We start from the raw sequence: 57,671 nt of genomic DNA, 5'->3' as shown, positions 1-57,671 counted from the left end.
GATTTTTCTAATTTTTGAATTATATTTTTTCGACTTCGTTGAATGACTTCATCCCAATCTTGTGTACCATTATTTGCAGGGACATTGATCATCACAAACCAGTTTTCTGAATTTACTGGAGCATCTGAAGCTACTTCTTTTGAGCTAATATGAACATAAACCGTAGGGTCATCAGTCACTTTTTTATACTCAAAAAGATGATCAAATTCATCCTTATAATCAATGGAGAAGAAAATATTATGAACATCAAGTTCTGACTTCAAACCTTTCATACCCCAATAAAATATCAAACCAGAAGATGAACGTTCTTGTGCCAATGCTTTTTCTGGTGCTTTGGCTTTTGGCAATAATTTTCTGTAGGTAGGGTAAACATCCATATTGCTAAAAACAGCATCAGTAGTGTATTCATCTTTGTCTGTTTTTACACTAATCACTTTATTGTTTGAAAGTAGAATCTCATCTACACCCTCATTGAGTTTGAATTCCACTCCCAGAGAAGTTGCTAATTCATGAAGTTGATTTACAATATCTCTCATCCCATGAAGAGGGAAAAATGCACCTTCTGTAAATTCTAAACTTGGAATGATATTTAAAATACCAGGAGCTTTATAAGGATTTGAGCCATTGTAAGTAGCATATCGATCAAACAGTTGAACTAGTTTAGGATGTTTTAGTCTACGTTCATTAGCTTCATGCATACTCGTGAAAACATCGAACTGCGGAGTTCGGACTAATGCTTTCAGTACTTTAGGGTCTAAGAAAGTTTCTAGCTTATGTAACGATTTTGTAAGAAAAATATCACCTACATTTTGATCTATATTCTGACTGTATTTCAAATAATCAGAAATGACATCAGCTGGTACACCCAATTTTTCTTCTACTTCATTCGCAAACTTTTCAGATTCTGCATAAGCATTTAGTTTTGTTGCATCATCAAAAAAGTACTTACAAACAATGGGTAGCTGCTGGTATTTGAATGTGGATTTTCGACCTGCCAATTCAAATAATTCATCAATGAGGTATGGCTTAGTCAAAAGAGAAGGGCCCATATCAAAACGATAACCCTTTTCCTGAAACTCATCTAGTTTACCACCAACTTTATCATGTCTTTCGAATACGGTTACTTTGTGGCCTTTTAGAGCTAATCTGATTGAGGCAGCAATACCCGCAACACCAGAACCTACTATATGAATGTTTGTTTGAGCTTTCATCATTCAAAAAAATCTTTGATCGAAATTAAAACTAGCTCACACAATTTAAGTTTTTTGATTTTGATTTTTTAATGGAGTCAAATATTTAATCCATTGATTTTGGGTTTGCTAAATTCTTTTCTTGGTTATACTTGAACTGTGTTCTTCGAATTCCGACTGCCTTAAATGCGAAAAGAATCAATAGTGTAATCGCTACAAAAAAGAAAAAGGAACCCAAAATCAACACATAGCTTGGAATATGCTCATTTTCTACCTCATGAAAAAAGACAGCTAATATTCCTGATAGTACATAAAAACCTGCAGATATGTACAACAATACCGATGCTCGAGTCAAAAGACCTAATTGTTTTATTTTCTTTTCGGCAATTTCACTTTGAAACTTATTACAAGGTGAGTTCAAGAATTTTTCAATTTCTGTACTCAAACTCACAATCTGACTAACGGTAGACATAATGATCATGCCTATTCCAGGAAGGATAGTTATCGGGAAATACCACTCCATTACACTCATAAAAGATGAATAAAAAAGGCTTAGTATCACTACTAAGCCTTCTCAATATGAGTGGTTAAATTATTCTTGGCAAGGTTTGGATTTGTTTAGCTCAATAAGTTCTTGAACTTCCAATATTTCAAGACGACCTTCTTCACCTTCTGCTCTCTTTTTTTCTTGTGCTACAAAAGTAGCATAGACAAATTCAGCTTGAGCGCCCAACTTAAGGTATTCTTTCTCTAACTCATAAGATGATACCGCATAGATTTTACCTGTTTCACAACACTCAAAAATCGCAGCATCAGCAAAGTATTTATAACGTCCTTCGTAAAACTTAACTTTTTTAAAGTACATCTGCCCCGTCTCCAGTTTTATTTTTTTTAGCTGAAGCTGATCATGATCTTGAAGCATGCTACTCTTTTTGGTATTCTCCGTAAACTTTAGCGTATCTAAATCAGGTATATTTTTAGGTGAAAACTCTAATTGACGAATCCTTGAACGCTGAATATTTTCTCCATCATAAGTATTCTTTATCTCCTTAAAACAGCTTGTAGCCCCTCTCCCACATAAACGCTGTAATTCTTTATTTTCAGTTGCTAGAAGAGAGTTTCCACTTTCATCAAAAAAGAATTTGTATTCAGAATCTTTATAGCTAGAATGGTAAGATGCAAACAACTTCACTAAGCTATTTTCTTGATTAAAATACTTCACACAAGTCACTTTCACATCTCCAATTTGTTGTGAAGCACTTTCAATTTTAAGTTCTTTGTAATTTAAAATGGGATTCTTTTTACTCTGACAGCTTGAGAAAACAAGCGCTAAGAAAAAAAATGGAATTAGTAATCTTTTCATAAGTCTGCCTTAGTAGTATATAGTATATACTCAAAATTAGGAATAAATTAACATTTGAAAAATTATAGTTCAATAAAATCCTATCTTAAAACATTTAATAATCATCAATTTAGACGTGTAAGCAAATATGATCATTGAAAATACAATAGCATACGTGAAGGAAAGTTTGGCTGAGGCAGAAGGTGGACATGATTGGTGGCATATTTATAGAGTTTGGAAAACTGCTAAAACAATAGCGAAAGAAGAGTCAGTTGATCTTTTGGTGGTAGAATTGGGTGCTTTACTCCACGATATTGCAGATTCAAAATTTCATGATGGAGATGAAGAAATCGGTCCTAAAAAAGCAACTGAATTCCTAAAATCACAACAAGTTGATGAAGATGTTATTGCACATGTAGTCAATATTATCAAGCATATTTCTTTCAAAGGCGGAAATGAAAAACAAATGTTTAAATCTCCGGAATTGGATGTAGTACAAGATGCAGATAGACTTGATGCAATTGGTGCCATTGGCATTGCTAGGACATTCAATTATGGTGGTTTTAAAGGTAGAGAACTCTATAATCCTGAGGTTAAACCTAACCTAAATATGAGTAAAGAAGAGTATAAAAAGAGCACAGCACCAACCATCAACCATTTCTATGAGAAATTATTATTGCTCAAAGATCGTATGAATACTGCCAAAGGAAAAGAAATAGCTGAGCAGCGTCATTCGTTTATGGAAAACTACCTCGAACAGTTCTATGATGAATGGGAAGGTAAAAAGTAAACGCTTATCCTAAAATTCCTTTGTGAACATACTGATGAAATGCTATTTTTATCTCATATAAAAACATGTCATTCAGCATGTTCACATTTTATCGCTTAACATACCAATATCATGCATACTAACAACACAGCTAATTCTACAATCAGTCTTGAACAAACCGATTTTTATGAAATCGAAGACCTATTGACAGAAGAACAAATTCTGATTAGAAATAGCGTTCAGCAATTCGTTTCTAAAGAAGTTTCACCAATCATTGAAGAAGCATACGAACAAGCTATTTTTCCAAAACATTTAGTCTCTCTTTTTGGCGAAATGGGAATTTTTGGGCCTATGGTTTCTGAAGAGTATGGCGGAGGTGGCATGGACTACATCAGCTACGGACTCATGATGCAAGAACTCGAAAGAGGAGACTCAGGTATGCGCTCTACAGCTTCGGTACAAAGCTCATTGGTTATGTATCCTATATGGAAATACGGAACTGAAGCACAGAAACAGAAATACCTTCCTAAACTTGCTTCTGGTGAATACCTTGGTGCATTCGGACTTACCGAACCTAATCATGGATCAAACCCGTCAGGTATGGAAGCCAAACTAGAAGACAAAGGAGACTATTACATTTTGAATGGAGCTAAGATGTGGATTTCAAATGCTCCAGATTGTCATTTAGCAGTCATTTGGGCAAGAGATACGAGCACAGGTCGTATCAAAGGAGTTATTGTGGAACGAGAGATGGAAGGATTCTCAACTCCAGAAATTCATGGAAAGTGGTCTCTCAGAGCTAGTTGTACAGGAGAATTAGTTTTTGAAGATGTAAAAGTCCCTAAAGAAAATGTACTGACAGGAAGAGATGGTTTAGGAGCACCTCTTTCTTGTTTAGATTCTGCTCGTTATGGTATTTCATGGGGAGCTATTGGAGCTGCAATGGACTGTTATGAAACGGCAAAACGTTATGCTTTAGAAAGACATCAGTTTGATAAGCCTATCGCTAGCTTTCAGCTTACACAGAAGAAATTAGCTGAAATGCTCACAGAAATTACAAAGGCTCAACTTTTATGTTGGAGATTGGGTAAACTTATGGATGAAGGACGAGCGACTACCGCTCAAATCTCTATGGCGAAACGAAATAATGTTGAAATGGCACTCAATATTGCAAGAGAAGCTCGACAAGTATTAGGAGCGATGGGTATCACCAATAGTTTTTCCATTATGAGACATATGATGAATTTGGAATCTGTGATCACTTACGAAGGGACACACGATATTCACCTTTTAATTTTAGGAGCCGAAATCACAGGAATTCCAGCTTTTGCTTAGAAGATGGGAGATATAAAAATAAAAAAACTAGATGGAGCTGAGTGTATCTGCTTATTGGTTCACGGGATGAACAACAGTACAGAGGCACTCAGCCCTCTTTCTGAACATCTTCAAAAGATGCTCAAAGCACATATGCTTATTGTTCAGCTATCTGGTCATGAGCAAAAAGTATTGATGGCTGGAAAAATCAAAAGAAATTTTTGGGAAGAAGACCTCGTACAAGCCTATGAGCAAATCGAAGAATTCCAATATGAGCATATTTTTGAAGAGCGTTTACCTGTTTACTTTTTTGGATATTCATTAGGAGGCTTACTTCAATTATTACTACAAATGGAACATCCAGACCTTAAAGTGGATAAACAGATCTTTTTTGCACCCGCTTGTTTTTTGAGAACTAATATTGTTCGCCTAGATTCACTTCCTCAAATTTTAGACAGTTTACCCATACCAAGTCTTGCTCCAGATAGAGTTAGAAATACTTATTTTGTTCCTTTTCAATTTTACCGTTTTCTATTCGAGTCTGTAAAAGAGTTTGAACTGAGAACCGACGAGATTCCTAATACTCCTACCCTTGTTTTTTGTAATCCCGAAGATGAAGCAATAAGTATAAAGAAAGCCCACAGCTTTATCGATCAACCTCATCTCAGCAATTGGAAACTGGAACAAGTACATGCAGTTGGTAAAACAAAGCGAAAAAAATGGCAACACTTGATTATAGACCCTGAAACTATGGGAGATTCTGAGTGGGATAGAATGATGAAGTTAATACTTGACTTTTTAGGTCAAAATCAACTTCCTTCAGAGTAGGAAAATAGCATAATATTGTGATTTCCTTTACCTTCGAGAAAATCACAACCAAAAACTACTTTTTAAGAGCAATTCAAATCTTATGAAATACTTTTTTACACTGATCGCTTTATGCTTTTCATTTCATCCGATTTTTAGTCAAGAAAAACTAAAATATAGTGTAGATGAAGTTAAAGCAGATCTAGATTTCTTGTATTCAACTTTACAAGACACACATTACAATCTTTACATCAATACGCCTAAAAATGAGTATGATATAGCCTTTTCAGAACTCACAAACTCCATTACCGATTCATTAAGTTTATTAGACTCATACCGTATTTTACAACCTTTTACTGCTTTATCTGAGCTTGGACATTGTACATTTGATTTACCGTTTGCAAGACTTTATGGTAACTATATAAATGAAGAAGGTAAGTTATTTCCCTTAAACATTCGAATAGAAAATAATAAAGCATTTTTGACTCACAATCTATCTTCTGATTCTACATTAATGATAGGGAGTGAAATCGTTTCCATAAACGGAAAACCAATTGAAAATTACATTTCAGAAATTCATCATTATTTATCGGGGGAGAATTCGTACCTAAAAGATACATTTTTCGACCTTGTTTCTTTCCCAAGAATGTTGTGGGTTTTAGAAGATATAAAAGATAGCTACACCGTTAAAGTTAGAGTAGATGATAAGTCTATTTCTTCACATAAAATTCAAGCAATTTCAGCTTTAGAATTTGAGACCGAATTCAGCAAAGTGCCACAGATTTTTGATAACAGAAGGACTTTTAAGATCATAGATAACATTGCATATCTCAAACCAGGTCCTTTCATGAATTTGGAAAGTAGTGGTAACTCTTCTGAAATCGAAACTTTCAATACTAATGAATTTAAGAACTTTGTAGATTCAGCTTTTCTAAAAATCAGAGAAGGCAAGCATAATCAATTGATTGTCGATTTAAGGAATAACAGTGGAGGTAGTAATTCTTTTAGTGATCAGATTATAGCATATTTCGCTGATAAACCTTTCAAATTCTGTTCAAAATTTGAAGTGAAGACCTCTAAAATCACGAAAGAATTTTGGGAAAAGGTAGAAGACACTCAGAACAAAGAATTAAAAGAGAGTATACTATCTCATAAGAATGGCGAAATTTTCACTTCAGATATATCACTCAATCAACCACAAGCTGATTCTCTTCAATTCAAAGGAAAAGTTTATGTATTGATAAATAGATATAGCTACTCTCAAGCCACAGTTACTGCAGCCATGATTCAAGATTATAAGTTTGGAACACTTATCGGTGAAACTACTGCAGATGTGCCAACTACTTATGGTGCAATTCATCAATTTGAACTACCAAACACTAAAATCTCAGTTAGCTATCCGAAAGCATTTATTATAAGACCAAATGGAAACACTGAATTAAAAGGTACAACACCTGACATTAAAGTGACTCCAAATCGATTTACAGAAAAGGATGAAATACTAGATTATGCGATAGAGTTTATCAAGAAAGATATCTAGTCGAATTTATTCGTCATATTTTTCTAAAAAACAAAAGCAGTAAAACCTCTGCATGGATGTTTTACTGCTTTTGTCAATTAATTTCACACCTAATTTATCGTGTAAATCGAATCGCTCCACAAGTTCCTAAGTCAGAATGCATTCGTCTTACTTTTGCTTTATTTTTAGAGCTGATCAAAATAGCTGCAGTACAAGGAGGCGTATCACCTAAGCTATGAGCAAACATGACAAGCACATTTTCCTTTCCTTCTTCATACTTCAAGTCTACTTTTAATTTCTTCTTTTCTCTTAAAGTATAATCTTTCAACACCCATTTTCCATTGAAGAGTAAAGAAACGATATCGCCATCTTCAGTCTTATCATCCCAAAGTCTCACAAAAAACTCATCACTGTCCAACTCAAAAGTATATTGCTCTTCAAGTTCTCGTCCTTTCAGAGGGTCATCTTTTTCTTTTGGCTTTTCCTCTTCTACTTTGGCTACAACAACTTCTTCAACTACTGCTGTTTGCTCGCTTTCTTCAGCAGGCTTCTCTTGTGCTATGATCTTGACATCTTCACTCAGTTCATCTTTTGGAATATGAAACAAAGAAACTTGATCTACAAACACATAAGCTTGAGGGTCTATATCATAAAATAAATATTTGATATCTAGATCATGATCAAATTTGAAATTACCGATAGTAAGATATTGATAGTTTTCTTCTGCAATGAAATCAAAAGTTACCTTTTGCCATTGAGTTGTGTAAAGAATATCTTCAATACTAAAATGTGGAATAACTTCTAGAGGCTCATGTACATATTGTTGTAAACGATCTTTGGTAAAGCTAACTCCAAGTCCATTTGTTACTATATTTCCAAAAGTTGTTTTATTTCCTCCATTCACATAAAATGTAAATCGGTAGGCCTCTCCTTCCTGTAAAGGTTGAAGCAATTTCACTTCTCCATACTCTCTGTAATTTGAAACTCGCTGCATATAGGTAATTAAACCCATAGCTGATTTTCCATCTTGAGGATAAAAAGTTGATTGGAGTTTTTTAAGATCATATTTATCATTTAAAAACATATGATCGGGTGTTCCATAGTACTTCCCAGGCTTCAGTTGATTGGCATTTTCCCAGTAGCTTGCATTTTCTAAAAGAGATTGCCCTATTGCTTCCTCTTTGAAAGACTCAAAACTTGCATTAGGCACTAAGTTTTGGGCGTAAACAGAAGATATAAATAAAAGCTGAAAGATTATATAAATTGAATATTGAAGGATTTTCATTCCTTATTTGATTGATCGTTGAAGAATGTTACCAGTTTAAATGTTCGACCTCACAGTTTGGGTAGAATGCTAAAGGTGCAAATGCAAAAGAGCTTTTAAACTCCATTTTTTTAAGTTGTTGTCCATGAAGATCACCTTTCACGCATTGTCCTCTAAAATTCCAAATGGACTGAGTTTCTTGATCCATAAAATGACCTTTCTCTGCCTTTACAAATGTGAGATGTTGTCCATCATGAAAAGAAGAAAAGACATTAAAAGAGCCCACTTCAGCACCTTCAGCAATGACTTGCTCATCGAGCATTGATTTTACCCCTTCTTTATAAAAGATGGTTATAAATTTATCTTTAGGCTCTAAATTTAAAACCCCTTGTTTTCTTACTTCTTCTTGAGGCAAAAGAAAGTGACCATCAAATATTTTTATACATAAAACTCTTTGCATCGCCATCAGACGACCATCAATAGGCCCATCATAAAGCAATGGTTTTACCTTATAAAGATCATCGTACTTGTAATAAGGTGTTTGGCCATAAGCTAATAAAGGGTCTAATTCATGTTCAGTCATGAGCATCCCCCAATCATATAGTTTGAAAAAGTCTTTTAGGCTCATAACTTCAGATGGTATTTGCTTTAGTTCAGTACCAATCAAATCACCCGTTAAAGCTTTACCTGTATATTGTTGCCACCAGGTTTCAGTCTGCTTGTCATATAAAACTGTATTTCCTCTACGAAGCATCCCACTTACCTTAAAATCTAATTCTCTTTCATATCGATCTCCATTTGTATTACGCTGAAATACTGTCAATGCGTCTGAAATAGGACAATAAGAAACTAGAATTGGAATTCCTCCTAGTCGATCATTTATAACTTGATGATACAAAAGGGCAGAATATGGATAAGCTTTGGTTTGACCACCATAGCTAACTACAACTACCGCATCATGCAATTCATAGGGATTATACTCTACTGCAAGTCGTCTAAAATAAAAAGAGGGATAATTTATAGGCTTGAAAGCATCTCTTTTGACAAAGGCCGAATATTCTGAAAGATTGACTTTTGTTTTGTTTTTATTGGTCTCCCAATAACTCGTTGCCCTCACTTTATCTTTTTGAGCCCAAGAAGCCAAAGGACTCAGCAAAAGTATGAAAAATAGAAGCTTATACATTTGTTTGTTGTTTTGTAAGCTTTGTGTGCTTAATACCTAAGCATAAAGGATTATTAAATTCTTTTGGTTTCTACATGCATACTTAATCCTACTCGTACATTATTTATTTAATATGAGAAGGAACTTAGATGCAAAAAATATAGTGTTTGTAAATATAGGAAATATAAATAATAGGATGAGTCTCCTACAAAAAGAATCATTTCCATTTTTAATATTCAGATTCTAATAAAAACAGACCATTCTTTAGTGTTTTTCAGAAAAACACTTACAGCTGTGGAATAGAATCGAAATGCATTTAGTTTAAAGATTAGCATTGAGACCAAGCCCTGCTTTGTTGAAAATGTAGGAAGAAAGAGTTGTGACTGAAGGTGGGCATTAGATCGACTGACTATGAGTAATAAACAAACACGCATCGATAGTTTATTTGAAGAACTACGAAACATAAAAGATCAGCGATTAATCAAACAAACAGAAGAGCAAATACTAGCGATTTGGCTTGAAAGTGAGGATGAATTAATCAAAACTCTAATGGAAAAAGGCTTAGAGTTTATGAAACAGAAAGAATATAGAAACGCCATCACTCTATTTTCAGAGGTGATTGTATTAAAACCTACTTATTCAGAGGGTTGGAATAAAAGAGCTACAGCTTTTTATCTTACTGGTGAATACAAAAAAGCAATATATGATATAAGAAATACACTAAAATTAGAAGAAAGACATTTCGGAGCAATGTCAGGGTTAATCGCAATTCTGATTGAAATGAAATTTTATGAAGAAGCTATTAAGCAATTAGAAAAGATAAAATATATAACTCCCAACAGAAAAGGGGTTAATGAGCAAATTGTTAAACTCAGGACACGACTAAGTTGTTAGATACTTTTTGATCAGACTAACTCTCCTTCAAGGTGTACCTTAGAGTGTCGTGACGATGGGTCATCTTGATCGGGAGGTAATATATATACTCCAGGAGGTAGGTCTATTTCTGGTTCATCAATCGGAGCATCCCAGCCGCCTCCATTACCACTTCCATCATCATCATCCCTTGTACTATCCCTATGATAAGATGATTTGACATAATAAATCATCAATACAATCAGAAATACATAAATAAGGACAAATATGGTAATATTTAATGTCGACATTGGGCTTAAATTTTAATTACTAAGTACAAGACTCAGCTAAGTTTTTAGAATTACATCTATCGTCAGATTATGTTTATTTAATAATTTAAAGAATAAACTACTAATAACATAATTTATGTTTTTCACCCTACCAATTTTCTTCACTGCTGAATAAGTAACACTTAAATAAAAGTGTTTGTTTTACATTTTAATATTCTAAATCATACAAAACAGAACTTTTAACACTAATTAGAAATTTTCACTTCTTCTTTATTGTAATAGGTAACTATTTGATAAGTATTGTCATAAAAATTATATCGGAGCTCATCTTTCGTTGGGAACAAGATTGAATAGCCGTCAATTTTATCTAAACCATACTTGCCATCTAAAATTGAAAAAATGTAGCCATTTCCTAGATCAATGATGTCATCATACTTCTCATAAATAGATTGATCTCCTGTGTAACTTAAAATACCAACTTTACCTGCTTTTTCAATCAGCCAATTCCCTTTAGGACTCGCCTTGATTTTATCATATTTATAAGGGATTAGTAGGCTCCCATCTCTTTTTATCACTCCAAACTTACCATTCAGTTTTACAATTGCTGTTCCATTGGAAAAAGATGATGCTTCTTCCCAATTAGGCTGAATCTCGAATCGATCTTCTTTATTCAAGTAGCCCCATCGATGATTGATTTTCACTGGTGCAATTCCTTCAGAGAAATGTTTAGCATCATCGTACCTTAGAGAAATACGGAGACGTCCTAAATAATCTACAAAACCAAAAAAGTCACCTTTTTGAATGACAGCATATTGTTCATGATGAGTATCAATTCGATCTGCAAAATCATAACAACCAGGTAATGGAATCTTTGACTCATAGATATTCATAAAATAGTCTACTCCATCACGGCTCATACTCACTGTTTCATCTTCCTTGATTAAAGAAATTTTATCATATACTACAGGCAGACAGAATTCACCTTTGTCATTTAGTAAACCATATTGATTAGCATACTTTAAAAGTACACTTCCATCTTCTCTAATTTTATATGTTTCCCCATTTGATCTAAACAACTCTATTCCATTAATATCAAGAGTTTCCCAAATACCTTGATCTCTGATGAGGTACAAATCTTCACTTATTGATTGCATATAATCTACTACTGGGCTAATAATCCAATCTTGTTGTTTGTTTATTACGCCATAGTAATCATCTCTTTTAGCTACTGCATGTTTCCCAATAAATGGTTCTGCATTTTTATAAATAAATGGAATAGTGACCTTAAGGTTTGTATCTAAATATCCAAAACGAGTTCCTTTTTTGGCTAAGAAAAGCTCCGATGATAAAGAACTAATAATTGAATACTTATGATTTGTCAGGTTCTGACCTTGGAAATCATATAAATCAAATGTCCCATCAAAGTAACAGACACGGTATATGTTGTTCTTTTCAAGAAAAATATCTTTAAAAATAGGTTGTAAGATGATTTTTCCATCTTGATTAATGATTCCTTTATTCTCTCCTTTTTTAACGAGAGAATGTCCATGTGACCAATATGTATCTATCCAATCATAACCTTGAAAAATGATTTGATTATCTTTTGAATTCCATACCCCAACTTTTTCATTTATGTGGTAACGGTATAAATTTGGATAAATATTTATAATAGAATCAGCGTGAAGGGTATACTGTATCTGACCTTCATTATTTATGATTTCAAATTGAGTTGCTTTTTGGTAAAAATAAGAGGAGTCTGTTATGGAAATACTCTTGTGAATGAAAGGTTGATTGATACTGATGTCTTTGTTGAAAATCCCCCAAAGTCCATCCTTTTGAGCTAAAATATGACCAAAGTTATTTGGTGAGTTAATCTTTTCAAATTCAAACTTCTGTAGTTGTTTGCCCTTTTCATTGAAAATTCCCCAAAGCCCGTTCTGAGATTTTACAGCATATAACCCATTTTTTAAGCTTTCTATTTTAGGGTAAGAACAACCTAAAACTTCCTTTCCATTTTGAGTTAATACGCCATAGAAATATTGATTACCAATACTTTTTTCAACTAAAACATTTGAAGAACCATAAATAGGTCTAATAGAATTATAAATAAAAGGAATGATTTCTTTCCCTGTAAGATTTATCGCACCGAAATTATATTTCTTTGTAAGTGAATCATACTGAGCAACAGGAGCTAGTTTTCGGATGAAATAGTGAATGCTATCATAAGAAGGTTTTACAATAATTTCACCTTCTTTATTTATCAATCCCCATTTACCATCCTTTTTGAATCCGATATGATTGAAATAAAAATATGAGTAGAGCGCATTTGCTTCATCATCAGACCAACCAATTTGTTCAAAAGGTTCTTCATTAATTGGGTTTCCTTTGGAATTAATCAAAAAGAAGCCTGCTTCAGTTTGTACCCTTCCATAGTTTTCTATAAAAGGATATGCAGAAATAAACTGTGGTGCTATCTTGAATTCAGAAGTATCATATTCATATACATACCCATATTTTTCTTCTGCCTCAGAAAACTTGGGCACTAACTTTCCCTGTGCAAAAACTTTTGCAGTAATCAAACTCAACCCACAAAACAAAAGACTGATGAAAATTCTCCTCATTATATCCAAATACCTTCTTTCAAAAATTGCGGTAAAGATAAGGTTTTTACCATTTTGATTATAATCTGAAATAAAAGAACCCAGCCTTTATTTCTAAAGACTGGGTTCAATATTTATTAAATCAAACTAAATTAGTTTTTAGCTACAGATAGTTTCACGCTGATTCCATCTAAATCGATTTCCTCTGCATTCGCTACTGCATCTTCTAATTTCAAGTTGATAATTTGTGTCTCAACACTGATGTAATCGCCGTAGTTTTCGACTGCTTTTACAACCAACTCCTCACCTTTCTCAATGGCCACATCAATTTTGTCTTGTACTTCCAAGCCCATGTCTTTACGCATGTTTTGGATTTTGTTTACAAGATCACGAGCGATACCTTCTTCTTTCAACTCGTCTGATAAAGTGATGTCAAGTGCTACAGTGATTCCTTGATCTTTCGCAATTGCCCAACCCGGGATATCATCAGACTCGATCATTACATCTTCCAAAGTCAAGTTTACAGCTTCTCCGTTTACATCGAAGTTCAAGCTACCCGACTGCTCAAATGTATTGATTCCGTCTTGATCTAATTTGTTGATTTCAGCAGAAATTCCTTTCATCAATTTACCATACTTTTTACCCAATACTGGGAAGTTTGGCTTGATCTTCTTCACAAACATGCCTGCATTTTCTTCTGTCAAGAATTCTACATGCTTGATGTTTGTCTCAGATTTGATGATTTCTTCTACGTGCTTGATTTGCTCAATCACGTGTGCATTGATTACAGGAACCAAGATTCTGCTCAATGGCTGACGAACTTTCAATCTTTCTTTCTTACGGATTGAGTGTGTAAGAGAAGAAATATTTTGAGCCAATGCCATTTTTTCTTCCAAATCCGTATCGATAAAGCTCTCTTCTACTTTAGGGAAGAATGCTGTATGTACCGAGATAGCGTCTTCTTGTTTTGCTACTTCGTTCAAGTCTTGGAACAAACGATCTGCAAAGAATGGCGCAATTGGAGACATCAACTTAGATACTGTAATCAAACATTCGAACAATGTTTGGTAAGCAGCCATCTTATCTTGTCCGTATTCTCCTTTCCAGAAACGTTTACGGTTCAGACGTACATACCAGTTAGACATATCGTCAATTACGAATGACTGGATTGCACGAGCTGACTTTGTAGGTTCCATATCATCGAAACAAGCCTCAACTTCTTTCACTAAAGAATGAAGTTTAGAGATGATCCAACGATCAGACTCTGTACGCTCTTCCATGGCTACTGGCGCTTCAGCATAAGTGAAGTTATCCAAGTTTGCATAAAGCGAGAAGAACGAGTATGTATTGTAAAGTGTACCGAAGAATTTACGTCTAGTTTCTTCAACACCTGCCAAAGCGAACTTCAAGTTGTCCCATGGAGAAGCATTCTCGATCATGTACCAACGAGCAGCATCAGCACCGTATTTATCCATCGTTTCGAATGGATTGATTACGTTACCTGTACGCTTAGACATTTTATCACCGTTCTTATCCAAAACAAGACCGTTAGAGATTACATTTTTAAATGCTACTTTCTCTTCGATCATTGTTGCGATTGCATGAAGTGTGAAGAACCAACCACGAGTTTGGTCTACACCCTCAGCGATAAAGTCTGCAGGGAAACTTTCTTTAAAGATGTCTTCATTTTCGAATGGGTAGTGCCACTGAGCGAAAGGCATCGCACCAGAATCAAACCAAACGTCGATCAAGTCAGTTTCACGAGTCATTGCTTCACCTTTGTCACTTACCAAGATCAAATGATCTACGTGAGGACGGTGCAAGTCAATATCTTCGATCAACTCTCCATCTACAATATATTCAGAGTCAGCTGGCATTACACCTGCTTCTACTGCTTTCTTGATTTCTGCTCTTAGTTCTTCAATAGAACCAATACATTTTTCTTCTGTACCTTCTTCGTTTCTCCAGATTGGAAGTGGCGTACCCCAATATCTTGAACGAGAAAGGTTCCAGTCTACAAGGTTTTCTAACCAATTACCAAAACGTCCTGTTCCTGTAGCTGCAGGCTTCCAGTTGATCGTTTTGTTTAGTTCAACCAATTTATCTTTTACAGAAGTTGTACGGATAAACCAAGAATCCAATGGGTAATAAAGGATTGGCTTATCAGTTCTCCAACAGTGTGGGTAACTGTGTTCGTACTTCTTCACGTCAAAGGCTCTGTTCTCTTCTTTTAGCTTAATCGCCAAACGAACGTCCATTGACTTATAATCTTTCGCACCAGAAACTTCGTCATCTTCGTACTCAGCTTTTACAAACTGACCACCAAACTCACCCATTTCGGCAACGTAACGACCTGTTTTATCAACAAGTGGAAGCTCATTTCCTTTTTCGTCAGTTATTACGATAGCAGGAACACCTGCCAATTTTGCTACTCTCTGGTCATCTGCACCAAATGTAGGAGCAATATGAACAATACCAGTACCATCTTCAGTAGTAACGAAGTCACCAGGAATAACTTTGAATGCTTTATCTGCATCAGTTAATGGCTGAACGTAAGGCAATAATTGCTCATAACGGATATCAACCAATTCTTTTCCAGTGTACTCGCCCAATACTTTGAATGGGATCACTTTATCACCTGCTTGGTAAGTATCGAAGTCGGCATCTTTCTGCTTTTTAGAAAAATATGAATCGATACGTTCTTTTGCCAAAATCACAGTGATTGGCTCGTGAGTATATTGATTATATGTAGCTACTTTAGCATAAGTAATTTTTTCACCTACTGCCAAAGCTGCGTTAGAAGACAATGTCCAAGGCGTTGTCGTCCATGCAAGGAAGAATAATTCGCCATGAACATCTGTGAATAATTCCTCAGACTTCTCATCACGAGTGACCTTAAACTGTCCTGTAACTGTTGTATCTTTCACATCTCGATAACAACCTGGTTGGTTAAGTTCATGCGAACTCAAACCTGTACCTGCTGCTGGAGAATAAGGTTGGATCGTATAACCTTTATAAAGAAGATCTTTGTTGTAAAGTTTCTTCAATAAAGCCCATAACGACTCCATATATTTTGGATCAAAAGTGATATAAGGGTTATCAAGGTCTACCCAATATCCCATTTGTTGCGTCAATTCATCCCATTGCTCTTTGAACTCCATTACAGTTTGCTTACAAGCTGCATTGTATTCAGCAACAGAAATCTTTGTCCCTATATCTTCTTTTGTAATTCCTAACTCTTTTTCAACTTTAAGCTCTACAGGAAGACCGTGTGTATCCCATCCTCCTTTACGACTAACCTTAAAGCCTTTAAGCGTTTTATATCTACAAAAAATATCTTTAACAGTACGCCCCATTACGTGGTGAATACCTGGCGCACCATTTGCCGATGGAGGTCCCTCATAAAACACAAACGATGGGTGACCTTCTCTTGTCTCTACCGACTTTTGGAAGACATTGTTTTCTTCCCAAAACTTGCGGATATCCTTATTGATTTGAACTAAATCAAGTCCTTTATACTCTTTGTAACTCATCTTAATTTATCAATTTCGCACCCGCACATTTATGTACGTAGTTGACGTAATTAGAATCCTTTTTGTATAATCAGACAAATTTATAAAAATTTTCATCCTAATTGTTCAGAATACGAAACAAATACGGAAAGTAAAGAAATCAGAAGAAATTGGGAATGGAAATTTACAATCATAAACAGGCTAGAATCGTAATTAAACAGTTTTATTATTCAAAAAATAGAATTTTAAAGCTTTGAAATTAGACGATTGGATTAACATATTTTTTATAAATATTTTAAATATTTATTTGTTCTTAACATTATACAGCTATATATTAGAGCAACCTTTAATTTTAATAACTCTTTAAAGGTTTACTTTTTTATCTTTTATGTTAATCATTTTTTATCAGATACTTAAGTATCATTTTTTCTAATTTTATAATTGATTTTTTCAAGTGTGGTTCATGGACACAACCTTTGGGTTGTGTCTTTTTTTATACCAAACTATTTATCCTCCCTTAATTTGACTCCAACATTTTTCATTCACAATTAAAATAGATATACACGTAACATTGTTTACACTTTTTCAGTATAAAATGTAAAGGAAACACGATTAATGAAATTTTATTTTAAACTTTACTTAAAAAGTTTAAATAATCACTTTAAAAAAGCACTGCACATGAATATTAATTCGCAGATATTGAATATTTAAAAATATTTAGATACCTTTATTAAAATTCAACAACAGACAAATTCATTTTTCAACCTAACTTAACTTATATAACCACTATGAGAACAAACAAACAATTCAATATTCGAACTTTCTTACTTTTAGCCTTATTCATACCATTTTCATTCAATGTTTCTTTTGGACACTCGGACACACAAGGTAAGTCTCCTTTCAGAAGTAATAATTACAACTCAGACAATGCCTTCCTAAGAGCTACAGGTTTTGGTCAAAAAGCTATTTTGTCAGCTTCAATAGGTGCTGCTGATAAAGATGCGAAAACACAGCTACAAGGATTGCTTACTCAAAAAATGAATTCCATCAACAATAGCTTTTTTCAGATAGCGAATTCTACGGAGCAAGAAAAAGCTATTTTGAATAAACTTGGGAAATCAATCATCAAAAACATAGAAACTCAACTTATTGATCGAGTTGAATACTATACAGATAAAGATGGTTATTATAAATCTTGGAGAGCACATCAGATTTCAAAAGGTGAGATCATCAAAAAAGTAAACAATTCACTAATCCTAAAATCGATTGACCAGCAATTAAAAATAAAATATATCTCTTATTTAGAGTCAAACATATAAACAAAAGAGGCTAAGATTAATCTTAGCCTCTTTTGTTTTAACTATTTAAAAACTGAATTAGTCTATTTAACATTCCATCGGTAAACCGACCTTTTGAAAAACTAATGAAATTTTTAAGTGGCCAATCCATTAGCATTGCCTCTAACATTTTTACTTGTTTTTTATCCTCAAGTGACCATTCTTTCTTCTCTTTCCCAATCATTACGGTGGTAAAGTATTTAATCATATATTTTACTATCTGATTACTAGCTTTACTTTCCATAACTTCTTTCACTGTAGAGTACTTTGTATAAATTCTTTTCCTAGGACGTTGGAACTTTAAACTAACCTCCTTCTCTACTGAAATATCTGCTGAAGATTGTCCAATTTTTATGGAATACGATCCTTCATCATAAGTCCATTGATTTAATTTCGGATTGAAATATTTGAAGTCATCCACTGATAGTTCAAAACAAACCTTCAGAGTTTCACCCTTCTCTAATTCAACTTTTTGAAAACGTTTAAGCTCTTTTATAGGACTTATAATTTTTCTGCATAATTCACCTACATATAATTGTATGACAACCTTTCCCTTTATACTTCCAACATTTTTAACATTTACACTACATTCTAATACTTCACCTTCCGATATTTGATTTGTATTCAGTTCAAAGTTAGAGATTTCAAATTCAGTGTAAGAAAGACCATATCCAAAGGGGAAGAGCGGTTTTATATTTTTCTTCTCATAGTAACGATAACCTACAAAAATCCCTTCACCATAATTCACTTTATCAATATCTTCACCCCAATTCAAGAAAGAAGGAGTGTCTTCAACTTTTACGGGGAAGCTTTCTGCAATTTTCCCAGACGGATTCACATGCCCCAAAACGATATCACTTAATGCCTCTCCTCCTGCTTGTCCTGTAAGATAAGCTTCTATAACTCCATCTACCTCTTCAATCCAAGGCATTTCTACAGGCGCACCATTAAACAATATTATTACAAGTTTTTTCCCAAGTTTAGAGAGTTGGTCTATCAAGACTAAATGACCTTCAGGAAGAGTAAGATGTTTTCGATCAAATGCCTCAGACTCATAACTATCGGGTAAACCTACACATAAAAAAATGAAATCAGATGATTTAGATTTCTCCAACGACTCCCCTATAAATTTCGCATTCGTATTCCCTTCATGATCATAACCTTGAGCAAATTCTACAATTGTATCTGATGGAATTTTCCTTGAAAGTGATTCTAAAAAATTAGTGATTTGATAGGGACTTACCAAAGAACTTCCAGCACCTTGATACCTAGGGTTCAAAGCAAAATCACCTACAATAGTTATTCGTTTTGTTTCTTGAATGTCTAAAGGAAGGATGTTATTTTCATTTTTAAGTAGAACAATAGACTCATCTGCTATCTTTTTAGACAAATTATGATGAGTTAACATCATCTGATTTTCTTCTAAATGACTGTTCCTAAAATCTACTTTAGCATAAACTTTCAAATAGTCTTCAATCAGTTTATCTAAATCACTTTCTTTTATATTTCCTTTTTTTACCGCTTTAACTACTTTGTCTATGCTATAATTTCCATCTCCAGGCATCTGAAGGTGTAAACTAGCTTTTAGACTTTCTACCCTATCATTTACAGCACCCCAATCTGAAATTACAATCCCTTCATATTCCCATTCTTTTTTCAAAATGTCATGTAAAAGCCATTTATGTTCTGCACAATAAGTACCATTTAGTTTATTGTAAGCGCACATTACCGTCCATGGTTGAGCTTCTTTTATCGCAATTTCAAACCCTTTCAAATAGATTTCCCTTAAACTCCGCTCATCAACTTCAGCACTAATCACCATCCGATCTAGCTCCTGATTGTTCACAGCAAAATGCTTTAAAGATGTCCCTACTCCTTTTTCTTGTACTCCCTTAATATATGCTGATGCTAACACTCCGCCTAAGTATGGGTCTTCAGAAAAATACTCAAAGTTTCTCCCTCCCAGCGGAGACCTCTTAATGTTTATTCCAGGTCCCAATAAAATATGTACTTCATGAAGCCTCGCTTCTTCACCCAATGCATTACCTAACTGATACATTAGGGCGGTATTCCAAGTCGCCCCTAAAGCAGATGCTGTAGGAAAACAAGTTGCAGGTACACTTCCAATTATTAATTCGCCTTCTATGCTTTTACGCACCCCATGTGGTCCATCCGTTAAGAATAAAGGTTTTAAACGTAACCTCTCGATTCCATTGGTTTTCCACATTCCATCTCCAACACAAAGTTTAGCTTTTTCTTCTAAGGAAAGTTGTTGTAGTATATTACTGATAAAATTTGCTGTCATGAGTTAATCTACTTCGGTAAAAAAGACCTAAATCAAATTTGAAAAATCAATCTTCATTTTTAAACCAGATCATAATATCTCACAAAAAGTTGATCAAGACATTTGTATAAAACTAAAGACAGGCAGAGTTAATCTATAGCTACAATTTTTTATTGGGAAAGAAACAATTAGTTAAAAAATAGGTCTAAAAAAAGTCATACATCTATATGACGTATGACTTTTATATAGGTAAATCTTAGATTTGTAATTACTTGTAACTTATAAGGTTTAATTTTTTCCAAGCAGAATCATTCAAATAATCCATACCCGTTTCATACATATCCTCATCATCATCTTTGTAATACCAATTCACTTCAACTTTGCCTTTATCACTTGCATCATAGTTTTTCAATTTCTCTATAATCTTATAAAAGCATTTTGAGGAAGAAGTATTAAAATAAGACATCCTAAAATTAAACTGAAGCTCTTTACCTGGTTGATCTAAATAAGTATCCAACCATTGAAAAATTGGTTCATAAAACTCAGGAGTCCCTTCTTGATAAGAATTGCCACTTATTTCAAGTAAACCTTTAGACGCTAAAAAAGAAACTTTCGGAGAAAATCCCTCTTGAGGAATGATTAAGTCTTGCATAAAAAAGTGGTTTTAGAGTTATACTGATTGAAGTTGTTATCGAAAACTATATAAAAAATGATGTTTAACCAATAATATTGAACTTATTTTTTAAAATCAGATAAAAACACAGCTTTTTATTGAACTATTCTAAGATTTACTTCTCTTTTTAAAAGACCATGTAAAATAAAACTCAGATACTATTGTACCATCAGCCATTTTGCCTACAGTCTTGGCTGTAATCGTCTGCGCTTCTGTTGAGAGACTTGCTTTCTTTACAGTTTCTCTGATTTCTTCTCCCATTTCACAAGTGAAAGTGATGCCTTTTACTGCCTTTTTATGGAATTCGGCTTTCATATCTACTAAGATAAATGCAATAGACTCCTCAGCTTCATAAAGTGCTAAAACTCCTAAAGCTGCGGTAGACAATTCTGCGGCCATACTTTGCACCGCAAAATAAATAGATGCGAAAGGGTTTTTATTGATCCACCTAAATGGTAGATAAGTTGTGCAAGCTGTTAAAGTCACCTCTCGAACCTTCATTCCACAAACAAGTCCCATTGGAACTTGAGTTAACAAGAACAAGAAATACTTAATTGGAGAAGTAAATGTGCTTAAAAATTTCTGCTGTTTTTTCGTAAAAGTAGCACTTGTGGTTGTTGTTTTTGAATTCATTGGTGTATGTATTATTGGTTCATGTATAAATAACAAAAGCTTTATTTTTTCGATCAGACAATGAATGACTTATCACTTTATACTCATTCATTAAATGACTTTAGATAGGTTATTTCATTGAAATGAATCATCTTTCAAACTGACTATTTTATTTGTTAATGATAATTTTTTCGAAAAAAAAAGTCAAAAAATGTCACAGACCTTCTCAACTCTAGTCTTAGGTGTTGAGTGAAACTATAACTTATTGTATAATGGCTATTTTAATTTTCTTTGTTTTACATTGGTATTCATCATTGTTCTTTCAAACATTCTTCTTGCATAGATATGCAGCACACAAGATGTTTACAATGTCTAAAACTTGGGAACGAATTTTCTTTGTTCTTACATTCATTTTCCAAGGTTCAAACTACCTAAGTGCTTATGGATACGGTCTGATGCACAGATTGCACCATGCACATGCTGACACAGAAAAGGATCCACATTCACCTAAGTTCTCAGCGAACTTGTTCGATATGATGTGGAAAACTAAACTTTTCTACTCAGATGTAGTACGTGGTAGAGAAAGTGGAATCGAAGAAAAATACTACAAAGATCTTCCAAGCTGGAAATCATTTGATATGTTTGCAAGTAACTGGTTCAACCGTCTTGCATGGGGTACAGCTTATGTAGCATTCTATTATGTTTACGCAACAGAATGGTGGATGTATTTATTATTACCAATCCACTTCTTGATGTCTCCTGTACATGGAGCAATCATTAACTGGTTTGCACACAAATTTGGCTACAGAAACTTTACAACAACAGATACTTCAATGAATTTCCTTCCGTTTGACTTCTTGATGATGGGAGAAAGCTACCACAACAACCACCACAAACACGGTTCAAGAGCGAACTTTGGTGGATTCAGATGGCATGAAATTGATCCTACATACCAAATTATCAAGTTGTTTAACTTCTTAGGAATTATCAAACTGAGAAATACAAAGAAAGAATTAGTTGCTAGCTAATACCTACGAACTAATCTAATCTTCTAAAAGGCAAGGCATTTTACATGTTCTTGCCTTTTTTGTATCCACATACCTCTAAGCCGAATTAAAAACTAAGAAGTAACTTCTTGATTCGCTTTTTTATATTGCTCAATCAAGTCATTAACAATATCTTTTACTGATCTAATTTCAGTTGTATATTCAATTGAAGGCCCTGCACACCAAACAGTTTTGTAAGTAGCGCTAAAAGCTGCTTTCTCAATCATCTTCATTCCTTTATAGAAAGTCAGCATCTTCATGAATTTCTTGAGCTTTTTATTTTTATTGAGAAGAGATTCAAAGGCACTTTGTTTTGTGCCAATTGCTTCTACATAAGGAGTGTTGATCACAGTACAAGGTGTACCCGAAAGTTTAGTCGTCATGACAATATCTTTTGCTCCATACTCCACACAAGCATTTTTGTAAGCATCTGAAACACCTGATTCATTGGTAGCAATAAATGGACTTCCCATTGAAATACCACAAGCTCCAAAGTCCAGTTTTTCTTTCAGTTGTGCACCAGTTCCAACCCCACCAGCAGATATCACTGGGATATTACAATTTTGAATTAAAAGTGGTACTAATTCCTTTGCAGGAGTTGGTCCTGCATGCCCTCCAGCTTCTTTATTCACAGCAATAATAGCATCAGCTCCCAAGTCTTCAACTTTTTTTGCATACTCTAAATCAACTACATCACAAAATACCTTTATCCCTTCAGGTTTACACTTCTCAATCACTTCTTGAGGACTCCCCAAAGATGTAATGATGTAATCTACTTTCAGATCAATACAAGCTTTTAATTGTTCTTTGTATTTTGGATTTGATTTGTTCACTATCAAGTTTACTCCGACTGGAGCATTCGTAGCTTTTCTTACGCTTTCAATTCCTTCTTTAAAAGCTGCAATTGTTCTAAAGTTTAGCGCAGGAATTGACCCTGTAATCCCTGCCTCGCCTGCAGCTATAAGCATTTCGGTATTTGAGACAAGAAACATCGGAGCCATGATGATGGGATACTTAATCCCAAGCATTTCGGTTAGAGGTGTGTGCATGTTATTCATTGTTGGTAAATTAGTTAAGGGATACAATTTCAGTTATGATAATTGAACTAGAAGAACATCATAAATGAATACATATTCATCTTTAATGTAAAAGAAAACTTTTCATAAATCCATGAAAAGAGCAAAAGAGTCTTTCTTATCAACTCAAAGAAGCTTGAAAAGCTTTCATAAAGCGTAAAATCAACACCCAATATACAATTAATTATTGATTATAATCCTAACCTTATACTTTTAAGAAATTTATACTCAAAAATTAATATAAATACTCCATGAAAATATCTGCTCTTTCATATGGAGTATTTCTATCCAAAACCTCTTTAAATCCCATTTTTTCATAGAGCTTGATAGCTGTGTTTAATTTCCTGTTACTTTCTAAATATAAATTTCTAGCTCCTAATTCTTTTCCCTTTTCTATCGTTGCCTTTAATAGTACTTTCCCTATTCCTTTTCCTTGAACTTTAGGAGAGACAGCCATTTTAGCTAATTCAAAATCATAAATAGGATCATCCATCTTTATTAAAGAACAAACGCCTACCGCTTCTCCATTATATAAAGCGACTAAAATTGCTCCACCTCTATCCAAGATATACTCATTAGGCTTATCTAGTGCTTTATAGTCTGACTCTTCCATCTTAAAATATTTCTGAATCCACTCAACATTCAATGCTCTAAATACCTTCTGATAATCAGGTGTATAGTTTACTACTTTTATTTCTTCTATTGTATTCATAAATACTAAAATGATATTTCCACTTAAAATTAAAAAACGACTCCAATTCATATTTTTGGAGTCGCTTTGAAGACAGTTAGAAGATTTCTATTGGAATTTAATTTATAATTCGAAGTTCTGTTCTTCTATTTTGTCTACGTCCTTCTTCTGTTTCATTAGAAGCAATTGGCTTTGTATCTCCATAGCCATTTACTTTTAATCTTCTACGATCAACTTTATTTTTGACTAAGTAATCTACAACTGATTTTGCTCTTTGATGAGAAAGTATCTCATTTTTTGTTTTAGAACCAACATTATCCGTATGACCTGCAATTTCGATTCTAACAGATGGATTTTCTCTCAAGAATGAAATCAAGTTATTCAAATCAGCTTTTGAACTCGCTGAAAGTGTAGCACTACTTGATTCATAAAACATATTATTCAAGATAATCTGACTTCCTTTACTGATTGGCTGCATCAGGATTTCCTTATTAATCACTAAAGCTTTGCCTTGCTCTGAATAAAGGTTTTCAGAAACAAATAAATGATCTGCAGCTTCAATAGTAATAGAATAATTTCCTTCCGAAGGAGCTGTAAATGCTAAGTCTCCAGTAAGGTCATCTGAATAAAAAATCCCGATTTTTTCCTGTGAATTGTTATTGATTACGGTAGCCTTAGCGAATAATGGTTTCTTAGAATCTTTATCTAAAATTTTGGCATGGTATGATGACAAATTTAGATCAGCCACTAAGAATTGATGGTCAATTTCGGGAGTAATACTCGCTACCAATGGTGCTTCTTGTGTAAACTGCGGAATACGTTCTTCACCTATAAGATGAGCGACAAAAATGTCGAAACCACCTTTTCCTCCCATATTTTTACTTGAGAAGTAAATACGTTTTTCATCTTCACTCACACTGATAAAAATATCATCGTCAGGAGTATTTATTCCATCGCCTAAATTGATTGGCTTTGTCCATTTATTTCCTTTCTTCTCAGACTTGAAAATATCATACCCTCCAATACTATTATGCCCCTTTGAACTGAAGTATAAAGTTTTTCCATCTCTTGTCAGAAAAACGCCATCTTCATCATAAGGTGTGTTTAATATTTCAAGATTCACTGGTTCTTTCCACTCTCTTTTTCCCTTTTTATTTCTAAACTGCTTACTGCTCCAAATATCTAAACCTCCTTTACCATTCGGGCGATCTGAAGTAAAGAAAATCACTTGACCAGTACCCGTAAATGAAGCTGAGGTTTCTCTAAAGTCAGTATTCACAGGACTAGGCATTCGTTCTGGAGTTTTAACCTCTCCTTTTTTTGTAATTCTACTTAAGAATATATCACCATTATTATCACCTCTATAAATCATTAGAGTCTTTTCAGAGGGAGAAATTCCAATTACAGCATCATGACCTTTGGTATTTACATTTGCTCCAAGTGGTTTGGGCGAGTACCAATCACCTGAACGGCTTTTCTTACTCACAAAAATATCCTCATAATACTGCCCATCTTGAGTATCATAGCCGGTAGACTTATCTCTTCTAGAAGTGATGTACATTCGGGTTTCCTTTCTATTTATCACAGGACCTATATCATCTGAAGAAGAATTTACTCTAGCTATATTTTCAATTTTAAGTCGTAAACCTGTCCCTGCCACCATTTTTCCATTATGGCATTCCTCAACTCTTTTCTGAGCTAACAACCACTGTTCTGTACTGTCCGCAAATGAAGCTCCATATAGCTGATATGATGTAGAAGCTTCATCCCATTCCTTTTGAAGATGATGAGCTCTTGCTAACAAATAGTGTACATTAGAAGAGAAAAGAGGACTTATCTGCTTTGCTTTATTAAAATATTCTATAGCTAGTTTAAGATCAGGTTTCTTTTGGTAGAAATAACAAACGCCCATCTTATAAATAAGCTCATTGTGAGTCGGATTATATCTTTCTGCCTTTTTGAATTCCTTCAAAGCCTCTTTATAATTCCGATCCAACTCCATGTACTGCTTTCCCAATTGAAAAGACTTACGACCTTTTTTCATCTTGTCTGTCTTTCCTTTAAAATAAGTGGCTTCAAAAGGTGTATGCTCTTTTTCTTGTCCGTACGATTGAGACATAGAAAAAAGAGTTAAAGCAAAAATATAGAAAGCAATATTTAATGTTTTTGTCGTATACAAAATTCGCATAACTACTTCTTGTTATCAGTCTGACAAGCATCCAAAATATATACATCAGCTTGAGAAAGCCCCAAAGCAAGTGCTTTCTGCCAATCGTCACAGGCTTGAGCATCTTCACTACTTGCCTCCAATGCAATCCCTCGATTCAAATAAGCCTCTGCCAATTGATTATCTATCTCAATTGCTTTATTGACATCTGCGATTGCTTGTTCATAATTTTGAAGACGAATATGAGCCACTGCTCTGTTATTATAAAATAGGGCTGAATTCTGATTCTTTTCAATCGCTTCATCAAAAGCCTCCAAAGCATCTTGATAGCTTGCTAGACTGAATAAAATTTTTCCTTTCAGATTCATAAACTTATCAGAATGTTCTGAATCTATCTGTAAGCATTGTTCTATATCTGAGAGGGCTACATCAAACGAATCAACCAAAAAATGAGTTAGTGCCATGTAGTAATGAATATCTGTACGAAGAGAATCATTATCGGCTACATATAATTTTTGAGCTCTTTTCAAGTTAAAAATCGCATCTTCAAAAGTAGTTTCTTCAAGCTCAATCTTAGCTTTCAAATAATAACCTTTGTAATTAGATGGATAATCTTCAATTAACTGATTTGCATATAAAAGAGCTGAATCAAACTCTGCTTTATGGTAGTAAATATCCGCTACTTGCTGAACCACTTTCTCACTAGCAATATTTTGATTCATTAGCTCCTTGTAATTAGCTAGAGCTTTTTCATTTTCACCCAAATACTCAAGACAAATAGCTTTTCCATACAATGCTTTTGGGTGTTCGGGGCTTAATTTTAAGGCTTGATCATACAATGCTAAAGCTTCATCAAATTTGTTCATTTCAAGTTTTAGAACTGCTTTGTTGATATAGGCAATCTCTAAATCAGGCATTAGCAGATTTACAGAGTCTAGCTTTGCTAAAGATCGGGTTCGGATTCCTTCTTCCAAAAGTGCAAAAGCTAATTGTCTTCTATGTGATTCTACTAAAAGCTTTTCATCTCCATCTAATGAACTGATCTCAACTTTCTCTCCATTCAGCATCACTTCATGATCATTGATAAGATGAATATGAGGTGCATTTTGTGCAAAGCTTGATAAATGAGATAACAATAATAGGATGAAGAAATTATATAAATAAAATTTCATTCTTACTGAGTTTATTACAAAAGGTTAATACTTTGATTTTATAGGTAAACCTTAAATATGAACGACCTTTATAGATAAATGCGTATAAATAGATACTTAAAAATGAATCCCTGTAGAATCAAATTTAAAATCTTGCCATTGGTTATTTTTCAACACACGCACTGTCTTATATCCAATTTCTTGAAGTAATGACGCTGTCTCTGAAAAGGCTTTTGTTAAGTCTGAAGGATGATGTGAGTCAGAATTAATCTGAACAGGAATTCCTAACTCATACATTCTTTTCAATCCCCATTCCCCAGGATATGCACTGTCACATTTCTTTTTATAGATTCCTCTAGTATTAACTTCTACGATTAGATTTTCATTTTTAGAAACCAACTCTAAAGTCTCCGCAAAAGCGTCTTTGTACCATTTAGAATCTTCAGAAAATAGCTCTCCATTCTCTGATTGGATTTTTATTTTATCAATATGACCTACCACCGTAGGGCAATCATCTTCGATCATCATACGAGTTAGCTCAAAATAACGCTCGATTGCTTGTTGAATATCTCTATCAAAAATTTTCTCTAAGCCCTCTAAAAAGAAATTATGGTTTCCATCTATCTCCCATTTTGTGTTATCAAACTGATCGACATAATGAATTGAACCAATTGTATAATCTAAATTTGCATTTTTGATATAATCAGAACTTGGCCCTACAAGCTCAGGAATATAGTCAACCTCTAGCCCTCTATAAAGCTCAATTCTATCACTATATTTATTTTTCAAAGCTTTGGTTTCCTCTAAATAAGTAGAGAGCTTCTCCAACTTCATACTCCAAGTATTATCAAAAGGCACAGGACAATGGGATGAAAATCCAAACACCTTCAACTGCCCTAAAGCACTTTCTACATGAGCTTCTAATTGATCCTTCCCATCACAATAATTGGAGTGGCTATGGTAATTGGTCCAAGACATAAAAAACTTTTTTTAATGTTATAAAAGTAAAATTAAGGAAATCCTAAAACCTAGCCCGAATGATATCCATATTTTATCCTCTCTGTGTCAGATTTTATTCTTAAATGAATGTTATAACTTATTAATCTTTTGGAAAATATAAAGATGGCTTATTCATTTGTCTATATCACTTGAAATTACATATCATGATAAAGATTTTTCAACTCTTCTTATTTCTAATTCTGCCACTATTCTCTATCGCTCAAGATGTTGGTACTTACCATGGAGAATTAAATGGTAGAGGACAAAAACATGGCTATGGCACCTACACATGGACAGAAGGCGGTTCGTATGAGGGGCAATGGAAAAACGATATGTTTCATGGAAAAGGTACGCTCATATTAGCTGATAGTTCCAACTACACAGGTTACTTTGTACAAGGTAAAATGCAAGGAAATGGAACTTATAAATGGGCTAATGGCAATGAATATAAAGGGTATTTTTATGATGACCAGCCCAATGGTCAAGGTGAAATGTTCTTTGCGAATGGAAGTTATCATGAAGGTTCGTGGAAAGAAGGTTACACCTTCGGTTATGGAAGACACCTTTATGTAGATGGTAGTGAGTACTTAGGTAATTGGTTAGGTAATATGAGACACGGCGAAGGTATCATGATATATCCTGACGGTAGTATGGAGCAAGGGACTTGGCAAAATGACATTTACATGAATTGTAAATGTAATACTGATGCACTTCCTGTTGAAGATGCTTATGCAAGCTCTGATGCTGTTTTCTTTGGTGAAGTAGTAGAGACTGCGACGATTGACAACCAGAGTTATGATGTGGTTGCCTTTAAAGTAGAAATGCTTTGGAAAGGAAAAATTCAGCCTAAAGGCATTATTTACCTTAAAAATGGATATAGTTCTTGTGATATCGTATTTATGGAAGGAAATCGATTCTTAATCTATGCTACACAAGTTGGAAGCACAAAGCTTTACGAGACTAACAAATGTACACGTACGCAATTAGTAGAGAAAGCAGGAATTGATCAGAAAATCCTTGATAAGATTGCGCCTTGCAAAACCGACAATACAAAAGAAAGTAAACAGGCAAAAGACCTTTCTCAATATCCAGTTCAAGACTGTGAAGGGAATGTCTACAAAAATCCTTATGAAGCAGGAAAACAAGGAGTCCTACGTTGGTCTATCCTAAAAGATGACACTTGGAGCATTGACCAATAAAACATATTTAAACTACTTTAAAACCCCATCGAGTACTGAAACCTTGATGGGGTTTTATTTTTAGTATACATTTCCAACAAAATCAATTGCTGTATATTTAGTTTTAATTTCTTCTAATTCACTTTTTCCAATTGGCGTTTGCCATAAATAAACTCGCTCCAATTTAGGCAGGCTTGCCAATTGCTCTAACCCACTTTTTGAGATTGAAGTTGCAAACAAATTAATACTTTTCAGTTCTGACAATCCAAGTAGATAAGCTATTCCATTATCAGATATTTTTGTATTCTGATTCAGCTTCAACTTCTGAAGATTTTCAAATGAACCTATCAGCTTTAATTCTGAGTTTTCTAAATCATTCTCTGAGATTGATAACCAAACAATATTTTTCTTCAATTGAGAAAGTAATTTTAGTGTACTCAATTTATTCTCACGATTCAAACTTTGGGGAGGAATACTTACTTCATATGCATTGCTTTCAGTTACCAATTCACGATAATGAATTCCTAAATTTGCCAAAGAATCAAATATTCCCGAAGTAGCTATCTGAGGTAAGTTAATCGATTCAGAGTCTCCACTTAAACCTAATTGTGCTAAAGCTATCGTTTTTAATTCTTCGTTGGGAGAAACTTCCATAAACAAGGTATCAAAACTTGCTTCAGAGTGTTCTATCCAAAAAGTCAATAACTGTACTTCTTCATCAGTCAGTGGTGTTTTCCCTACTGGAGGCATTACTTTTTTATCATCGGCATCCAAATGAATTCTTTTCAGAAATTCACTAGAACTACCTTCCAAGCCCAATAATCCTCCATGTTTCCCTCCGTTTAGATAACCTTGAATAGTCCCTAAAGATAATTTCCCTTTTTTCTTCGTTTCATTATGGCAACTCAAACATTTCCCCTCTACAATTGGCTGCACAAGGTCAGCGAAAAGTACAGCTTCATCTATAGAAGTTATAGTTCTTTTCGCTGCTTTATTTTCATTCTCTAAATTGAACGGTGAATAGTAGGTTAGATAATCACTTCCATGTGTTAAATTCCCTCCTAAATGCCCAGTAAAGCTCAAACCTCCAATCATTGAAAAAACTACCAATCCATAAATAAGTGGTGTATTCTCTCTAAATACATTCGGTTTTACTTTGAGAGCAAAAGCAAAAATGGCAATACTTGAAGTCAAAATTCCTGCCCACTGATGTAAATCGAGCATTTGCTGTTCATAATCTCCACTCGTTGAAAGCATTAAACCCAATACAGATGCTCCGATAGCACTGATAGCCCCAAGTGCCAAAGTGAATTTGATTACTTCATCTAAATTGCTCAGCCATTTTCGCCAAACCGCAACTTCAAATAAAGCCGCCAACAATAAAAAACCGATAGGAAAATGAACTAACAAAGGATGAAAGCGTCCGAGAAAAAGTACGAAATTCGAAAAATCCATAATCAACAATACTAGCTTAGTTTACACTCGTTCTAATTTTAAAGGGGCACTCTGATTGGCATTCCACTGACAGATATAAAGATTTTTATCTTCATCAATACATACATCATGTCCGTGGAGTATCGGTTTACTTTCCATTTGATAAGTTGGCTGTAAAGCTCCCTCTACATAATGAGGTTCAGTACCACCAGGATTAGAAACGACTTGATCTCCCTCTAAAATCGTGACAAAACCTGTATGTTCTTTCCAGTTAAAAACTCCATCCCTCCTACCGGACCAACAAACTCCCGCGTACAAGTTATTGTCATCAAAAACCGCTCTACAAACGTACATATTCGGTAGGTGGATTTTCTTCACAAACTTTCCTTCTAGGGTAAAAAACTTAAAACAGTTTTCACTTCTTGAAGTACAAACCACAAGCGGTTGTTTTGGATCTCTATAATCAATACTTACCCCATGTGCATTTTTGAGGTTATAATCTGGGTTTTCATTTTTATGTCCACCCCAATGTCGAATATACTGCCCTCTTTCATTGTACTGAATGATAAAATCTTTCCCATACCCATCAGCAACATAAATGTCTCCATTGGGAGCTATTGCTACTTCAGTAGGTTTGAAAGGGTCATCTTTTTCATACAAACCAATAGTCATAGGATGTCCTATATCAAAAATGACTTTCCCATCTAATGTTGTTTTGGTTACTCGACCATTATAATTCATGTATTTCCCGTACTTATCCAGCGACCAACCTGAGTCTGTCATATACAAAAAATCTTCTTCCCCCTCTTGCGAAAGTGAAAGTCCATGACCTCCAGGATAGGCAGTCCCCCAATAGTCAAGCAGTTTTCCCGATTTATCGAAAATGAGAATATTATTCTTGACATGATCTCCCATCATGATTAGGCGACCTTTTGAATCCATGACCATTTCATGACAATTCAATAAAGGAGTACGTACACTATTTATTTTAGCCCAATCACGATGCAAACGATATTTATAATCCCCATGCCCTATGATAATTTCTTTCTCAGTAGATTTTTTCAAAGAATTGAAACCAAAAGTAGGTTGAAGCATTCCAATTCCTAATGCCGTAGCCGACTTACGGATAAATGATCTTCTATTTGTCATGATTTGTGATTTTAAGCTAAAATATCTTTTACAACATGTCCATGAACATCTGTCAATCGGAATCGCCTCCCTTGATGCTTATAAGTCAATCGTTCATGGTCAATCCCTGTCAGATGCATCAGTGTAGCATGAAAATCATGTACATGAACAGGGTCTTTGACTATGTTATAACTGAAATCATCGGTTTCACCAAAAGTAAAACCAGACTTCACTCCTGCTCCAGCCATCCACATTGTGAAACATCTCGGGTGATGATCTCTACCATAATTTTTAGTCGTCAATTGCCCTTGAGAATATGCCGTTCGCCCAAACTCTCCACCCCAAATCACAAGGGTATCTTCGAGCAATCCCCTTTGCTTCAAATCCTTGATCAGTGCAGCAGTAGCTTGATCTGTGTTTTTACACTGATTTTTAATGCCCCAAGGAAGACCGACGTGCTGATCCCAACCTCTATGATATAATTGCACAAATTTCACATCTTTCTCTAATAGCCTTCTTGCCATCAGACAATTTGCAGCATAAGTACCTGGGTCACGACTATCTTCGCCATACATATCAAAAATATAGTCTGGTTCATCAGACATATCCGTAACTTCAGGCACAGAGGTCTGCATTCGGAATGCCATTTCATATTGAGAAATACGTGCAGTGATTTCTGGATCTCCGTATGTTGTGTATTGCATTTCATTCAATTCTTTCAAATACTTCAACATTTCTTGCCTGTCATGCCCATGATAGTTATCAGGGTTATTGAGAAATAAAACAGGATCTTTCCCCGATCTAAATTGAACTCCTTGATGCTCTGTAGGCAGGAAACCATTACCCCACAAACGGGAATACAAAGGCTGACCTCCTGCATTTTTAGAAACCAAAACGATAAATGAAGGTAAATTTTTATTATCAGAACCAAGTCCATAACTCATCCATGAACCTATAGATGGCCTTCCTGGAAGTTGATGTCCCGTTTGCAAGAATGTAATCGCAGGATCGTGATTTATCTGTTCAGTGTACATCGACTTGATAAAACACAAATCATCCACAACTTCTGCTGTGTGAGGCATTAATTCGGAAACCCAAGCTCTACTTTCACCATATTGATCAAAAGAATATTTTGATGGAGCAATTGGAAAAGAGGACTGTTGGGCACTCATTCCCGTAAGTCTTTGCTGACCTCTTACCGAAGCTGGTAATTCTTGCCCAAACATATTGGTTAGTTTGGGTTTATAATCAAAAGTCTCAAATTGAGAAGGCCCACCACTTTGAAAAAGATAAACCACTCGTTTTGCCTTGGGCATAAAGTGTGGTAAACCTAAAGGATTTGTGTTCGTTCTTTCACCTGCGAAAAGCTTTTCTGCCCCCATCAATGAACCTAAAGCCATAGCTCCAAGACCTAATGAAGTTTTGGTTAAAAATTTTCTCCTACTCAGTTTTTTTTCTTCCTGCTGAAGGTCTTGATCTGAGGTATATATTTTTTTATGATGTTTCTCGCACATAGTTAAAAAGTCGTTTATCGTTTTGTAATTGTAGCATCTGAATTCATGATAAGGTGTGCAACCATTGTATTAGCTGCCAACGTCGCACTATCCAGCTCATTTTGAGTCTGGTATTCTCCGAGTGAAAACCAGCCTTCAGATCGGGTTAAGTTGTCTGTAAATTTTTGTTTTTCTGAGTTTTGAAAAGCTAGTAGCAATTCTATTTCTTGTGCCTCTGCTTTACGACCAGTTAGTGACATGAATGCTTTCTGAATTCCTTCTTCCAGTGTGTCAGATTGCGAAATCAATTCTCCAATTTTCCTTGAAGCTTCTACAAATGCAGGGTCATTCATCAGAACCAGCGCCTGTAAAGGTGTATTTGTTTTCTGACGTCTTACAGTACACTCACTTCGTTCAGGTTGATCAAAAGTTGCTTGGGTTGGTAATGGAACCGTTCTTTTCCAAATAGAATAGAGGCTTCTACGGTACAAATCACTTCCATGATCTTGCTCATAGGCGTTCGAATTCATTTTCCACAAGCCTTTTGGCTGATAAGGGTGAACACTTTCTCCCCCAATACTATCGTTCAATAGTTGACTTGCAAACAAAATATTATCACGAAGCATCTCACTAGTTAATCGTTCTGCTGGACCTCTAGCTAAAAGTCTGTTTTCAGGATCAATTTCTCTAAGCTCTTCTGAACAAAATGAATTTTGACGGTAAGTAGCAGACATTACCATAAGCTTATGCAATGCCTTCACATCCCATTCATTTTCTATGAAATAGTGAGAAAGCCAATCCAATAATTCTTTATGACTTGGCAATTCTCCTTGGTTTCCGAAATCTTCAGAAGTCTTTACGATGCCTGTTCCAAACAAATTTTGCCAATAGCGATTAACGGCTACTCGGGCGGTAAGTGGGTGATTTGGGTCAAAAAGCCATTGAGCCAAACCAAGACGGTTTTTAGGGTACTTTTCAGAATAAGGAAAAATACGCTCGGGCACTTCTGGAAATACCTTTTCACCATAATTGTCATAGACGCCACGCTCCAAAACATAAGCCTGTCTCGCTTCATCCATCTCCTTCATTACCATCACATCTTTGACCTTCTGCATCTCATCACTAAGTTTCTTTTGCGTTTGATGCCAAGATTTTCTTTCCGCTAAAACATTCGCATTATTATGATTGAAATATTGCTCCCGAAGTGTACTTAATTCTGTTACTGAAAGATGAGAAGACTCCTTTTTCACTAAATTTCTATACAAAGCTTGATTACCTAGTTGTAGTACTTCAAAAGAAGAAAGACATCGATTATAAACCCGAATATCATCAACCAAACCACCTTTCAACCCTACTCCTCTCCATCTAGCCCCAATTTTCAAACCTGGCTCAATCGGTTTTTTATAGATGATATCTTCATAACTATTAAAAACAATTTCTTTATAAAGGTTATCTACAATGGTTTCTGTCTTTATTTCTTCACCATTCATGAATAACTTTAATCCATTTGCTTTGCTCGAACCATCATAAGTTAACCCTAATTGTACCCACTGATTTTTAGGAATTGTATCTAAACTATGTTTGACAATTGCATTATCGGGATAGGTATGTGCCATCACCAATTCTAGTTTGTCATCATTCAGGTAAAGTGAATAACCTTTCATACAATGAAGCATCACAGCCTTATTTTTATGAAAAATCACACCTTCATGTAGTGAATCTGGAATATTCACCCAAACAGAAATACTAAAAGCTTCCGTTCGTCCAAAAGTACCGACAGGTTTCAAATCGAGCCAATCATCGCCATTGAAACGCAATGCTTTACCAAATTTCCCTTCCACAAAAGGTAATTCTTCCCCTTTACTAAAGTTTCTCCCTGTTTTCCCTACTTCTTTTCCTTTGCTATTTCTTAGGTGTTCATCTAAAGAAAATGAAGCTACCAAACCATTTTGAAGCGTTTTTTCATACTTATACCTCTCACTCTTAACCCATTGTTTAAAGTCAGATTCGCTTTCTTGAATTTCTGAGTCAATCTTTTCCTCTGATTCTTTGGCTACCTTATTTAGAAAAGAGATAATTTCTTCCTGTTCTTCCGTGGGTAAAGACAGATTAGGGACTGGTACATCATCTGTTCCCCACGAAACCTGCCCTGTTTCATTCTGATTATTGAAAAAGCTGTACAACTCATAAAAATCCTTCTGCGAAATTGGGTCATACTTATGGTCGTGGCACCTCGCGCAGCTTACGGTCATTCCTAAAAAAGCTGTTCCAAGTACAGACGTCCGATCTGCCACATACTCCACTCTAAACTCCTCATCTACAATTCCACCTTCAGCATTTTGCGGATGTAAACGATTGAATGCAGTTGCTAACTTTTGCTCCTTTGTAGCATTTGGCAATAAGTCTCCAGCTAATTGCCAAGTCACGAACTCGTCATAAGGTTGATTCTGGTTAAAAGCTTCGATCACCCAATCGCGCCACGGACTCATATCTCGGTAACGATCAACTTGATAGCCATGTGTATCCGCAAACCGTGACAGGTCCATCCAATCTGTCGCCATTTTTTCTCCATAGTGCGAAGAATTCAGCAGACGATCTACTTGTTTTTCATATGCATCCGCACTCTCGTCTTTCTCAAAACGCTCTATTTCTTTTTGAGTAGGTGGTAAACCTGTCAAATCCAATGAAAGTCTTCGAAGCAATAAGCTTTTAGAAGATTCCGCAGAAGGTGTTAACTCTTCATTTTCCAATTTCTCTAGTATAAAATGGTCAATCGGGTTTCTCACCCAACCTTCATTTACTACATTTGGAATATCTTGCTTTTTGGGTTTAACAAATGCCCAATGTGGCTCATAATTCGCCCCGTCTTCAATCCACTTGACAAGTGTTGCCTTTTCTTCTGCACTCAACGTAAGTTTAAATGAAGGTACAGGCATGATCAAATTTGGATCGTCAGTAATTATTCGATGAAAAACTTCACTTTTTTTCAAGTTTCCAGGCGTGATTGCAACCTTCCCTGGAGTTTCTGGCAATTCCGCAAATGCTGTTTCTTCTCCGTGTAGTTGCAAACCAGCTTCTATTTTTCCGTTATCTGGACCATGACAAGCATAACACTTGTCTGAAAGAATTGGCTTCACATCTTTATTAAAATCCAATTGGTCCGGCAAGTCAGCATAAACCAAGGCTACATCTTCCGGTAGTTGTGGTTGACAACTAATTATTAATAAAGAAAAAAGTAAGTAATAGTAATAGCTAAACAATTTCATAGTCTCATTTTTGACCAATAGTTTTTGGCTGTTGTGATACCCAAAAATGAGAAATCGAGAACCCCAAGCATAAAAAACGACATAGACTCTATATAGACTACTGTACTTTTTACACTAAAAATATATGAACAAATCATTCTATTTCACCATTTTTGAGGGACTTAGATATAGACATCACGAACTTTTTAAAAATGACATATAGATTTTCACTCTTCATTTTTTTCAACACTTTATTCACCCCTGTCTATGGGAATCTAGACAATTTACCCCCTGCATTGGAGTGGATTGAACTCACAAAGACAGACTCTATCAAATCTTCATACTCTCAAATAACCATTTTGGAACTTGAAAAACTGATTGAGGATAGCTTCACAAATAAGGATAGTTTGGGTGCGATTAAGTATCTAAATAAGTTAGGTTCGGTCTACACCAATAGAATAGATTATCAAAATTCTTATGAAAGTTATTGGAAGGCACTTTTACTCGCTCAAAAGTTAGGTCACCTCAAATCTCAAACTCAAAGTCTTATCGGACTTGGCATTTTATATAGTCTGTATGACAGGCGAGACGAAGCACTCTCTTATTACCAAAAGAGCTTAAACCTTAGCAAAGAATTATTGAGTCATGGACAAATTGATAGTCTGTACCTTGTTAAGAACTTCTACATTCTTGCCGTTCATCATAGATATGATCATCAAATCGAAAAAGCAGAATCTTACCTAGATAGTTGTACACTTTTCAGAAATACAGCTATAGAAACTGATATGGTAAAAGCTGAAAGAGGTTATCTGACCTCTTTGAAGGGCGAATTTCAAGATGCTGAAAACATATTATTATCACTTGAAAAAAAGATCACAGAGAGCACTCCCACTTACCTTGTATTTTTCTATTCATTATTAGGAGAAATGTATTTAGACTGGGAAAACGACATTTTGGCTGAAAAGTATTTCATTAAGTCTATCCAACAAGCTCAAATTCACTTAAGTCACCTTAACTTTCTTCCGACAAATTATAATCATCTTGCTAATATTTATACCCGAAAAAAAGATTACAAAAAAGCAAATCAACTACTAAAAACAGCTCACGAACTTGATACTTGGCTTTATAGTAGCCTTAGCCCCAATAACAAGTACATGCTTGAGATTAAAGATCAAATAAGAATTGCCGAAGCCAAACGTCAAGCGTTACTCAAAGAACAAAAAATTCAACATCTTGAATATGAAGATCAGCTATGGTTTATGCGTTTAATTATACTGCTTATCATTCTCATTTCTGCTATTGCAGGAACTATCCATTGGGGCTTTAACCTGAAAAAGATTCATGGAGTAAGACAAAATGAGTTAGAAGAAAAACGTAAACTTGAAGTAGCTAAAAATCAAGAAATATTAGCGGTTAAAAACAAAGAACTAACCAATACTACTTTACAAATTATTGCGAAAGACGAGCTTCTTCACCAAGTAAAAACTCAGCTCAAAACGGTTCAGAAGAAAGATGCAAAACCCGAAATAAGACAAATCATCAACTCCATAAAGGTCAATAAAGATATGAGTTGGCTTGAATTTGAAAATAGATTTACGGCAGTGAACAGCGACTTTTATACCAAACTACAAGAACGTTATCCGAATTTAAACCCTTATGATTTGAAAATTTGTGCTCTTATAAAGCTGAACTTCACAGCCAAAGAAATGGCTAAACTCCTAGGGATTTCGCCCGAAAGTGCAAATACAGCCCGATACCGATTACGTAAAAGATTAGGTATTTCAAAAGAAATTAACCTAACTACTTTCATAAATTCTATCTAAAAAAGTTGAACTGCTATCACAACTATTAACAGCTTAACTGTCTCTTTTCAAGCTCCATGACGTTGTATTTATGTAGTGCTGTGAGAATAATTATATTCTAGGAAGTAGTCTAACACAAAAGAACTTAGTCCTTACAACGGATTTGGGTCTAGGAAAATATTGTCTATTCACTGTTGGATAAGGAATACAATCGTTGATTAGAAAACATTGAATAATAAAAAAATCTATGTTTTTTTTTCTATTTCCTACCTTATTCGTTCTTTTGCTAAAATTTGGACCATTTTTACAGCAATTTTTTCAGACTTTTTAAAAGTCAATACACAACCACGTTTAATTAAGGAGTAAGTCTACAACTGAATCAGTTGGAGAGTTAGGTCTGATTAACACAGTTTCATTTAGTTTGCAATCTGCACCTAGGTGGAATCGATTAGTCATTTTTAACTTATAAACATTGAAAAAAAGTATGCTAGAAGGAACAGTTACAACAACACAGGAAGCAATCGATCTAGAACACCGTTATGGCGCTCATAACTACCACCCTCTACCAGTAGTACTTAACAGAGGTGAAGGAGTATTTCTTTGGGATGTAGAAGGAAAAAAATACTATGATTTCCTTTCTGCATACAGTGCCGTAAACCAAGGTCATTGTCATCCTCGTATTGTAAACAAACTTATCGAGCAGTCACAAAAACTAACGCTTACTTCAAGAGCGTTTCACAGTGACCAACTTGGAGTTGCAGAGAAATTCTTATGTGAAGTATTCGGATACGATAAAGTATTGATGATGAATACTGGAGCTGAGGCAAACGAAACTGCTATTAAATTGGCTCGTAAGTGGGGATACTTGAAAAAAGGAATTCCAGCAAATGAAGCTGTGATTGTAGCTGTAGAGAAAAACTTCCACGGAAGAACAACTACAATTATTTCGGCTTCAACTGACCCAGTTGCTACTACTGATTTTGGACCATTTATGCCTGGTTTCCAAATTGTACCTTACAATGATGTAGAGGCATTGGAAAAAGCATTGGAAAATCCTAACGTATGTGGTCTTTGGATGGAGCCTATTCAAGGTGAAGCTGGAGTATATGTACCAGAGGAAGGATATTTGAAAAAAGCAGAAGCAATCTGTAAGAAAAACAATGTTCTTTTCATGATTGATGAAGTACAAACAGGTATCGGTCGTACTGGTAAAATGTTGGCTTCTGATCACGAAGGAATTCGTCCTGACATGGTTATTTTAGGTAAAGCTATCTCTGGTGGTGCTTATCCTGTATCTGCAGTATTGGCAGATGATGAAGTGATGCTTACTTTAAAACCAGGAGAACACGGTTCTACTTACGGTGGTAACCCTGTAGCTTGTGCAGTAGCTGTTGAAGCTATCAAAGTATTGCAAGAAGAAAAACTTACTGAGAATGCAGAATACTTAGGTCAAATTTTCCGTGCTCGCATGGCTGAATTGGCTACAAAATCTGAATTGGTAAGCTCTGTAAGAGGTAGAGGTTTGTTGAACGCCGTTGTTATCAATGACTCAGAAGAAAGCTCGACAGCTTGGGATATCTGCGTGAAATTGAAAGAAAATGGACTTTTAGCTAAGCCAACTCACGGTAACATCATTCGTTTTGCTCCTCCTCTAACAATGACAGAAGAGCAATTGGAAGAGTGTTGTCAAATCATTGAGAGAACAATCGAAGAATTCCAGAAGTAATTCTCTAAATCTTCAGATTTAAGAAATATAGACCGTTTCTCTAGAAGAAACGGTCTTTTTTTGTACTTTAGAAAGTACGTTAAACTATAAACATCATTATTTTTTCAAACTAATATTTTTTCTAATGTCAATTGATGTAAAACAAATTCAAAAAAACTATGAGTTGTTCTCTGATCAAGAAATCGTAAAAATCGCAACTCATGATGTTATTAATTTGGCCCCAGAAGCTGTTGAAATACTAATTCAACAAATTGAAAAGAGAAATCTTGATGCTTCTTTATTAGAGTCTGTAAAGCTTCAAGCAGAACCTTTAAGTGAGAAAGAATTTAATGTTTACTTCCAAGCCATTACCCATATGAAATGTCCTGAGTGTGGCGAAAAAAATGGTACACTACAAGGTCATCTCATTCGTAAAGTAATGAGTTTTATAGTGCTCACTTATTCTTCTAAACGACCAATAATTTGCTGTTCAGATTGTGGTGAAAGTGAAAAACAAAGTTCGTTAATTAAAACGTTTTTATTAGGTTGGTGGGGACTGCCTTTTGGTATATTAAAAACACCTTATTACCTCATATCACATTTTCTTGATAGAGGAAAACTAGATCAAATTAGTGATCAAATTATCGCTGACTTTATTCATCTGAACTACCCTATAATTCGAAAAAACTTCTCCAATGAAGACGCTATACAAGAATTAGTTTATCACTATAATCACAAATCTTAGCCAAAATAATTGACACCAACGCTACTCTATGTTCATAATATCTTAAGCTAGAGAAGCTTAAAAATAAATCTATATTAATATTTTTAAATATTATTAATTAGATTTTGTACTGTAACTACTTGCAACTATATTTGAGTACCTAAATTTTTAAAAGACAATTTTTTATAGTCTAGTTTGAAACATTTTATCTATTTAAGTATTCTCATACTTTGCTGTACTTATTGTAAATCCTCTAACCCTAAAAATTCTATAGAGTTTGAGGTAAATAAGAAGCTACTTGGCGCATCTATTTCAGATACTACTCTAGGCTTTCAGCTAGAAGCTCCTGTTGGTTGGGTATCATATCCAAATGTAAATTCCACAGAAGATATTGTTAAACATATCTACAAGGATTCACTTTCGGAAGCAGCATTATCTATTACAGATCTTAATGTATTAGGTACACATGACCCTGCACAAGAGATCAGTGATAATACAGGGCACCTTATTGAGAGTATGAAATTAAATGTATTGGACACCACTAACTTCTATTATGAGGGACTAGATATTGTTCAATATACCTTTGGTAACGACAAATTGATGCTTTTTAGACTTAAGATGAAATCATCTAATTCAGTTTTGGTTGATTACATCGTTCCAACAGAGAATATCAAAACGCATTTACGTAAAGTTGAATCTTCAATTGGCTCAATACGAGTGAATTGATATTTGACATCTATTTTTATAAATTTTTACATTCATTTTTTTTAATTAAGTTAATCATGAAACAATTTTTCGTAAAATTGTCAGCTGTACTTTTGGCTGTTACTCTTTTTGCTTCTTGTTCAATCAACGAGCACATGGTAGGTAAAGGTGCTCAAAATGGTGTATCTGTTTCTAAAAAACAATGGTACTTCCTAAGCACAGGTCTTGCTAGATTGAACGATGTTGATACTCGTGATATGGCTGGTGATGCTACTGACTACACTATCGAAACTAAAGCTGGTTTCGTTGATTTGTTAATCGGTGCAGTTACTTTCAACCTTGTTGGAGCTAGAACTGTAACAGTTACTAAATAATTGAAATTCATTTAGTAATTATATTAAGGCTACTAACTCATTGTTAGTAGCCTTTTTCCATTCAAATACATAACATTGATCACACAACACATTTCTACTTAAAAGATAATTACCTTGGTTTCTTAACAAATCCTTATAAGCGACAATAGATTCAAAGCTTTTGACTGATCAGCTTATCTTTATGGTTCTTTTTATGTAATCAAAAGATTAATCAAAAATTTAAACGGTACTGTGGAGAATCAGAGACGAGCAATTGCATTATTTTCAGGAGGATTAGATTCATTGTTAGCTATGAAAGTAGTTAAAGACCAAGGTGTAGATGTTGTACCTATCAATTTTGTATCTCACTTTTTTGGAGGTAAAAATGAATTGGCAGAAAAGATGGCTTCACAAATTGGTCTGGAAGTAGAATATGTAGACATCAAACCTATCCACACCGAAATAGTCAAAAACCCACAGTTTGGACGTGGTAAAAACATGAATCCATGTATTGACTGTCATGGACTCATGATGCAATACTCTGCCGAAGAACTACTTGAAAAATTTGATGCTGATTTCATCATCAGTGGAGAAGTAGTCGGGCAACGTCCGATGTCACAAAACAAAGAAGCATTAAACACTGTAAAAAATATCTCTGGGGTGAAAGACCTAATTTTGCGACCAATGTGTGCAAAACACCTAGAACCTACCCTTCCGGAAAGAGAAGGTTGGGTAGACAGAGAAAAACTTCTTGACATTCAAGGAAGAAGCAGAAGACCACAACAAGCATTAGCTAAGAAATTTGGTATTACCGAATATCCTAGTCCGGCAGGTGGTTGTCTTCTTACCGATGTCAATTACTCTAAAAGACTCAAGTTAATTGAACAAGATGGCTATCTCGATGAAGAATTCAACGACCTATTCTACCTCATCCGCCACGGACGTTTTTATCGTTTTGACAACGGAAAATATCTATTTGTGGGACGCTCAGAAGCAGATAATGAGAAAATATACGAGTATAGAGAAGGAGCTTCCATCCAAATTGATACTGACAAAGTTGCTGGACCGTACATACTCGGATTTGGCGAACTAAATGAGGAGGAAATCAAATTTGCAAAAGAACTTTTCAGCAGGTACTCTAAAGTAAAAGGAAAAGAAAAAATCGATATTTTGGTAAATGGAAAAGCAGAACCATGTGAAGCTGTTGATTTGGAACAGCTGAACATACTAATCAAAAAGTATCAGGTTCAATAATTTTTTCCTTTCAGGCGAGAAAAAGCGACACCTTTTCTCGCCTTTTTTATTTACAAAAGACGGGTTCTTTTTGCTACAATTTATTCTTGATCTCTAATTTTCGAAGAAGAGCCTGTTTGGCAATATTTATCATCAAAATAGATAGATTTATTTGCTAAAACATTCTCTATTTATAGAAAATCTAAATAAATTTGCAGATCAAAAAACAATCCCATCTTTATTCTGTTATATGGAATTGTTAATCAAAAGATATTAAGAACACTTCTTGAATATAAATTTTAATACGAATGTTAAAGATCAATAATCTACAGGCTTCGGTTGAAGAGAAAGAAATCCTAAGAGGAATTAATCTTGAAGTAAAACCAGGTGAAGTTCACGCTATCATGGGACCAAACGGTTCTGGTAAAAGTACTTTGGCGTCTGTTCTTGCAGGTAAAGAGGATTTTGAAGTAGAAGGTGGAGACGTAGAATTTTTGGGTGAAGATCTTCTTGAATTAGCTCCAGAAGAAAGAGCACAGAAAGGTCTATTCTTAGCTTTCCAATACCCTGTAGAAATTCCTGGAGTGAGCAATGTAAACTTCCTAAAAACTGCTGTTAACGAAGTAAGAAAAGCGAGAGGATTAGAACCTTTTGATGCTGTTTCTTTCTTGAAAGAAGTAAAAGAGAAATCTAAAGTTGTAAATATTGACCCATCATTGATGAACCGTTCATTGAACGAAGGTTTCTCAGGTGGTGAGAAGAAAAGAAACGAGATCTTCCATATGTCAATGCTTGACCCTAAGTTGGCTATTCTTGATGAGACTGACTCAGGTTTGGATATCGACGCATTGAAAATCGTTGCTAACGGTGTGAATTCATTACGTGATGGAAATCGTTCATTTATTGTAGTGACACACTACCAAAGACTTCTAGATTACATCGTTCCTGATTTTGTACACGTACTTTACAAAGGTAAAATCGTGAAATCAGGTACTAAAGAATTGGCACTTAGACTTGAGGAAGAAGGTTACGATTGGGTAATCAAAGAGGCTGAAGAAGCAGAAAAGCAATAAGCTTTTCTTTCTTGCTCCAATTACATTGTGAAACTGTATGAGAATTTGATAGAAAATTCTCAGCAGTTCTTCCGACATTTTCTTTCTCAAATAAAAAATATCAACAATGAGTAAAGTTCTCGAAAATGCTGCTTTGAAAAGCGCTGCATTAGATCAATTCCACAATTGGGAAGCAGAACTCGATAATGAGGTAGAAAGTAGCTTGCATCAAATCAGAAAGCAAGGTGCTGAAGCTCTCTCTAAATTGGATTTTCCTTCGGTTAAAGACGAAGAGTGGAAATATACGAATATCAAGAAACTTGTTTCTTTAGAATATAACTGGAACAGAGGTTCTCAATTGACAAAAGAAGACATCAAGCCATTCATCTTTGATGGTCTTGAGGCTCATGTTTTTGTCTTTGTGAATGGTAAATTCAACGAAGAACTTTCTGACATTCAAGCTGACGAAAAAGCTATTATCTCTACACTTCAAGATGCACACAAATCGCATGCTGATAAAGTAGGTGAATATTTTAGCAAAATCGCTCAGCACGAATCACAGGCTTTCGTAGCAATGAATACTGCTTTCGCGCAAGATGGTGTATTTGTTCACGTACCTCGTTCATACGATCTTCAAAAGCCAGTATTGTTGTTGTACATCAATGATACTGCACAAGGTCCTGTAATTTCTCAGCCTCGTAACTTGATCGTTGCTGAAGAGAATGCTCACCTTACGCTAATTGAGCACACAGTAACTTTAGGTGAAGAAAACAGTTTGTTGAACACAGTATCTGAATTCTCTGTGGCAAAACATGCTCGTATCGATCACTACAAAATTCAGGCTGACAACGATAAAGCTGCTCAAGTTTGTACTACACACGTTGACCAGAAGGACGAAAGTAACTTCTCGAACACTGTAGTTACAATGAGCGGTCAATTGATCCGTAACAACCTTAACATCAACTTGGACGGTGAGCACTGCGAAGCTTACATGAACGGTTTGTATATGGTAGATGGCAAAACTCATGTAGATAACCACACTGCGGTAGATCACATGAAGCCTAATTCATACTCAAACGAGTTGTACAAAGGTATTTTAGATGGAAAAGCTAGTGGTGTCTTCAATGGTAAAATCTATGTAAGACCTCACGCACAGAAAACAAACGCGTTCCAATCAAATAAAAACGTGATGCTTTCTGAAGATGCTAGCATCGATACAAAACCTCAATTGGAAATTTGGGCTGATGACGTTAAATGTTCTCACGGTTGTACTGTAGGAGCAATGGACGAAGAGCCTTTATTCTACTTGAAAGCACGTGGTATCAACGAAGATAATGCAAAAGCATTGTTGATGTTTGCTTACTGTGCAGATGTATTGGATAGAGTAAAATCAGAGCCTGTGAAAAACTATATCGAAAAGTTGATTGCAGACCGTTTGAACTACGAATTCTTGTAAGAGATAAAAAATACTCTTCTTTAATAGATCTAAAGTCATCCTGAGCAATTAGGATGACTTTTTTTGACTTAACAATAAATTATTTTCTAAACTTTTAGCTAATAAACTCAATTTCCATAGAAAGGATTGCAATTTCTAATGGAGAAATAGTAATTTCGCTTTGTCATTTTATATCATAGAATGATATCCGTTCGTTCTATATTACAACGGATCATAATTTTAGGCGGCAGCAGGCGAAATTCGCACTGCGTAAATTCGAATTATAGCAATGCTAAAAAATCTGCTAATCAAGAATTACGCACTTATTAGGCATTTGGAGATCAATCCTGCTTCGGGGTTGAATATCATTACTGGTGAAACTGGAGCTGGTAAATCGATCATGCTTGGTGCATTAGGCTTACTTTTGGGAGAAAGAGCCGAATCGAAAGCACTTTTTGATCAAACTACTAAATGCGTAATTGAGGGCACTTTTGCAATTGAATCATACGATCTTCTAGCACTTTTTGAAGAACTCGAACTTGATTTTGAAGAAAACACAATTCTCCGCAGAGAAATTACTCCTTCAGGAAAATCAAGAGCATTTGTCAACGACACTCCTGTCCGATTGGAAGTGATCAAGCAAATTGGTATTAAGTTGATGGATATCCACTCTCAACACGACACCCTTCAGCTTGGGACAAACACCTATCAGCTCAACCTTTTAGATGTTTATGCAGGCAATCAAAACTTGTTAGCACAAACAGGAGAAGCCTACAGAGCTTATCAAAAAGTACAGAAAGCCTACAAAGACCTTCTTGATGAACACCAACGTGTTAAAGATGAGTTTGATTATAACCAATTTTTACTGAAAGAATTGACCGATGCTGAATTGGACGATCTTGATCAAGAAGAATTGGAAAAAGAGCTTGAAAAGCTAGAAAATGCAGAAAATATTAAAGTTAAACTAAACGAAAGTTTAGACACTTTAAGCCGTTCTGAATATGCAGTAGAATCTGCGCTAAAAGATGTTTCTCTCATTTTAAATCAACTCACCTCACTTTCTCCACAGTTTGAAGCGATTGCTCAACGTACGGAAAGTGCAATGATTGAAATTAGAGACATCGCCTACGAAATTGAAAGTGAAGAATCTGATCTTTTCTTTGACCAAGAAAGAATAGAGCAGATTAATGATATTTTGGGAAGCCTTTATTCCTTACAGCAAAAACATAAAGTTAAGTCTGTAGAAGAACTGATCACTGTTCGTGAAGACTTGCAACAAAAAGTGGATAAGGTGATTGGCTTTGACGATGACTTAGCCGAAATGGAGCAACAGAAAAATGAATGTTTTGAGCAATTAATGATTATCGCTCGTCAACTTTCTGAAGCTCGTAAAGTTCACCTTCCTCAAATGCAAGATGAGCTTAACGGTCATCTTCATGACTTGGGTATGCCAAATGGTCGAGTAGTCATGGAGCAATCTGAGCAAGAACCAGACGTTACAGGTATTGACAAGATTGAAATCCTGTTCTCTGCCAATAAAGGACGTGAACCACAACCTATGCGTTCAGTAGCATCGGGTGGTGAATTCTCTCGTTTGATGCTTGCTGTCAAATACGTAATGGCTCACAAAACAGCTATGCCTACTATCATTTTTGATGAAATTGACACAGGTATTTCGGGCGAAATTGCGATTAAAGTAGGACAAATGATGCGTGAAATGGGTAAACGTCACCAAGTGATTTCAATTTCTCATTTACCTCAAATTGCTGCAATCGGAGAAAAACATTACTTCGTTTATAAAGATCATTCTTCGGATAAAACGATCTCGAAGATCAGACCTTTGAATGAAGAAGAAAGACTCCAAGAAATTGCTCAAATGATTGGAGGAGCCAACCCGAGTGAGATGGCATTTAACAGTGCTAAAGAATTGATGGAGAGCTAATTCATCCGAATAAAATAAATTTCAAATCCCTTTCATTTATGTTAAAATGAAAGGGATTTTTTTATCAACTCGTTTAAATTTATTTAAACTTCACAGATTTTTACTCAAGAGAATATAAAAGAATGTAAATGCTCTAAAATGTTTTTTAACTAGCTGTCTAACAGATTAATATTGAATATAAATCAATATTAACATGCTAAAAAGAATCAGTTTTTTTTCGACTCTACTATGTACGCTTTCTTTTTCGAGTTTTGCTCAAGAACAAGAAAAAGAAGAACCTCCCACTCAAAAAGTTACATTACATGTCATTGATATGGAGTCTCAGAGTTTTCTACCTTATGCTCACATTCAATACGGTAAAAAAGTGGGCATTACCGATAAAGAAGGGAATATCACATTTGACCTAATGACCAAAGATTCTATTCAGGTTAGCTATGTAGGCTATAAGCGCAAAACAATCTACATAGATCATCAACTAACAAACGAAGATCATGTCTATGCTTTAGTCAGGCTTGAACCCGATACAAAAGTCCTTGAAGAAATTTCGGTATCACCTTTCCCCACAGACAAGGATCAATTCAAGCAAGCATTTTTATCGGATAAATTTAAAGAGACAAAAGAATATAAGGAGCAAATGAGACTGGTTCAGAACGCAAAGCAAAATCTAAAACAAGTTCAAAACATGCAGAGAAGTTTCTTGAAATCTTATGAAAAAGTTGGTCGAGATAGCTTCGAAACATTTAGAGACCAACAAAGACGGATGAATAAACCTCCGAATCTAGGTTTAACTTTTGGATTTGTATTTTAAGGGGAAAACATGGCTCGGATTGTATTCGAGCCTCTGTTTTTAAAATTCCTCATCCGGGAAAATTTTCTTCACCCTTCCAACTTCACCTGTATCCAACATCACTTTTATGCCGTGTGGATGAATTCCTGACTTTGTTAGAATTCTTTTCACAATTCCTTCAGTCAAATCACCCGTTCGCTGATCGGCTTTTAGTACGATAGCTACATACTGCCCAATCTTTACATCTTTCCTATTCTTGCCGTCCATTTCTTTATCGTTCTTTTTTGACAAAGGTCTGTATAATTTTTCGAATTAAACATTTCAAATAGTAGAAAAGTCAAACTTTAGTATAGTTTGAGTTATTTCATAAATTTACACTCAATTTAAACTTAGCTAAATTTTTAATCTACCTTAAAATATGAAAATACAGGCCTTATTCGTAGCGTCACTTCTTTTTACTGCTAGCGCATGCAATCTTCCAAATCCTTCTAAAGAAGAAGTAAAACAAGCAACTTCATCAACCCCTAAAAAAGCAAAAAAACGAGAAGGTACCATTATCACATATTACAAGGACACCAAAATCAAGAAAATAGAAACGACTTATAAAAATGGGATAAAAGAAGGTCCTGCAAAGAATTTCTACAAAAATGGTAAACTAAAAATCCTGATTACTTACAAAAATGGGATCAAACATGGTGTCGCTCAAAAGTACTACGAATCTGGTCAGTTGTACAGAGAAACAATGTACAAAGAAGGGGAAATTATAGGGGAAAGAAAGTTCTACCACAAGAATGGTGAGCTTAAAGCCATTGAGCCTTACAATCAGAAAGGAGACTTGTTATTTGGCACAAAAGAATTCAACTCAAAAGGGAAGCAACTCACAAAATATCCTACTATTAAGATTAATGAAATTGATAATCTTGTTTTAGGTGATGAAGTCATCCTTGAGTTTAGCCTTTCAATGAAACGTAAAAATGTCACATTTTATATTCCGCAAACTGATGACAAGATAACCAGCAACAATATTTTTGATAATAATATGGTTCCTTTAAAACCTCAAGCTGGGATTGCGAAATTTAGGATTCCTATTCCAAAAGGGATGAGTATTATGAAAAAACTTGAAGTAGCAGCAGAGTATACAACCTATGGAGGGGCTAAAAAATTAACTAAGACAAGCTACAATCTTGCCTTATCAAACTACTAAAAAATACGTCCTGTCTATTAACTACAGACAGGACGTATTTTTTTATAAAAGTATATCTAGCTTTTGCCTTAAGACATATGCAGAAGGCACATATTCTAGTCCTTTTTGGAAGACCCGTTTCGCTTTAGTTGTCTGCCTAGACTTAAAGTAATACATCCCTAGTTGGTCATACATTAAAACCAAGTTTTGTACAGGAATTTCATAATGAGTAGCAGGATCATACTTGTCTTCAAATAAGCTAAGATATTTTACTGCTTCACTTATTCTTCGTTTATGAACATTTGTTGAGACAAAATCGATATAGCAACTCAGTATAATAGATTCTATTTTAGGCTCTTTTTCCAATTTCGGATAACTTCCCAAGTACTTATTTACATACGCTAAGCGTCCTTCTGTTGTAAGTTGAGGTTTAGAGGCTTGTTGTAAGATACAAAATGAAAGTAACTCATAACCAATTACACTAGCCGAGTCATAAGACAATGCTTCTTCAACAAGAGGTAATGCTAAATCTCCTCTTCGCCTATTGAATTGCATTCTAGCTTGCTCATAATAGAAGTTGAAGTTGATTTCATTCAATGCTTCTTCATCCTCAACCTTTGAGAAAATCTGATGTATTTCATCATACTTTTGTTTGTCATTTTTATTCAAAAGATAATACTGAAGAAAACGATTAAACTCTCCTACAATCTCACTTCTATTAACCCCTGCCCTATCCATAAACTTCGAAAGCTTAACAACAGTCTTTGCATAATCTAATGATAAATCATCTAATGCGTTTAATTCCATAAAAATAGAAGCCATTAAGCTTTGCTCAATTTTCTTACTATTCACCAATCTATAAGCCTTTTCCATAGCGATACGACCTTTTTTGTATTCTTCCATTTGAATAGCAAAATAGGCTTCATTTGTATACATCATAGAAATTAGATCACTCATACTTACAGTTGAGTTACCGTAAAAATACTTGTGAAATGCACCTTCAATCCCTAATTGAGCAACATCATTTTTAGTAATAATCTTTTGCTCTATTAATTGCTGAACCATCACTTGCTTGGTGTGTAAAGGAATCATCTGATATCCATTTGCTGGAGAAGTAGACTCCATAATGATATTTTCTTTTCCAGGATATGCCATCAAATATACATGATTCGGCTCCTCCTTTAGAGAATAAGGAATACCTAATTTCTCAAGAACAATTGCATAAATAGCCGTAGCTGAAACACAATTGTAATGCCCCGATACAAATATGTCTGAAAAAGTGATTTGATCTTTATATTGTGTAAAGAACACATCATGAACACTATTGTAAATAAGCTTTACTTGCTTCTTTGGTTTCTTACTCTGAACTCCTTGTTCTTGGAGCTTTGCAATAATTTCATCTATATGTTTTTGATAACGCTCAGGTTCATACTTTCCATCATTACCAATAATTCCCATCAATGGAACAATTTGACTAGAATCCTTTAAATAATTAGTAAAAGCTAACTTCTCATTTTCAGAATAAAAACTAAGGTGAGATACATCAGTATTTAATACTTGAGCTTTTAAACCATACCCAAAAGAAAAAAGTATACACAGAAAAAATAATCTAAAATTCATTCTTACCACTTTAAAAAAGACGATTCTTCAAAGTTCTAAAGTTAGAGTATTTGAAATATAATATTGTATTTCAATACCAAAAAACAGAATATGATCGAAAAAACCAGAGGAACAAAACTATTACAAACATTTAATTGTCAATTAATTAAATTCATATTTCTTTAAACATAATTTTAAATTTCGGTAGCGTATTTTTTACAACCCTAACATAAATATGTATGCAGGTAAAAAAAGGTATAATCCATCTTTTATTATTTCTAGTAAGCATCCTACTGATCAACTGTAATAAGTTGAATAAAAAAGACGATCAAAGTGTTCAAGAACCTAAAAATATGACTTCGAAAATCGGTTATGATTTAAGTAAAGAAAATGCTTTATACCATATGCCTGTAGACCTTATGGAGCTTTCGGGTATGACTTATTGGAAAGAAGAAACCATACTCTGTGTGAATGATGAAAAAGGTAAAATTTATGGTTTTAATCTTGAACAAGATGGTCTAGTCTTTTTACACAGTTTTGATAAAGATGGGGACTATGAAGGCATAGCTCACAAAGAAGAAAATATATATGTCATTCGTAGTGATGGAAAGCTCTACTCTTTTGACATGCAATTCAATAAAGTTAAAAAGTATGATCTGCCTTTTACCGATGAAAATGACATAGAAGGTTTATGTTTTCATCCTGATTCTAACTCACTTTTTATAGCGCTAAAAGGTGACTCAAACGTGAAGGGTGAAAAGAAAAAGAAATACCATGCAATTTATGAGTGGAGCTTAAAGAGTAAAAATCTTCAAGAACATAAACCCGTTATAAAAATTAAGGATAAAGAGTTAAAACAGTTTGTAGATTATAAAGGGAATTTCATGCCTTCTGGTATTGCCATGCACCCTTACACACACGATATCTATATTATTTCGCATAGAGCAAAGTTACTAATTGTTTATGACCCAAAATTCAATCTTAAAGAGGTTATCAGGCTTGATAAAAAACTTTTAAAACAACCTGAATCCATCACTTTTATGCCTAATGCAGATCTGCTTATTGGTAGTGAGGGAGACCATAAACAACCCGCTGTAATTTTAAGATTTAAGTATTTAAAAGATCAGCTTTAATAGCTTATAATTCAAAAACAATTTTTCGATTATCACGTGAACATGCAACTATTCAAAGTAAGTACACCCTTTATTTTTCTATACCTTATTGGTTCATCCTCTTGTATACAAGGTGAATCAAAAACTGCTGAAGTAACTTCAGTACCGAAACAAGAAATTACAAGTTTAAAGTTTGAAAACCTTCTTAAAGACTCACTTGAATTCAGAGAAAACGTTGATGTGGTCATGAGTTATTTGGAAGTACCCAAATACACGACATTGCCAAGACACTATCATCCTGGTGAAGAGTATGTGTACATGCTTGAAGGAAAAGGTGAATTTTTATTGGAAGGACACAAACCACAAGTATTAAAAGCTGGTCAAGTCGTAAAAGTGCCATTTAAGAAAACACATAGTTTTTCTACCAAAGGTGAGTCAGTAAAAGCCGTTATTTTTAGAGTTCATGAAAAAGGAGAACCTGAAAGAATAATGGTTAAGTAAAATAGTTCTATAAAGAAATATTAGTATCTGAATGCCTTTTCAAACTTCACATTTACAGAAACTTCCTTTTATTTTGTTTTCTACCATATTGCAAACCTATATACCCCCACATTCTTATGCTAAATGAAATTCTGAAAACATTCATCGCCTTTTTTACAGTCATCGATCCAATCGGAACGATTCCTGTATTCATAGCTGTCACAGCGAGTAGTACTGCAGAACAAAAAAATAGAATGGCACTTAAGGCTGCTACTACTGCAGCAGGAGTGTTACTTTTCTTTATTGTGATTGGTGAATTAGTCTTGAATGCTATCGGGGTTTCACTTGAAGTTTTCCAAATAGGTGGTGGTATTGTACTCTTCCTCTTTGCACTTTCCATGATTTTTGGTGAAAGTAAACCTGAAGAAGAATGCTCGCATATTGATGTTCAAGATGACAAAGCCATATTTCCGCTTGCTATGCCTTCTTTGGCCAGTCCTGGAGCCATTTTAGCAGCTATTCTACTTACGGAAAATGAAAAACATACAATTACTGATCAGGCTGTCATTACAATTGTAATGCTATCCGTAATTCTGATTGCTTGGATATTTATGAGACTATCTTCAAAACTTTTTAAATACATTGGAAATAGTGGTGCCAGTATCATCAGCAGAATCATGGGCTTAATACTCACTGCTGTAGCTATTGACAATATTCTTTCAGGAATTACGATCTATTTTGGGTTGAATCTTTAAAGTCAGTTCAAATAAAAAACCACTGTAACTTATGATACAGTGGTTATTTACATTTTATACACTTCTATTTCTCTTCAGAGATAGATTCTTCTTTCACGACCAACTCATCCCCTTCTACTTGCCCATCTCTCATTCGCACTATACGTTTAGAATATTGAGCAATATCTTCTTCGTGAGTTACCATAATGATTGTATTCCCTTTTGCATGTAATTCATCGAAAAGATTCATTATCTCATATGAAGTCTTGGTATCCAAAGCTCCTGTCGGTTCATCGGCTAATATAATACTCGGCTTATTGACCAATGCCCTTGCTATGGCTACACGTTGTCTTTGCCCTCCCGAAAGTTCATTCGGTTTATGATGATAACGACTCCCTAAACCTACGTTCTCCAAAGCTTCCATTGCTCTTTCCTTACGCTCCTTCTCTCCTATACCAGCATAAACTAACGGTAATGCCACATTTTCAAGTGCGTTGTAACGAGGTAAGAGATTAAAAGTCTGAAAGACAAAACCAATTTCTTTATTTCTGACTAATGCTAAATCATCATTTGTCATTTCACTTACCAACTGCTCATTCAGCCAAAACTCCCCTGAAGAGGGGACGTCCAAACAACCAATAATATTCATAAGCGTCGTTTTCCCAGAACCCGAAGGCCCCATAAAAGCAACATACTCGCCTACCTCTATCTGAATTGAAACCTTATTTAACGCATGTACAGTTGTATCTCCCATCTGGTAACTACGACACAATTCACTTGTTTTGATTAATGTACTCATAAGCTCGGGAGATTAATATTGAATAATTTGTTGCTCTACAAAATCATACATCGTGAGCATTCTTAATTGGAAATATGCTTGCCAAAAATCTCGTAACGCATTTAAATAAACACGCTTAGAGTTATCTTTTTCCTGTAAAGCTAAATTCAAATCAGTAACACTGATATTTGCAACCAAATAACGTTCCTGTGAAATCTTGTAACGTTTTGTGGCTATTTCATCTCCTTTTTTTGTTGAAATAACTCTAGCCCTAAGTATTGGTAATTGCTTTGCTAAAGAATAGATTTCTTCTTCAAATATTTGCTCTTCTTGTTGAATTGTATTCTCTACTAATCGCTGATTTGCCATTGCAGATTTCACACTAGAATTTCTACGGTTCCAATCCAAAATTGGTATTCTAACGCCTACATTTACTCTCTGCTGATTCTGCGTATTCTGATAAATGCTACCTACCTGATCAGCTTGATTTGTAAAACCTATACTACCAGTTAATGTTACATTAAATGAATTTTCACGTTTAGCTCTAGTTACATCTCGCTCAGCCTCAAGTGAACGACGTTTAAAGCTCAAATACTGCTTTCTGTTCTTTCTCGCTTGATTTAAAGCGATATCAACATCAATATTTATAGTCGGAAGTTCTTCAGGTAGAATCAATTCGTATTGTTCTCCCTTAGGCAAACCGATAAAACTATTCATGTTCAACCTTCTCGTTTCTACTGACAATTGGGCATTAGAAACATCTCTTTCAGCACTCAATACATTAAGTTCTAATTGTAGAAGCTCATTTTCAGCAATTTTACCTAGGTTATAACGCCCTTTACCAATCTGATAAACTTGTTCATTATTTATCTGATTCTGAGTCGCGATCTTCAAATTGATTTGAGCTAAAAGCAATGAAAAATAACGTTGGGTAGTTTGAAAAGACAATTGTTCAAACTTCTCGGCATATTCCTTTTTAGACTCTTCCAATTTAAACGGCTCGATTTTATTTCTCCATTTAAAGGAATTAAAACCAAACAATGGCTGAGTAAAACCTAAAATCAGAGGCGTACCCGCATAAAAAACACCATCACTTTCAGTTAAAATATTTGTTTGCTGAAGGCTTGATCTTAAAAAAACACTACCTCCTGTCCACAGGATATTCTGACTTAACGAAAGCCCTAAATCACTATACACATTACTTATTTCTCTAAACTGTTGTGTACCATCGGGCTGTGTGATAGGTTCAATTGCTCGGTTATAATTCGGTATCGTTCCTGAAAGACTCAAACTAGGTTTCAAGTCAGCTCTAAACCTTTGATAAGACCAATAGCTATTTTCTTTTTTATTTTCAGCCTTTTTTGCTTCCAAAGAATTTTCTTTAGAAAAGGAAATCGCTTGATCTAAAGTTAGGGTATTCTGAGCTACTGATTCAAAGCCAAAAATTGTAAGAATCAGAGTAAAAAATAAATATATCTTTTTCATAATTAGCTTTGTTTATCATTCGTATCTCAACGACTCAATTGGATTCTGTTCTGCTGCTTTTCGAGCGGGCATAATACCAAAAAGTACACCTACAGAAGCGGCCACTCCAAAAGAAAGAAGAACAGATGAAGGTGAAACAATGGTAGGTATATCTGCAAATTGGCTAATTACCAAAGACATACTTACCCCAAGGATAACTCCAATCAAACCGCCCGAAAGACTGATCAAAACTGCTTCGGCTAAAAATTGAATAATAATGTCTTTTTTCTGTGCCCCTAAAGAAATTCGAAGTCCTATTTCTTTAATTCTTTCCATTACTGAGGCAAGCATAATATTCATAATCCCGATACCTCCAACAACTAAAGATATACCTGCAATGGCTCCTAAAACGATATTGAAAATATCTTTAGTACGTTGTTGTTGCTTAAGTAAAAGTTCTGGAATCATGATCTCAAAGTCGATCACATCATAATGCCTACGACTGAGCATGCGTTGTAGAATTTCAGCTGAGGATGATAATTGAGATGTTTCCGATACTTGAATTACCAACTTGTCTAACTGATGATAGTTAGAAGGAACTGCTTTTGATTCTTTTTCATCATCATCACCTTCCATACTCGCTTTTTCGATGGCAGCTTTCGTTACTCTTGTTCGATCTTTATAGCGGATAAGCATCGTTGATATTGGGATGTAAACATCTAGATTGGCATTTCGGATACCTAATCCCTCAAGATTAACATCTGCAAAATGACGTTCACCAAGAACGCCTATTACCGTAACCCACTGCCCCCCACACTTTATAAGCTTACCGATTGGATCTTGCTGACTAAAAAAACGCGTTGCAATAGATTTACCAATGATACAAACAGCATCACCATGTTTCAGATTATGATTAGAAAACATTTTCCCTCGTTCCAAATCAAAATCATAAACCTCAAAATAAGCAGGTTCTACGCCAATTAATTTAGCTGACCTTCTGATTCCATTTTTCACAATATTAGTTTCAAGTTCTATCTCAGGACTCAGCAATGAAATATTTGGTAGAACTTCTCTAATATTTTCAACATCTGACATCTTAAGTCCTGGTGAAAACTTTTTCTTTTCCGCAGGCTTATCATCATCTAGGTTTTCCTCTTTTTGCTCTACAATTGGAGTAATCACGATATTATTTACCCCAATTAGTTTCATTTGATTAAGGATTTCTTGTTGAGCGCCATTACCAACAGCAAGCATTGCAATCACGGCTCCAACCCCAAAAATAATTCCGAGTGCAGTCAATACCGACCTCACCTTATTCGCTAGAATAGCTTCAAGGGCGATTTTTAGATTAAATAAATATCTTTCCACAGTAAAAAGATCTAGGTCAAAAAATTAGAGTGTACTTAATGCTGTTTCTTCAATACCATTAATCTTACTTAAGGCTACAT

General features: G+C 34.8%; 48 protein-coding genes (2 of these 48 running past the window's edge). 22 read left to right on the top strand and 26 right to left on the bottom strand.

Going from position 1 to position 57,671, the window contains the following annotated elements; genetic code table 11:
* From crtD to BC781_RS25415, 3 genes are all read right to left on the bottom strand, one after another.
* A protein-coding gene (gene crtD, locus BC781_RS12805; RefSeq protein ID WP_317047237.1) for a 1-hydroxycarotenoid 3,4-desaturase CrtD crosses the window boundary here: on the bottom strand, positions 1 to 1,214 show its 5' portion. The gene continues 268 nt to the left of window position 1, outside the view; only the first 1,214 of its 1,482 coding nucleotides appear in the window; its start codon is at positions 1,212 to 1,214; its stop codon lies off the left edge, out of view.
* Positions 1,215 to 1,296: 82 nt separating this feature from the next.
* The gene (locus BC781_RS12800; protein ID WP_109618299.1) at positions 1,297 to 1,722 is read right to left on the bottom strand and encodes a hypothetical protein; all 426 of its coding nucleotides are present in this window, start codon (positions 1,720 to 1,722) and stop codon (positions 1,297 to 1,299) included.
* Between the two features lie 60 nt (positions 1,723 to 1,782).
* Positions 1,783 to 2,553, bottom strand: a complete 771-nt coding sequence (locus tag BC781_RS25415) for a hypothetical protein (protein WP_146201683.1) — start codon at positions 2,551 to 2,553, stop codon at positions 1,783 to 1,785.
* Positions 2,554 to 2,680: 127 nt separating this feature from the next.
* On the opposite strand from BC781_RS25415, the gene BC781_RS12790 reads away from it, so the two are divergent.
* The 4 genes from BC781_RS12790 (at position 2,681) to BC781_RS12775 (ending at position 6,962) form a co-directional block, all read left to right on the top strand.
* Positions 2,681 to 3,322, top strand: a complete 642-nt coding sequence (locus BC781_RS12790; protein ID WP_109618297.1) for an HD domain-containing protein — start codon at positions 2,681 to 2,683, stop codon at positions 3,320 to 3,322.
* A gap of 111 nt (positions 3,323 to 3,433) precedes the next feature.
* Entirely contained in the window at positions 3,434 to 4,636 is a 1,203-nt protein-coding gene (locus tag BC781_RS12785; RefSeq protein WP_109618295.1) for an acyl-CoA dehydrogenase family protein, read from the top strand.
* Positions 4,637 to 4,639: 3 nt separating this feature from the next.
* Positions 4,640 to 5,443 carry a serine aminopeptidase domain-containing protein gene (locus BC781_RS12780; RefSeq protein ID WP_109618293.1) on the top strand — a complete coding sequence of 268 codons (804 nt, stop codon included), beginning with the start codon at positions 4,640 to 4,642 and terminating at the stop codon, positions 5,441 to 5,443.
* 82 nt (positions 5,444 to 5,525) lie between these two features.
* The gene (locus BC781_RS12775; RefSeq protein ID WP_109618291.1) at positions 5,526 to 6,962 is read left to right on the top strand and encodes a S41 family peptidase; all 1,437 of its coding nucleotides are present in this window, start codon (positions 5,526 to 5,528) and stop codon (positions 6,960 to 6,962) included.
* 94 nt (positions 6,963 to 7,056) lie between these two features.
* On the opposite strand, the gene BC781_RS12770 is transcribed toward BC781_RS12775, so the two are convergent.
* Both BC781_RS12770 and BC781_RS12765 read right to left on the bottom strand, forming a co-directional pair.
* A complete protein-coding gene (locus tag BC781_RS12770; protein ID WP_109618289.1) occupies positions 7,057 to 8,226 on the bottom strand; it encodes a hypothetical protein in 1,170 nt (389 codons plus the stop codon).
* A 28-nt stretch (positions 8,227 to 8,254) separates the two neighbouring features.
* Complete coding sequence (locus BC781_RS12765; RefSeq protein ID WP_109618287.1) at positions 8,255 to 9,388, bottom strand: DUF3179 domain-containing (seleno)protein; 1,134 nt, start codon at positions 9,386 to 9,388, stop codon at positions 8,255 to 8,257.
* A gap of 390 nt (positions 9,389 to 9,778) precedes the next feature.
* On the opposite strand from BC781_RS12765, the gene BC781_RS12760 reads away from it, so the two are divergent.
* Positions 9,779 to 10,261, top strand: coding sequence for a tetratricopeptide repeat protein (locus BC781_RS12760; RefSeq protein ID WP_109618285.1), 483 nt, complete (start codon positions 9,779 to 9,781; stop codon positions 10,259 to 10,261).
* Positions 10,262 to 10,272: 11 nt separating this feature from the next.
* Here BC781_RS12760 and BC781_RS12755 read toward each other — a convergent pair whose 3' ends face one another.
* From BC781_RS12755 to ileS, 3 genes are all read right to left on the bottom strand, one after another.
* On the bottom strand, positions 10,273 to 10,530 hold the full coding sequence (locus BC781_RS12755; protein WP_109618283.1) for a hypothetical protein: 258 nt from the start codon (positions 10,528 to 10,530) through the stop codon (positions 10,273 to 10,275).
* Positions 10,531 to 10,754: 224 nt separating this feature from the next.
* Entirely contained in the window at positions 10,755 to 13,130 is a 2,376-nt protein-coding gene (locus BC781_RS12750; protein ID WP_109618280.1) for a WG repeat-containing protein, read from the bottom strand.
* A 131-nt stretch (positions 13,131 to 13,261) separates the two neighbouring features.
* A complete protein-coding gene (gene ileS, locus BC781_RS12745) occupies positions 13,262 to 16,642 on the bottom strand; it encodes an isoleucine--tRNA ligase (RefSeq protein ID WP_109618278.1) in 3,381 nt (1,126 codons plus the stop codon).
* A 767-nt stretch (positions 16,643 to 17,409) separates the two neighbouring features.
* On the opposite strand from ileS, the gene BC781_RS12740 reads away from it, so the two are divergent.
* Positions 17,410 to 17,940, top strand: a complete 531-nt coding sequence (locus BC781_RS12740; RefSeq protein WP_109618276.1) for a hypothetical protein — start codon at positions 17,410 to 17,412, stop codon at positions 17,938 to 17,940.
* A 37-nt stretch (positions 17,941 to 17,977) separates the two neighbouring features.
* Here the strand turns inward: BC781_RS12740 and BC781_RS12735 are convergent, their stop codons facing one another.
* The 3 genes from BC781_RS12735 to BC781_RS12725 form a co-directional block, all read right to left on the bottom strand.
* On the bottom strand, positions 17,978 to 20,263 hold the full coding sequence (locus BC781_RS12735; RefSeq protein WP_109618274.1) for a beta-glucosidase family protein: 2,286 nt from the start codon (positions 20,261 to 20,263) through the stop codon (positions 17,978 to 17,980).
* Positions 20,264 to 20,510: 247 nt separating this feature from the next.
* A complete protein-coding gene (locus BC781_RS12730; protein WP_109618272.1) occupies positions 20,511 to 20,894 on the bottom strand; it encodes a DUF1987 domain-containing protein in 384 nt (127 codons plus the stop codon).
* A 129-nt stretch (positions 20,895 to 21,023) separates the two neighbouring features.
* A complete protein-coding gene (locus BC781_RS12725) occupies positions 21,024 to 21,548 on the bottom strand; it encodes a PaaI family thioesterase (RefSeq protein WP_109618271.1) in 525 nt (174 codons plus the stop codon).
* A gap of 251 nt (positions 21,549 to 21,799) precedes the next feature.
* Between BC781_RS12725 and BC781_RS12720 the strand changes: the two genes are divergently transcribed.
* Positions 21,800 to 22,555 (top strand): acyl-CoA desaturase, encoded by a 756-nt coding sequence (locus BC781_RS12720; RefSeq protein WP_109618268.1) that lies wholly within the window; start codon positions 21,800 to 21,802, stop codon positions 22,553 to 22,555.
* Positions 22,556 to 22,647: 92 nt separating this feature from the next.
* Here BC781_RS12720 and BC781_RS12715 read toward each other — a convergent pair whose 3' ends face one another.
* The 5 genes from BC781_RS12715 to BC781_RS12695 all read right to left on the bottom strand — a co-directional run bounded on the left by BC781_RS12715 (position 22,648) and on the right by BC781_RS12695 (position 28,636).
* Positions 22,648 to 23,631, bottom strand: coding sequence for an NAD(P)H-dependent flavin oxidoreductase (locus BC781_RS12715; RefSeq protein WP_158281462.1), 984 nt, complete (start codon positions 23,629 to 23,631; stop codon positions 22,648 to 22,650).
* Between the two features lie 253 nt (positions 23,632 to 23,884).
* The gene (locus tag BC781_RS12710) at positions 23,885 to 24,361 is read right to left on the bottom strand and encodes a GNAT family N-acetyltransferase (RefSeq protein WP_211323792.1); all 477 of its coding nucleotides are present in this window, start codon (positions 24,359 to 24,361) and stop codon (positions 23,885 to 23,887) included.
* A 97-nt stretch (positions 24,362 to 24,458) separates the two neighbouring features.
* Positions 24,459 to 26,459, bottom strand: a complete 2,001-nt coding sequence (locus tag BC781_RS12705) for an OmpA family protein (protein ID WP_158281461.1) — start codon at positions 26,457 to 26,459, stop codon at positions 24,459 to 24,461.
* 71 nt (positions 26,460 to 26,530) lie between these two features.
* Positions 26,531 to 27,679 carry a tetratricopeptide repeat protein gene (locus BC781_RS12700; protein WP_109618261.1) on the bottom strand — a complete coding sequence of 383 codons (1,149 nt, stop codon included), beginning with the start codon at positions 27,677 to 27,679 and terminating at the stop codon, positions 26,531 to 26,533.
* A gap of 96 nt (positions 27,680 to 27,775) precedes the next feature.
* Complete coding sequence (locus tag BC781_RS12695; RefSeq protein ID WP_109618259.1) at positions 27,776 to 28,636, bottom strand: histidinol-phosphatase; 861 nt, start codon at positions 28,634 to 28,636, stop codon at positions 27,776 to 27,778.
* 185 nt (positions 28,637 to 28,821) lie between these two features.
* Between BC781_RS12695 and BC781_RS12690 the strand changes: the two genes are divergently transcribed.
* Complete coding sequence (locus BC781_RS12690) at positions 28,822 to 29,856, top strand: hypothetical protein (protein ID WP_109618257.1); 1,035 nt, start codon at positions 28,822 to 28,824, stop codon at positions 29,854 to 29,856.
* A gap of 60 nt (positions 29,857 to 29,916) precedes the next feature.
* On the opposite strand, the gene BC781_RS12685 is transcribed toward BC781_RS12690, so the two are convergent.
* The 4 genes from BC781_RS12685 to BC781_RS12670 are packed head-to-tail and all read right to left on the bottom strand — an operon-like array spanning position 29,917 to position 37,156.
* On the bottom strand, positions 29,917 to 31,290 hold the full coding sequence (locus BC781_RS12685) for a DUF2231 domain-containing protein (protein ID WP_109618249.1): 1,374 nt from the start codon (positions 31,288 to 31,290) through the stop codon (positions 29,917 to 29,919).
* Between the two features lie 21 nt (positions 31,291 to 31,311).
* Complete coding sequence (locus BC781_RS12680) at positions 31,312 to 32,418, bottom strand: NHL repeat-containing protein (protein WP_109618247.1); 1,107 nt, start codon at positions 32,416 to 32,418, stop codon at positions 31,312 to 31,314.
* Positions 32,419 to 32,429: 11 nt separating this feature from the next.
* A complete protein-coding gene (locus tag BC781_RS12675) occupies positions 32,430 to 33,911 on the bottom strand; it encodes a DUF1501 domain-containing protein (RefSeq protein WP_109618245.1) in 1,482 nt (493 codons plus the stop codon).
* A gap of 14 nt (positions 33,912 to 33,925) precedes the next feature.
* A complete protein-coding gene (locus BC781_RS12670; protein WP_109618243.1) occupies positions 33,926 to 37,156 on the bottom strand; it encodes a DUF1553 domain-containing protein in 3,231 nt (1,076 codons plus the stop codon).
* A 191-nt stretch (positions 37,157 to 37,347) separates the two neighbouring features.
* Here BC781_RS12670 and BC781_RS12665 point away from each other — a divergent pair, with 191 nt between their 5' ends.
* The 10 genes from BC781_RS12665 to BC781_RS12620 all read left to right on the top strand — a co-directional run bounded on the left by BC781_RS12665 (position 37,348) and on the right by BC781_RS12620 (position 48,894).
* The gene (locus BC781_RS12665) at positions 37,348 to 38,958 is read left to right on the top strand and encodes a tetratricopeptide repeat protein (protein ID WP_109618241.1); all 1,611 of its coding nucleotides are present in this window, start codon (positions 37,348 to 37,350) and stop codon (positions 38,956 to 38,958) included.
* A gap of 463 nt (positions 38,959 to 39,421) precedes the next feature.
* Positions 39,422 to 40,663 carry an ornithine--oxo-acid transaminase gene (gene rocD, locus BC781_RS12660; RefSeq protein ID WP_109618239.1) on the top strand — a complete coding sequence of 414 codons (1,242 nt, stop codon included), beginning with the start codon at positions 39,422 to 39,424 and terminating at the stop codon, positions 40,661 to 40,663.
* A 124-nt stretch (positions 40,664 to 40,787) separates the two neighbouring features.
* Positions 40,788 to 41,387, top strand: a complete 600-nt coding sequence (locus tag BC781_RS12655; RefSeq protein ID WP_109618237.1) for a hypothetical protein — start codon at positions 40,788 to 40,790, stop codon at positions 41,385 to 41,387.
* Between the two features lie 174 nt (positions 41,388 to 41,561).
* A complete protein-coding gene (locus BC781_RS12650) occupies positions 41,562 to 42,092 on the top strand; it encodes a hypothetical protein (RefSeq protein WP_109618235.1) in 531 nt (176 codons plus the stop codon).
* Positions 42,093 to 42,148: 56 nt separating this feature from the next.
* Positions 42,149 to 42,445, top strand: coding sequence for a Bor/Iss family lipoprotein (locus BC781_RS12645; RefSeq protein WP_109618233.1), 297 nt, complete (start codon positions 42,149 to 42,151; stop codon positions 42,443 to 42,445).
* A gap of 231 nt (positions 42,446 to 42,676) precedes the next feature.
* Positions 42,677 to 43,678, top strand: coding sequence for a tRNA (5-methylaminomethyl-2-thiouridylate)-methyltransferase (locus BC781_RS12640; protein WP_109618231.1), 1,002 nt, complete (start codon positions 42,677 to 42,679; stop codon positions 43,676 to 43,678).
* Between the two features lie 287 nt (positions 43,679 to 43,965).
* A complete protein-coding gene (gene sufC, locus BC781_RS12635) occupies positions 43,966 to 44,730 on the top strand; it encodes a Fe-S cluster assembly ATPase SufC (RefSeq protein WP_109618229.1) in 765 nt (254 codons plus the stop codon).
* 106 nt (positions 44,731 to 44,836) lie between these two features.
* Positions 44,837 to 46,165, top strand: coding sequence for a Fe-S cluster assembly protein SufD (sufD, locus tag BC781_RS12630; protein ID WP_109618227.1), 1,329 nt, complete (start codon positions 44,837 to 44,839; stop codon positions 46,163 to 46,165).
* Between the two features lie 268 nt (positions 46,166 to 46,433).
* Positions 46,434 to 48,086, top strand: coding sequence for a DNA repair protein RecN (gene recN, locus BC781_RS12625; protein WP_109618224.1), 1,653 nt, complete (start codon positions 46,434 to 46,436; stop codon positions 48,084 to 48,086).
* 193 nt (positions 48,087 to 48,279) lie between these two features.
* Positions 48,280 to 48,894: a hypothetical protein gene (locus BC781_RS12620; RefSeq protein ID WP_109618222.1), complete on the top strand. Its 615-nt coding sequence runs from the start codon at positions 48,280 to 48,282 to the stop codon at positions 48,892 to 48,894.
* A 39-nt stretch (positions 48,895 to 48,933) separates the two neighbouring features.
* Here the strand turns inward: BC781_RS12620 and BC781_RS12615 are convergent, their stop codons facing one another.
* Positions 48,934 to 49,140, bottom strand: coding sequence for a YwbE family protein (locus BC781_RS12615; RefSeq protein ID WP_109618219.1), 207 nt, complete (start codon positions 49,138 to 49,140; stop codon positions 48,934 to 48,936).
* Between the two features lie 151 nt (positions 49,141 to 49,291).
* Between BC781_RS12615 and BC781_RS12610 the strand changes: the two genes are divergently transcribed.
* Positions 49,292 to 50,077, top strand: a complete 786-nt coding sequence (locus tag BC781_RS12610; RefSeq protein WP_109618217.1) for a toxin-antitoxin system YwqK family antitoxin — start codon at positions 49,292 to 49,294, stop codon at positions 50,075 to 50,077.
* 42 nt (positions 50,078 to 50,119) lie between these two features.
* Here BC781_RS12610 and BC781_RS12605 read toward each other — a convergent pair whose 3' ends face one another.
* The gene (locus BC781_RS12605) at positions 50,120 to 51,676 is read right to left on the bottom strand and encodes a hypothetical protein (RefSeq protein WP_109618214.1); all 1,557 of its coding nucleotides are present in this window, start codon (positions 51,674 to 51,676) and stop codon (positions 50,120 to 50,122) included.
* 218 nt (positions 51,677 to 51,894) lie between these two features.
* On the opposite strand from BC781_RS12605, the gene BC781_RS12600 reads away from it, so the two are divergent.
* The 3 genes from BC781_RS12600 to BC781_RS12590 all read left to right on the top strand — a co-directional run bounded on the left by BC781_RS12600 (position 51,895) and on the right by BC781_RS12590 (position 54,002).
* Entirely contained in the window at positions 51,895 to 52,788 is an 894-nt protein-coding gene (locus BC781_RS12600) for an SdiA-regulated domain-containing protein (RefSeq protein ID WP_109618212.1), read from the top strand.
* A 42-nt stretch (positions 52,789 to 52,830) separates the two neighbouring features.
* Positions 52,831 to 53,268: a cupin domain-containing protein gene (locus BC781_RS12595; RefSeq protein WP_109618210.1), complete on the top strand. Its 438-nt coding sequence runs from the start codon at positions 52,831 to 52,833 to the stop codon at positions 53,266 to 53,268.
* Between the two features lie 116 nt (positions 53,269 to 53,384).
* Entirely contained in the window at positions 53,385 to 54,002 is a 618-nt protein-coding gene (locus tag BC781_RS12590) for a MarC family protein (protein ID WP_109618208.1), read from the top strand.
* A 64-nt stretch (positions 54,003 to 54,066) separates the two neighbouring features.
* Here the strand turns inward: BC781_RS12590 and BC781_RS12585 are convergent, their stop codons facing one another.
* The 4 genes in view from BC781_RS12585 to BC781_RS12570 are tightly spaced (at most 24 nt apart) and all read right to left on the bottom strand, a layout consistent with a single transcriptional unit that may run on beyond the window.
* Complete coding sequence (locus BC781_RS12585) at positions 54,067 to 54,780, bottom strand: ABC transporter ATP-binding protein (RefSeq protein ID WP_109618205.1); 714 nt, start codon at positions 54,778 to 54,780, stop codon at positions 54,067 to 54,069.
* A 12-nt stretch (positions 54,781 to 54,792) separates the two neighbouring features.
* Positions 54,793 to 56,244, bottom strand: coding sequence for a TolC family protein (locus BC781_RS12580; protein ID WP_109618203.1), 1,452 nt, complete (start codon positions 56,242 to 56,244; stop codon positions 54,793 to 54,795).
* Between the two features lie 15 nt (positions 56,245 to 56,259).
* On the bottom strand, positions 56,260 to 57,591 hold the full coding sequence (locus BC781_RS12575) for an ABC transporter permease (RefSeq protein ID WP_109618201.1): 1,332 nt from the start codon (positions 57,589 to 57,591) through the stop codon (positions 56,260 to 56,262).
* Positions 57,592 to 57,615: 24 nt separating this feature from the next.
* Positions 57,616 to 57,671 carry the 3' portion of an efflux RND transporter periplasmic adaptor subunit gene (locus tag BC781_RS12570; protein ID WP_109618199.1) on the bottom strand. It continues 1,186 nt past the right edge of the window, so only the last 56 of its 1,242 coding nucleotides appear in the window; its start codon lies beyond the right edge, outside the window — the gene reads right to left on this strand; it ends in the stop codon at positions 57,616 to 57,618.

Source organism: Sediminitomix flava (assembly GCF_003149185.1).
GTDB classification, from domain to species: Bacteria; Bacteroidota; Bacteroidia; order Cytophagales; family Flammeovirgaceae; genus Sediminitomix; species Sediminitomix flava.
This window is presented reverse-complemented; position numbering and strand designations above follow the sequence as displayed.

What these genes read in the sequence shown, in the direction of transcription:
- BC781_RS12800 (WP_109618299.1), bottom strand. Translation starts at nt 1,722, where the DNA reads ATGAGTGTAATGGAGTGGTATTTCCCGATAACTATCCTTCCTGGAATA.
- BC781_RS25415 (WP_146201683.1), bottom strand. Translation starts at nt 2,553, where the DNA reads ATGAAAAGATTACTAATTCCATTTTTTTTCTTAGCGCTTGTTTTCTCA.
- BC781_RS12790 (WP_109618297.1), top strand. Translation starts at nt 2,681, where the DNA reads ATGATCATTGAAAATACAATAGCATACGTGAAGGAAAGTTTGGCTGAG.
- BC781_RS12785 (WP_109618295.1), top strand. Translation starts at nt 3,434, where the DNA reads ATGCATACTAACAACACAGCTAATTCTACAATCAGTCTTGAACAAACC.
- BC781_RS12780 (WP_109618293.1), top strand. Translation starts at nt 4,640, where the DNA reads ATGGGAGATATAAAAATAAAAAAACTAGATGGAGCTGAGTGTATCTGC.
- BC781_RS12775 (WP_109618291.1), top strand. Translation starts at nt 5,526, where the DNA reads ATGAAATACTTTTTTACACTGATCGCTTTATGCTTTTCATTTCATCCG.
- BC781_RS12770 (WP_109618289.1), bottom strand. Translation starts at nt 8,226, where the DNA reads ATGAAAATCCTTCAATATTCAATTTATATAATCTTTCAGCTTTTATTT.
- BC781_RS12765 (WP_109618287.1), bottom strand. Translation starts at nt 9,388, where the DNA reads ATGTATAAGCTTCTATTTTTCATACTTTTGCTGAGTCCTTTGGCTTCT.
- BC781_RS12760 (WP_109618285.1), top strand. Translation starts at nt 9,779, where the DNA reads ATGAGTAATAAACAAACACGCATCGATAGTTTATTTGAAGAACTACGA.
- BC781_RS12755 (WP_109618283.1), bottom strand. Translation starts at nt 10,530, where the DNA reads ATGTCGACATTAAATATTACCATATTTGTCCTTATTTATGTATTTCTG.
- BC781_RS12750 (WP_109618280.1), bottom strand. Translation starts at nt 13,130, where the DNA reads ATGAGGAGAATTTTCATCAGTCTTTTGTTTTGTGGGTTGAGTTTGATT.
- ileS (WP_109618278.1), bottom strand. Translation starts at nt 16,642, where the DNA reads ATGAGTTACAAAGAGTATAAAGGACTTGATTTAGTTCAAATCAATAAG.
- BC781_RS12740 (WP_109618276.1), top strand. Translation starts at nt 17,410, where the DNA reads ATGAGAACAAACAAACAATTCAATATTCGAACTTTCTTACTTTTAGCC.
- BC781_RS12735 (WP_109618274.1), bottom strand. Translation starts at nt 20,263, where the DNA reads ATGACAGCAAATTTTATCAGTAATATACTACAACAACTTTCCTTAGAA.
- BC781_RS12730 (WP_109618272.1), bottom strand. Translation starts at nt 20,894, where the DNA reads ATGCAAGACTTAATCATTCCTCAAGAGGGATTTTCTCCGAAAGTTTCT.
- BC781_RS12725 (WP_109618271.1), bottom strand. Translation starts at nt 21,548, where the DNA reads ATGAATTCAAAAACAACAACCACAAGTGCTACTTTTACGAAAAAACAG.
- BC781_RS12720 (WP_109618268.1), top strand. Translation starts at nt 21,800, where the DNA reads ATGGCTATTTTAATTTTCTTTGTTTTACATTGGTATTCATCATTGTTC.
- BC781_RS12715 (WP_158281462.1), bottom strand. Translation starts at nt 23,631, where the DNA reads ATGAATAACATGCACACACCTCTAACCGAAATGCTTGGGATTAAGTAT.
- BC781_RS12710 (WP_211323792.1), bottom strand. Translation starts at nt 24,361, where the DNA reads ATGAATACAATAGAAGAAATAAAAGTAGTAAACTATACACCTGATTAT.
- BC781_RS12705 (WP_158281461.1), bottom strand. Translation starts at nt 26,459, where the DNA reads ATGTCTCAATCGTACGGACAAGAAAAAGAGCATACACCTTTTGAAGCC.
- BC781_RS12700 (WP_109618261.1), bottom strand. Translation starts at nt 27,679, where the DNA reads ATGAAATTTTATTTATATAATTTCTTCATCCTATTATTGTTATCTCAT.
- BC781_RS12695 (WP_109618259.1), bottom strand. Translation starts at nt 28,636, where the DNA reads ATGTCTTGGACCAATTACCATAGCCACTCCAATTATTGTGATGGGAAG.
- BC781_RS12690 (WP_109618257.1), top strand. Translation starts at nt 28,822, where the DNA reads ATGATAAAGATTTTTCAACTCTTCTTATTTCTAATTCTGCCACTATTC.
- BC781_RS12685 (WP_109618249.1), bottom strand. Translation starts at nt 31,290, where the DNA reads ATGGATTTTTCGAATTTCGTACTTTTTCTCGGACGCTTTCATCCTTTG.
- BC781_RS12680 (WP_109618247.1), bottom strand. Translation starts at nt 32,418, where the DNA reads ATGACAAATAGAAGATCATTTATCCGTAAGTCGGCTACGGCATTAGGA.
- BC781_RS12675 (WP_109618245.1), bottom strand. Translation starts at nt 33,911, where the DNA reads ATGTGCGAGAAACATCATAAAAAAATATATACCTCAGATCAAGACCTT.
- BC781_RS12670 (WP_109618243.1), bottom strand. Translation starts at nt 37,156, where the DNA reads ATGAAATTGTTTAGCTATTACTATTACTTACTTTTTTCTTTATTAATA.
- BC781_RS12665 (WP_109618241.1), top strand. Translation starts at nt 37,348, where the DNA reads ATGACATATAGATTTTCACTCTTCATTTTTTTCAACACTTTATTCACC.
- rocD (WP_109618239.1), top strand. Translation starts at nt 39,422, where the DNA reads ATGCTAGAAGGAACAGTTACAACAACACAGGAAGCAATCGATCTAGAA.
- BC781_RS12655 (WP_109618237.1), top strand. Translation starts at nt 40,788, where the DNA reads ATGTCAATTGATGTAAAACAAATTCAAAAAAACTATGAGTTGTTCTCT.
- BC781_RS12645 (WP_109618233.1), top strand. Translation starts at nt 42,149, where the DNA reads ATGAAACAATTTTTCGTAAAATTGTCAGCTGTACTTTTGGCTGTTACT.
- sufC (WP_109618229.1), top strand. Translation starts at nt 43,966, where the DNA reads ATGTTAAAGATCAATAATCTACAGGCTTCGGTTGAAGAGAAAGAAATC.
- sufD (WP_109618227.1), top strand. Translation starts at nt 44,837, where the DNA reads ATGAGTAAAGTTCTCGAAAATGCTGCTTTGAAAAGCGCTGCATTAGAT.
- recN (WP_109618224.1), top strand. Translation starts at nt 46,434, where the DNA reads ATGCTAAAAAATCTGCTAATCAAGAATTACGCACTTATTAGGCATTTG.
- BC781_RS12620 (WP_109618222.1), top strand. Translation starts at nt 48,280, where the DNA reads ATGCTAAAAAGAATCAGTTTTTTTTCGACTCTACTATGTACGCTTTCT.
- BC781_RS12615 (WP_109618219.1), bottom strand. Translation starts at nt 49,140, where the DNA reads ATGGACGGCAAGAATAGGAAAGATGTAAAGATTGGGCAGTATGTAGCT.
- BC781_RS12610 (WP_109618217.1), top strand. Translation starts at nt 49,292, where the DNA reads ATGAAAATACAGGCCTTATTCGTAGCGTCACTTCTTTTTACTGCTAGC.
- BC781_RS12605 (WP_109618214.1), bottom strand. Translation starts at nt 51,676, where the DNA reads ATGAATTTTAGATTATTTTTTCTGTGTATACTTTTTTCTTTTGGGTAT.
- BC781_RS12600 (WP_109618212.1), top strand. Translation starts at nt 51,895, where the DNA reads ATGCAGGTAAAAAAAGGTATAATCCATCTTTTATTATTTCTAGTAAGC.
- BC781_RS12595 (WP_109618210.1), top strand. Translation starts at nt 52,831, where the DNA reads ATGCAACTATTCAAAGTAAGTACACCCTTTATTTTTCTATACCTTATT.
- BC781_RS12590 (WP_109618208.1), top strand. Translation starts at nt 53,385, where the DNA reads ATGCTAAATGAAATTCTGAAAACATTCATCGCCTTTTTTACAGTCATC.
- BC781_RS12585 (WP_109618205.1), bottom strand. Translation starts at nt 54,780, where the DNA reads ATGAGTACATTAATCAAAACAAGTGAATTGTGTCGTAGTTACCAGATG.
- BC781_RS12580 (WP_109618203.1), bottom strand. Translation starts at nt 56,244, where the DNA reads ATGAAAAAGATATATTTATTTTTTACTCTGATTCTTACAATTTTTGGC.